The following is a 57,120-nucleotide window of genomic DNA, read 5'->3' as shown; positions in this document are numbered from 1 at the left end:
GTCTCGGTTACGAGGCTTACCTCATTTCCCGCCTGCGCCAGATGGGCGGCCAAGGCAGCGAACTGACCGAAGCCACGCCGATGAACAAACGCCACATGCATCGTGTCTAGCCTGCCTTCATCAACAAATTACCGTCACACGCAGTTCAAATGCCGTAGCGTGATGCACTGCCCCAAACCAGTTCGAGCTGGTGCAGCGTCTGAAAGGCAGTCTCAAGGTTCCGCCGGTCCTGGTCGCCGCGGCTGAGAGTGCGCTCATAAGCCATCGCAGCATCCCGCAGATCGGCTCTGAGCCGGCGGCCCTTCTCCGATAGTTTTATGCGGGCCGACCGCTTGTCGCGTTGGGAGGCAACGCGGTCGATATAATCCCCGTCGGCAAGCTGCTTCAGATAATAGGAGACATTGGAGCCCACATAATGCCCACGATCTAGCAGTTCGGCGACCGAAAGTTCAGCGTCTCCGATCGCCAACAGAACCATCGCCTGCGCCGCGCCGATGTCGTCCACGCCGAGCTTAGTCAGTTCCGCGCGCACCAGACCGGAGAACCGCCGGCTCGCCCGCTCCATGAGACGCGCGAGTTCGAAATACGTGATCGGACGGCCGTCGCCGACTTCATCGCGATCGGGACGACTGGGGCTGCTCTGAACTGCGTGGCTCACATCCCGAAGTAACGCAGTATCTTCAAAATCCGCGGACGGATAAAGAAGTTTTTCATTCATCCCGCTCTCCATTTCGGAAAATACTTCAAAACTTGAAGTAAATTTCAATACCAATCCCCCGTTTTTTGTCACAGATCGACCTAAACTTGCGAACGCAGCCATTTGTGTGCCACATTCACCTCAGCAATACTATGCTTCGGATCGAATGTAAGCCAGACTGCCTCCTTAGATCCCTTTAACGTTAACTCCAGGCAAATCGCATGCGTGATACTGTTCGAAAAAATACGATAAGCAACGGTCAAAATTTAGGGGCGGCGGCGTATAATGGAGTACTCAATGCAGGATTGCTGATATTACAAGCTCGGCGTGTATTCACGGTGGCGCTTCTTTATGCAGCGTTACTCAGCGTCTGCATAAATCTGCTGCAACTCACGATACCGCTCTTCATGTTGCAAGTGCATGACAGAGTGCTGAACAGCCAGAGTATGGATACGCTCGTCATGCTGACGATCCTTGCGATCGGCGCACTGGTGGTGCTCGGCGTGCTCGACTTTATCCGCGCCCTTTCGTTCCAGGCCATGGGCAGCGCGGTCGTGCGGTGGCTGAACCTGCCGGTGCTGACTGCTGCGGTTCAGGCCTCGGTTGATCAGGGTCTTTCCCGCGCAACGCAGTCTCTGCGGGACCTGACGGAACTGCGAAGCTTCCTGACCTCTTCAGCCGTGAGCGCCCCTCTCGACGCCGCCTGGTCGCCGATCTTCTTGGGCGCCCTTTTCCTTCTGCACCCTCTTTTCGGCCTCGTCGGGGCTATCTCGGTGGCACTGCTGCTTTGCTGCGGGCTGGTCACGGACATGCTGACGCGCCAGCTCATGAAAGAGGCGAACCAGGCTAATATTGAGGCAGTATCAAAAATAGGTGCGACATTACGTCACGCCGAGGCCATCGAGGCCATGGGCATGCTTCCCGCCCTTGCCAAGCGATGGCACGCCCTGCAGTTGCATGCCATTAACGCGCTTGAAACCAGCGGAAGCAGGAGCAAGGCGATGGCATCCATCACGCGCAGTCTCCGGTTCTCCATTCAGGTCGTCACCCTGGCAGGCGGCGCGATGCTTGTGCTGGAGCAGGAAGTCACGCCCGGCGCGATGATGGCATCGAGCATGCTGATCGGCCGTCTCCTGCTGCCGTTCGATTCGGTTATCGAAAACTGGCGGCAGTGGGTCTTGGCCATCGCAGGCTGGCGCCGGCTCGAGGCAGCCTTGAAGGAGGACCTTGCGACCCGCCAGACCATGCCGACGCCGCACTCGCAGGGCGATCTGGTTGTGGACAGACTGGTTTACGCCGCACCCGGCCTGGATGTGCCGATCATCAAGAATATCTCCTTTTCCCTCGCGCCCGGCGAGGTGCTGGGTATCGTCGGGCCTTCCGCCGCCGGCAAGTCGACGCTCGCGCGGCTGTTGGTCGGGATTTTGAAGCCCACATCGGGCGGTGTCTTCCTCGACGGCAACAATGCCTATCTCTGGGAGCGCGGCTCGTTCGGGCGGGTGGTGGGCTATCTTCCCCAGTCGGTCTCGCTCCTGGAAGGGACCATTCGGGAAAACATCGCTCGGATGGAAGAGAGCGACCCCTACAGGGTGCTTGAGGCGGCGCGACTGGCCGATGTCCACGACATGATCGGGCGCCTGCCTCTGGGCTATGACACACCGGTCGGCGACGGACATCTGACCCTTTCAGGGGGCCAGAGGCAGCGCATCGCACTTGCTCGCTGCCTCTATAATCGGCCTCGCCTCATCGTGCTCGACGAACCGAATGCCAATCTCGACGCAGTCGGTGAGCGGGCGCTTATTCGCGCGATCGACCACGCGCGCAGCGATGGCGCCATTGTCGTCATAATCGCCCACCGGCCGGCTATCATGCAGGTCGCGGACAAATTGCTTGTGCTAGAAAACGGGCGAATTACGCAGTTCGGGCCACGCACGGATGTGGTCGCCTCGGCGATGCCGGGCGAAACACGGCGCGAGGTGGTCGCGTCATGACGAGCAAGTCAACCCTTCCGGCTCGTCCTGATGCTTCCGAGCGCCGCCTGCTGGCGGGAGAATCGATGCCGCCGCCCGTCAATCCGATAGAATTGCAGTTGGCGGAGGGCGGAGCCTATAGGCCGCTTCGTCGCCTCGTCATTGCCGGGCTCACCACGATCCTGGTGGCCTTTGGCGGATTTTTCGGCTGGGCGTTTTCGACGGAACTCAACAGCGCGGCGGTCGCCAACGGCACCGTCATCGTTGATTCGAAACGCAAAACGGTCAGCCATTTCGAAGGCGGCGTGATGAGCCGCCTGCTTGTCCAGGAAGGCGACCAGGTTTCTACCGGGCAGCCGCTGATCAAGCTCGAGGACACGCGTGCCCGCTCCGACCTGCAATCGCTGCAAAGCCGGCGTATCGGCCTGATCGCGAAACTGGCTCGCCTCAGGACCGAGCAGGAAGGTGCGCAGCAGATAAGCTTTCCCGGTGATTTCGGCGAAGCCGATGACATCGCGGTCGATGACGCCGTCAAGGCGGAAACGGTGTTCTTCGATAAGAGGCGCGAGGCCAAGAGCGGCCGGATTGAGGTCCAGAAGAAGACCATCGAGGAGTATTCAGAGCAGGCAAAGTCGCTCGCCATACAGATCGAGGCTACCGACCAGCAGATCGACCTCATCAACGAGCAGCGCGTGGCAATTGCAACCCTTGTGGACAAAGGCTTTGCCCAACGCTCAAAACTCATCGAGGTCGATACCAAGCTCAGCGAAATTGCCAGAGCACGCGGCGAACTTGCCGGCGACAAGGCGCAAGCGGAAAAAGCCAAGGCGGGCGCTCAGCTTGCGCTGACCGGAATCGAAAGCGAATTCCAGTCGACGATCGCCGGCGAAATCACCACCGCTCGCGTTGAACTGGCAGGCGTCGAGGAGCAGATCATCGCCGCAAAGGATGTGTTGCGCCGTCTAGAGATTCGCTCTCCGCAGGCAGGCATAGTCAGCAATATCTGGCTGCGTACACCCGGCAGTGCCGTCACGCCGGGTGAGCCGCTCCTCGAAATCGTGCCGGAAAACGAGCCGCTTCTGGTGGAGATGCGGGTGAGCCCGCGCGACATCGACAGCATCGCGGTTGGTTCCAAGACGCAAATCCGGCTGACCGCGTATAATCAGCGCTCCCGCCTGCCGCTTGACGGAACCGTCACCTATATAGCCGCGGACCAGTCGGTGGATGAGAAATCGAATACCGCTTATTTCGTCGCGCGCGCGAAGATCGAATCGAGATCGCTCGCCACCGATTCCGAAGTGCGCCTCTACCCCGGCATGCCCGCCGAGGTGCTGATCGTACACAAGCCGCGCCGGGCCATCGACTATCTCCTCTCCCCAGTGGCGGAAAGCTTCAACCGCGCCTTTAGGGGAAGAATAGTATAGCGCGCTTCACATCATATATCACTTGAGCGTAAATTACTTTCACTTTTGAAGTGATTTTTTGGTATTAACCCGTCAGATTCTACTGATGCCATCTCACAACAATATTAGACAATCATTCGTAATGACGTCGATTCATGCAAAAAATTAGCAGAAATCGCCATTTTATGCTTGCAGCGTCGATTGCCTTATTTCTTTTTGCAGTGCACACTCGGCCCGCATAATCTTCGGCCTGGCGCCGGTGACCCATGCAGGTAAACGACGAAAAGGAGAAGCAGATGGCCACATTGGAAGGCGGCGCATATGACGACGCCCTGTTTGGCTCTCGCTTTAGCGATTTCATCCGCGCCCATGCGGGCGATGATTTCGCGAGCGGAGGCAACGGGCATGACGTCATCTTCGGTGAAGAAGGTGACGACCTACTATACGGCGGCAACGGGAATGACGCCCTGTTTGGCGGCGAAGACACCGACGTTCTCTACGGCGAGAACGGCAATGATATCCTGAGCGGCGGCTCGGGCGACGACCTGCTGTTCGGCGACAACGGGAACGATGTCCTGCTCGGCGGCGGTGGAAGTGACTTCCTGATGGGCGGCAGGGGCGATGACGTGCTCTTCGGCGGTGCTGGAAACGACCTCATCGACGGCGGCGCCGGAAACGACATCATGGCCGGCGGCGATGGCAGTGATGTCTTCGTCTTCGACGGCGGCGGCGGGAATGACGTCATTCTCGATTTCGCCCCCGGCGAGGACGTGCTGCAGATCTCGAAGGGCATCAACGGCCTCGACGTCTCTGCGCCCGAAGACCTTGCCTCGCGTGTCACTCAGGTGGGCGGCAATGTCGTAATCGATCTCGGCCACGGCGACACTCTCACGCTGGTCAACGTCGACGCCGAAGACATTCAGGCCAATCCCGCGAACTACTTCACGGTTCACTAAGCCTGATTTCGGCGCGCCCTGCCTCCTCCCGCGGGGCGTGCCTTCCCTTCAGCATATCCAGAGGGGTAGCGCGTGACGTTCGACCGCACGAGAGGCGCCAGCAGTGATTTCAACAATGCAAGGACTTACCGGCTTGGTTCGGCGGTATCCGTTCTGGTCTGGGACCTCCCTGGGCCACTGCGCGCCACGGCCAAATACACTCTCGCCATGCCGCAGCAGCCGGTGCCGCTTGTCAGCATGATGCTTCCGCTTGCCGACGGACGGCAGCGCATTTTCTGGGCCATGAGGCCGGGAAAGGAGCCGGAAAGCCTGCAGATCTGCGCGGAAGGCGGCAGCCCCCTCCAAACAATTGTGCTGCAGCCGGCGCGTGAACTCCCGCCTCTCGATGTGGAGGCGCTCTTCGCGGATTTCGCGCCAGAGGGCCGCATCAAATTCCTCAACAATCTGCTGACGGTCTGGCGAAGCGCTTTCCGCCTCTCGCGTGACCAGCTTTTCAGCACCGTGGTCGAGGACGCACTTCATGCGCTTGTAGCGGTACCGCGGCTCGCGAATATCGCCTGTCAGATCGCGCAAGGGCGTCATCTGATCGAGACCGCCATCAATGCCGAACTGGGCGACATCACCGCCATCTATGCCGTCGGCGCGGGTTCGATTTCGCCTCTGCCGCTGCGGTTTGTCGTCGGGCGGCACGCGGACCGTGGCTTGCAGCCATGTCATTTCATCGTCGAATCGCCTTACCCGTCCCCGCCGGTTCTCTTCGTGCTCCTGGGCAAGAAGGGCATCGCCATTCGGGAGCTTTCCGGCGGCAGCCCGCGCTATTCCAGTCTCCAGAAATGGTGGGGCGAAAACCGGAGCGCCCTGGAACTGCGCGAATTCATTGTGCGTCAGCTCTCTGCATATTCCGAGGGCGGGGTGGCGACGGCCATCGACCTGCAAGTTCGGGTGCCGCTGCCGGCGCGCCAGATCGCCATCTCCGCAATGCGTCCCGCCGCGGAGATCGATCTCGCACTGGCCCTTCCGGGCGGCTTGCTTGCCGGCGGCTGGTCCCATGATCCCACATCCATTCTCGCCGGAATCGACTACCTGAAAGAGGATGGCACCGCGATGCCGCTCGACGGGAACGGCTACATGTTTCCAGGATGGGCGCGCGGAGCAGATGAGGGTTCCAAAACCGATGTAACCGGTTTTATTGCCTGGCTCCCGTTCGAGGAACCTCTGGGCCCACTCCTCCAGCCGCGCTTCCAGATGCGCCTTGCCTCGGGTGCGGTGAAGCCGCTGGTGCCGAAGCCACAGCCTTTCGAGCCCGCAGCGCAGCGCAACCGCATCCTGCGCGCCGTCCCGTCGCAACATGCGATCGACCCGGCCTTCCGTACAATCCTTGCCCCCGCTCTCCAGGACGTGGAGCAACGATTGGGCAAGACCATAGAGGTCAGCCATGCGAAGGACTATGGCCTGCCGCAGAAGGCGCCGCTCGTTTCCATCGTGGTGCCGCTCTATCGGGTCCTCGATTTCCTTCGTTTCCAGCTCTCCGGAATGGCAACGGACCCCTGGCTTGTCGATAACGCAGAGATCATTTACGTCCTGGATTCTCCCGAGATCCAGGATGAGACGGAACACCTGCTCGGCGGCCTACACCTTCTGCACGGGCTGCCGATGAAGCTTGTGGTGATGAACCACAATGGCGGCTATGCGCGGGCCTGCAACGCCGGCGCGCGTTTCGCGCGCGGCACGGTGTTGGTCATGCTCAATTCCGATGTCGTGCCTTGCGCGGCGGGCTGGCTCCAGCCGCTCACGCGGCGCCTTCTGGAACAGAAGAAGCTGGGAGCCGTCGGCCCGAAGCTGATCTTCGAAGACGGGTCGCTGCAGCATGCCGGGCTTTACTTCGCCCGAGACCAGCGCGGCATCTGGCTCAACCACCACTTCCACAAGGGCATGCCGGGACATTACGCGCCGGCGCAGCATGCCCGCAACGTCCCCGCCGTCACCGGTGCCTGCCTCGTGACGCGCAGGGATATTTATGAACTCGTTGGCGGCTACACCGAGGACTACGTGATCGGCGATTACGAGGACAGCGACCTTTGCCTGAAGATCCGGCGGATCGGTTTTCAGATAGCCTATGAGCCAGCAGCCTGCCTGTACCATTTCGAGCGCCGGTCGATCCGCCGCAGCCAGGACTATATGCGCGGCGTGGCAAGCCAATACAATTCATGGCTGCATACTGAGCGTTGGGATGACGACATCGTCGAACTGATGACGGGCTATCTCGGCGCGCATGCCGCTGAAACAGCCACTCCGTTCAGCGCTGACGCCGCCGAAAGGAGCGCCGCATGAGCGAGGCCGCTTTACTCCATGCGCCCGCGACGGCACCGCCAGTCCCTGAAGACCGTGTCCAGTGGCTGACGGATGCCGTTCTGCACAATCGTTTCCTGCCGCAACCGGGTTCGGAGAGCATCTTCGTCGGTGATGGCGATTTCCGAGCCGTCGGCGCCGAATTTCTCGGTCACTTCATTCGCATGGGCGGTCTGCGAGCAGACAACCGCGTGCTCGACATCGGTTGCGGCATCGGCCGAATGGCCGTACCGCTGACCCAATATCTGGATCCCGAGAAAGGACGCTACAACGGGATCGACCCGGTCGAGGGCGGCATCCACTGGTGTCGGCGCTTTATTACCCCGATCTATCCCAATTTCACTTTCCAGCGACTCGACATTGCACACGAGCTTTATAACCCAAGGGGCAAGATCAGCGGCAAAGCGCTGAAGTTGCCCTTTGCCGACCGGCAGTTCGACTTCGTCATCATGACATCGATCGTCACGCATCTGCCGCCTGACGAGGTTCTCGTTTACCTGAGGGAGGTCGAGCGGATCCTGACGCAGGGCGGCTGCCTGTTCATGACCGCATTCGTGGTTGATCGCGCTGCGGCGGCAAACGAAACCGGACGGCGCGATCCCCGTCTCGCCTTCCGCCGCGATGGCGAGGGGCCATGTTGGTTCGTCCCGGACCTGCCAGCCCTTGCCGCGCTCGGATTCGACGACGGCTTTCTGGACAGTGCGCTGGAAAGGGCCGGCCTTGCCGTCGTTCTCAAATCGCTCGGCCATTGGCGCGGCAAGGACGCGGGCCATTATCAGGACGTCATCGTGGCGGAGTGCCGGGGGGCCGGCCGATGAGCAAACGCATTCTCGTCGCGGCCCACAACCATCCGGCTCTCCATCCGGGTGGCACCGAGATTTTCGCCCACGACCTGTTCCGCGCGTACCAGCGGGCAGGCCACGAAGCACTCTTTCTCGGCGCTACGAACCAGATCCATCGCCAAGCAAGGCCGGGCACGAGTTTTCAGGGTATCGGCCCGACGGGAGACGAGGTCCTGTTGTGGTCCGGTCACTTCGACCGCTTCTTCATGAGCCAGATCGACTTATACGGTGTTGTGCCAGATCTCGTGGAGCTGTTGCGCGACTTCCGACCGGACGTGGTCCACCTCCACCATCTGCTCCTGCTGGGGGCCGAGTTTCCTCACATTGTCCGCCGCACGCTGCCTCACTGCCGTATCGTCATGACGCTCCATGACTACTACCCCATTTGTCACCATGACGGTCTGATGGTGCGCACCGCCAGCAAGGAGCTCTGCCATGAGGCAAGCCCGGACCGCTGTCATGCCTGCTTTAAGGATATACCACTTGATCGCTTTGCGCTCCGCGAACGCCACCTGAAAGCTCTGCTGAGCACCGTCGATCGCTTCGTCGCCCCGAGCGATTTTCTGCGGCGGCGCTTTATTGAGTGGGGACTGGCTCAGGATGCGATCGACGTCATCCCGAATGGTGTTCCTGTTCGAAATGCGAGCGCGCAAAGGGGCCGGTTTGACGGCGATAGGTCCGTCTTCGGATACTTTGGAAATCTCAATCCCTGGAAGGGTATAACCGTGCTCTTGGAGGCCGCCCGGCAACTCATTGCCGAGGGGCTCGCTTTCGAGCTCCGCGTTCATGGCGGCGCCCCAGTGTGATCGGCTGGCCCTCGGCGCAGGAATGGCCAGGCGCTTGCGTGGGCGGCGTGCGCATCGGTCTTGTCGATACGGCGATCAACCCTGATCACAATGCCTTTGAACGGCGCAACATCGAGGTCATCCGGCTTGTCGATGAAGAGTTGCCGGAGTCCGGCAAACAGCATGGCACTGCTGTCGCGGCCTTGCTCGTCGGCTCCGCCACGAGCCGCACGCCGGGCCTGATACCGGGCGGCAAGCTCGTCGCCGTTGACGCGTTTCACCGCGCAGGGCGCCAGGACGACCGCTCCGCCGCCTTTGATCTCGCGCGCGCTCTCGACCTTCTCGCGGGGCGCGAAGTACAGGTCATCAATCTGAGCCTTGCCGGCCCACCCAATCTGCTGCTCGAACAGGCGGTGAAAAAGGTGGGCGAGCGCGGCATCATCATGGTTGCCGCCGCGGGCAACGACGGTCCGAAGGCCGAGCCGGTCTATCCGGCGGCCTACGAAGAGGTGATCGCCGTTACCGCAACCGACAGGCGCAAACGGGCTTACAGGCGCGCCGGACGCGGTGAGCATATCGACTTCGCCGCCCCTGGCGTTGCGGTCTGGACCGCGGCCTCGATCAGCGGCGCGCGTCCGAAAACGGGCACCTCCTTTGCCGCACCTTTCGTCACCGCCGCGGTAGCGCTGATGAAGGCATCGGAGCCGGAACTCGCGCCTGAGCTGATCCGCGACAGGCTGACCGGAAACGTCGAAGATCTCGGTGATCCGGGCAAGGATCCGGTCTTCGGCTGGGGCCTGTTGAACGCGCGCGCGATCTGCAAAACGGCACCATAAATCAAGCGCGTTCTTCGATGACTTGAGCTGAAACGCGCGGTCGGCTGCTCGACGCCCCCTGCGCAAGTCTCGTCGCGCCCGACGCGGGCACCCTGTCAAAAAAGTGTCACATCCAATGGAATAGCCCCCAAGGTCGCCCGTTAGCCCAACCATCACAACCAAGGATGGAAGGCGATCCCATGCTGCACAGCGTTCCCTCGACCGTAGGCACCGTCAGCGAGCTCCAAGGCGCAGGAGCGCGGCGGGCATGGTCGCTCAGACCCGTCGCCATGAGATCGGTCTTCGGACTGCTCCTCCTGCAGGCCTCTGTCTTCGTGATCCTCTACGGCTTCGACGGCCTACCGATCGCGGGCCGACTGTCCCTTTCGGTCTTCGTCGGCGCACTGATCGCCTGGGTCGTGCTCGGCCTGCCCGACACGCCCGTCGCGCTCGCCGGCGCGCTGGTGCTCGTCGTTTCGGGCGCCGTGGGTGAAGATGCCCTCTTCGCCACGCTTGGCAGCGAAATCGTCTGGCTCCTGATTGCCGCCTTCGTGCTGGCTTCGGCTCTGCGCAGCAGCGGCACCGCCGAACGCGCGGCGGCCGCCGTGCTGCGGCGCTGCAGGACGGTTGCCGGGGTATTCTGGGGCGCGACCCTGATGATCGCGCTCACCGCCTTCGTGATCCCGTCGACCTCGGCACGTGCGGCTATCCTGATGCCGGTCTTTTTCGGTCTGTCGGCCGCAATCGCTCGGCCGACCGTGATTAAGGGCCTCGCGCTTCTGTTCCCGTCCGTCATCCTGCTGTCGGCCTGCGCGTCGATGACCGGGGCCGGCGCGCACCTGATTGCCGCCGATTTCATGCGGCACGTCGGCGGGGCCGACGTCAATTTCGCGCGCTGGGTGCTTCTCGGTGCGCCCTTCGCGTTGATCACCAGCCTCATTGCCTGCGGCATGATCCAGCTTGTGTTTCTATCTTCCGAGGACCGCAGGGCTCCTGTCGGCACTCTGCCGGTCGGGCCGCGCACGAATGCGGGCAACGAGGCCGCGCTCCTGACGATCGTCGGCGCGACCGTGCTCCTCTGGGCGACAAGTGCCCTGCACGGGCAGAACATTGCCATCGTCGCACTCGCCGCCGCGTTGCTTGCCGGTTGCAAGAGCGTGTCGGGCATCTCTCTGAAGGACGCGCTCAAAGGCGTGGAATGGAATCTGCTGCTCTTCTTGGCGGCCACGCTCCTGATCGGTGAGGCTCTCCTCACCTCAGGCGCGGCTCGCTATCTCATCGACCAGACACTTGCCGGCCTTCAGGGACGCTTGGCGCCGGATCCGTGGATGGTCGTCACCCTCGCCGCGCTGGTCTCGAGCCTCGCCCACATCCTGATCACCTCGCGCACGGTACGTGCGAGCGTCCTCATTCCCGCAGTCGCGCTGCCGCTTTCGGCGTTCGGCGCCGATCCAGCGGCCCTGATCTTCGTGACCGCCGTCGGCAGCGGGTTCTGCCAAACGCTGATGGTCTCGGCGAAGCCAGTTGCTCTGTTCGGCTCCGCCGAGACGCCGCCCTTCACACAGGGCGACCTTCTCCGCCTCGCCGCGTTCCTGCTGCCGCTGTTCATCGGACTGCTCGTCGCCTTCGCCCTGTTCATCTGGCCGCCCTTGGGCCTGCCGTTCGAAACGATCCCCGCAACGCCCGGCAGCAGCAACTAGCGCCGGCTACTCTCGAAAGGACGCCAAAATGTCGATGACGATCCTGATTGCCCCTTCTGGCTTCAAAGAAAGCCTCACCGCCGACGAAGCGACGACATGCATCGCTGCCGGAATTCTCAAGGCCATGCCTGACGCATCCATCCTCAAGGCTCCGATGGTCGATGGCGGCGAGGGTTTCACCCAGGCGCTTGTCGATCTTACCGGCGGCACATTGCACCGGCTGTCGGTGACCGGGCCCGTCGGCGATCGCGTCGAATCCTTCATCGGGTTCCTGGGTGGCCAGAAAATCCGCACGGCCGTCATCGAAATGGCGGCAGCTGCGGGTCTCCGCCTTGTTCCGCGGGATCGCCGCAACCCGTGCATCACCACGAGTTTCGGTGTCGGCGAACTTGTCCGCGCCGCCCTCGATGCCGGCGCGGAGCGCATCCTGCTCGGCTGCGGCGACAGCGGCATCAATGATGGCGGCGCGGGAATGGCCGAGGCGCTCGGAGTGCGGTTTCTCGATGCCGATGGCCGCCCGCTCCCCGGCGGAGGAGCAGCGCTTCGGCATCTCGCGTCGATCGATGTCACGAATGTCGATCCCCGCCTCGTCAAAGTGCGGATCGACGCCGCCGTGAACTGGCATAATGTCCTGCTCGGCCCGAAAGGCGTCGCCCGTGTGTTCGGGCCGCAGAAAGGTGCTACGCCGGATCAGGTCGAGGAGCTTGCCGCAGCGATGGAAATCTATGCCGAGGCCATTGCGCGGACGACCGGCACCGAGGTCGGCAATGCGCCAGGCGCTGGCGCATCGGGTGGGCTTGGAGCGGGCATACTCGGCCTTCTTTGGGGCCGTCTCCATCCCCGCTACGAAATCGTGATGCAGTATCTTGATCTCGATACGTTGATCGAACGCGCCGATCTCGTGATCACCGCCGAGGGAAGCCTTGATGGCCAAACACCCTATGGCAAAGTCCCGGCCGAGGTGGCGCGGCGAGCCAAGCTGCGCGGGCTGCCCGTCATTGCGCTCGCCGGCACGATCGGCAAGGGTGTGACGCTCAACTTCGAGCATGGCATCGACGCTTTCGCCAGCATTCTGAAGCGGCCGTGCTCGCTGGACGAGGCGATCGAGAATGCCGGCAAGCTTCTGACGCGCGCTGCCGAGGACGCAGTGCGTATGGTGAGCGTCGGGATCGGCCTTGCGAGCGTCAGGAGGAATGGAGTGAAGCTCAGGAGAAGGACTGCCGCGGGTCGATCTGATTGCCGACCGAAGCGTCAGAGCCGCACCATCGCGGCTGTGTAAAGTTGCCAGCGCGACGACGTGCGCTCAGCAGCAGCTGGCACAGCACTGCTCGCATGGTGTTCCGATTGTCTTGCCGGGCATCCCGTTATTGCATCACCTGCACCGACACGCCTCGTGACGAAGTGACCCAGGGGAGGCGGATGGAACTTCGGTGCATAGTCATGCACCCTTGCCTGGACCCCGGCCTGCCGGTCTCAATCCTCTGGCAGGGTGAAGACCGCGCAGGGAGTAGCAATGCCGCGCAAGGAGTGCTCGCCCAAGGGGATCAGAGCCGTGGCCGTCTCCGCCGCGACCGCGCCCGAGATGAGCACACTGCGGCCAAGGGGCCTGCATAGCCCTTCGAGCCGGCTGACCAGGTTGACCGCGGAGCCGATGGCGGTGAAGTCCAGCCGGTCGGCCGCGCCGATATTGCCCCACAGTATTTCGCCGAAATGCAATGCTGCACCAAAGGGCAGCGGCGGGAGCCCCTGTGCCTGCCGCACCGCATCGAGATGGGCCATTCCGGCGCGGGCAGCAACGACCGCGCGCAGCGCCGCCTCGCAGGCCTCGGCTGGCGAGCCGGTGACCGGAAAAATCGCCAGCACACCGTCGCCGATGAACTTCAACACCTCGCCCCCGAAAGCGTGCACCGCCCCGGCGACGCGTTCGAACCAAGTGTCGAGGGCAGCGATCATCGCCGCAGGCTCCGTCGCCTCGGACAGGGCGGTGAAGTCGCGCAGATCGGCACAGAGCAACGCGGCGCGGATGGTCTCCCCGGTGCCGCGATGCAGCGCGCCGGCCTGCACCCGCGCGGCACTCCGCCGGCCGAGATAGGCCTCGAGCAGCGTTCCCAGCGCCGCCCGCGCGGCCAGCGCGGCTAACGGCGCTGCGGCGAAGCGCGCGACCTGGCGCAGCCGGCCGGCCTCGGCGGGGGCGAATGGCCGGACCCCGGCCCAGCCCAACACCGGACTATCCGATGCGGTGCCGACCGTGTCCTCCTGCACCGGGCCAAGTTCGGCCAGCCAGTCGCGCCCTGCTTGGCCAAGCGGACCGCCTGCGAAGCCCAGCGCCTCGATCACAGCTCCGGTCTCCGCCCGCCATAGCCAGGTACGGCGGGCGATGATCGGATGCGGCACCGCGAGCGTCAGGGCTCCGCCGGCCGTCGGCAGGCCGTCGGCCAACAGCCGGCGACCGAGTTCGGCCAGGAACCGTTCAGCGTCGGGCGAGGCGCCGGCCTCGTCCACCAGCCAGGCGAGGGGGGCGGGTAGATCCATGCCGCGATAATGCCACCGCAGCCATTGTCTGTCATCCGCGCCGCGGCGATGGGCGCTTCGGCCTGTCATGTTGTCGCGTGAGGACGCCCCACGACAGGACAGGACGTCTTAAGGGGCGTACTAAGGAGAGATGACAGTCAGTGAGAGCCTATGGGACTGCCGCCGTCACTACGACTCTTGACATGGACACCATGTTCCAGACGCGCGGTCCAATCCTCGATCAGGCCGCCTTCGAAAGGCCTGCGAGCCGGCATTCGCCCTGAAAGAGCAATCGGCTCACGGGCGACGATTTCGCGAGCGGTTAGCAGTCACACCCTGCCAAGCCAGGGGTCCGGCCCAAGGTCGCGCCCGGCTGCAACCTCGGCCAGCCGCTCGAGGTAATGAGCCCACCCTTCCGCATGGCCGGCGCACTGTTCGGCATTCGGCAGGCCGGTGTGGGTCAGGCGCAGCAGCGTTCCGTCCGGCTGCTCGATCAGATCGATCTCGACCAGACTCGACCCCGGCGGCACCACCTCGCTGCCGTCCCAGCCGAAGCTGTAGGCCAGGCGGTGCACCGGCACCACCTCGCGAAAGGAGCCGCGAGCAAAACGAGCGCCAGTGACGTTGACGAGATAGAGTCCGCCAGGCTGCGGCTCGATCTCTGCCTCCGTTCCCATCCAGCGCAGAATCTTCTCTGGATCGGTCAGGAGGGCAAACACCGCGGCCGGCGGCGCCGGGATGCGCGCCTCGCGGCGGACGACGAGGGACTCTTGCATCGGTCTCTCCTATGGTTGCTATGGTCTGGCCCGCCTGAGGCGGAGGATAAACGGGCGCGTCCTGCCCTGTCGTGGGACGTCTTCACGCGCAACATGAGAGGCAGAGGCTCGCCTCAACACGGGTACCACCCCGGCGTCTACGATGGCCGCCGGTGAGAAGATGATCGCTATTTTCCATTCAGCATGGCAGCGTTCCACAGTGAAACTTGTTCGTCAAACTTTTTGATCGCCCTTTGCGGAGGCAAGAAGCCGAACGGTGCAGCTGCCAAAACGCCATGCGAGAACCGGTACCACGACGTAAATGTTTTCCGAAAGTCTCCAACCCGCCGCCCAAAGAGGGGCCACACAACTCTTGTTGCTCCTTTCACGAGAGGCCTTCCACGATAAAAGCAACCTCAATCAGCGAGCCCAGATTGACAATGGCATGCAAAACCAGCGGCAATGCAGTCGATCCCGAGCGCCAACGCAGCCAGCCGAAAAGCAGCCCGAGCGCAAGTATTTGCATGAGATAAAACGGACTGTATTGAATATGCATTCCCGTCCAAATGGTTGATGGGATCAGAATCGCACCCCAAGCGCCGACGCGGGCCGACAGCAGACCGCGAAACATGAACCCTCGGAACACAAGTTCTTCAGCCAACGGCGCGGCGACGATCACAGCGATCGCCAGCAGCCAGATTGTGTTCGAGCGGCGGGCGGTGCGATACAGGTCCCGCATGAAGTCGGGCACAATCGACTGCCCGCTCAGATAGGACGACAGATCGATCAGTGGCAGCAATACGGCGATGCAAAACAGCCCCAGAATGAGAAAACGCCGATCCGGCCACACCAGAGCCAGGTAGTCCGCGAAGCGCCACCCTCTCAGCCGCACCGCTAGCCAGATTACGGCAAGTTCGGCCGGCACCGACGCAATCGCCGCCAGCGAGACAGGCAGCGCATGTGAAGCGAATGTTTCAACTGAGACACTCATTGGAGCGAACAAGACAACAATGACCAGCGCCTGCACCGCCAGCCAGGCCACTATGGCGGCTCCAGTCCACAGGCAGGTGCCCATGAATTTCCAAGGCTCGCGGCCCCCGGTCCCTAGCCCAGGCATATTGTTGGGGGGAATTGCTGAATTACCGGCTTGGGACATCCGGCGGGCGTATCACAGCGGTCACGCGTTCGGCAATCTTTACGCGCGAATACAGGACTGTGATTTTACTCCGGCGCTTCCGCGCCCAATCTTAAGGGATCGGCACGGCGGTCGCGGTGATTTTCGTAAAGCACACGCCAAATGACGTCGGCAAGTCCTGCATTGGTATTCTGGCAGGGATCAACTCTTCGCCGAAGTGGACCCGTTGCTTACGATCGGGAGGAGCCAGGCGGTTATGCATGGCGCATCCAAGCCATAACTGCGTTCCCGCCGCTTGAATCACTACTACGTCAGATGTTTCACGCGTTTTCGCCCGCACTTTGCAAAGACGTTTGACAAAGTTTGGAATTAGGCATGAAGTTATTGCTTGAGACGCGGCGAAATACGCGACTGTATATTGCCATGCTCACCGGCAACGAAACAATGTAAGTTGTACGGCGTAGCGAGGCCGGTCTTCGCGCTGCTCCGGTGTAGCGTGCACAGGCAGAAGCACCCCTGCGGGCCCAGGTCGAGCAACTCCCAGAGTGTCGCGTTCGTGCGCCCGTGCCCACGTGATCACCGAACGCCGCTGTAAATTGCGACGGGGAGGCAACTGCGATGGCCGACGATAACAAGCAGCATGAAGGCGGAGTAATCTACCACATACCCGGTCAGGAGTATTTCGACCTACGCGGATTACGGCGTCACGCCGGCGTCTTCTCGCTTTGGGCTCTTGGCGTTGGCGCGGTCATATCCGGTGACTTCTCCGGCTGGAATCTCGGCTTTGCCGTCGGCGGTTGGGGTGGCATGTTCATTGGCACCATCCTGATCACTATTATGTTTCTCGGCCTCACTTACTCCATCGCCGAAATGAGTCCGGCCCTACCGCATACGGGCGGCGCCTATTCCTTTGCGCGGACGGCTTTCGGGCCCTGGGGCGGGTTTATCACCGGGGTGGCGGAAAATATCGAGTATGTGCTCACTCCGGCGGTCATAGTGTTCTTCATTGGGGCTTATTTGACCGGGATTTTCGAGACGCCGCGAAACTTCCAGCCTATCTGGTGGCTGGTCGGTTACATCATTTTCGTCGGTCTCAACATGCGCGGCGTAGAGCTGTCGTTCACCGTCACGGCGATCGTCACGTTAATCGCGCTCGCCATCCTCGTCTTCTTCTTCGTGAGTGCGATCCCGTTCATCGATTTCGGCAAATATGCAATGAACATCGGCGTCGATCCGGCGACCGGTACAGCCGTTGAGCTTCCGGACGGCGGCGGTCCGTTCCTGCCATTGGGCATCTATGGCGTGCTGGCCTCGATGCCCTTCGCCGTCTGGCTGTTTCTGGCCATAGAGCAACTGCCGCTCGCCGCCGAAGAATCGGTTGATCCGAAACGCGATATGCCAAGGGGCATCATGCTCGGCATGTTTACGCTGATTGCAACCGGCTTCCTGGTGCTGATCATCAATCCGGCCATTCCGAACGGCGCGTACAAGCTCGGTTCGTCAGGCGAACCTATTCTTGACGGCTTCCGTGCCATCTATGGAGCGGGCTGGGCGAAAATCCTCGCGCTGTTTGCAGTCGCCGGTTTGATCGCCAGCTTCCACGCCATAATCTTCGCTTTCGGTCGACAGATTTATTCGCTGTCGCGCGCCGGCTACTTCCCGCATTTTCTGTCGGTGACCCATGGCCAGCACAAGACGCCCAACACAGCGCTGATTGCCGGCTCGCTGGTCGGGTTCCTCGTGATGCTGGCGGTCTGGTTCACCCAAGGCGGCGAGCAGGCCGGTTCCTTCATCGGCGGCGTGCTTTTAAACATGGCCGTGTTCGGCGCGATGTTCTCCTACTTGCTGCAGGGGCTGACTTTCATTCAGCTGAGACGCGCTTTTCCGAATATCGAGCGGCCGTACCGCAGCCCGTTCGGCATACCGGGCGCGGTGCTCACCGTCGCCATTGCGCTGGTCACGATCTTCTTCCAGCTCACCGATCCACTTTATCAGAGAGGCATTATCGGGGTGGCAATCTGGTATGCCCTCGCGATCGTCTACTTCGCCGCCTACGGCCGCAAGACACTCGTATATTCGCCGGAAGAGGAGTTTGCGGTTAAGCAGCGCGAAGGCGCGGCCTCCATGTGAGCCGCGATCACGTGCCAAGGCTTCGGCAGAAACAAGAATACCATGCGTCCAATGACGGTTAGAGCCTTGGCGGTTTGAACCGCCCGGCGCTGACCGAGAGAGACGAACTTGCACCAGACTGCAGAAATCGATTCCAACGTCCGAGCGTCGTTTTCATTCTCGAATTACCTTTGTGCACTGCAGCATTCCAACATCAGCCGGACGGACAGCTATCTCGAACACGAAAGCGAGGCAGGTTGGCTCGAATCGATGAACCTGAAGGGTCTCGCGGCCTTCCATCAACGCGGCCGGGCCTCTTTCTCCGGCGACCGGCGGCTGATGGTACCGTTGTAGTCGAGCAGAGAATCCGCACTCCCGGACGGCGCGATGACATTCAGGGCCTGCGAGCGATCGGCGTAATTCTGGTCGCCGTATATCACATCTGGATCGGCCGGGTTTCTGGTGGTGTCGATGTATTCTTCATCGTATCCGGCTATCTGCTCATCGGGTCGCTCGCACGGCAGGCTGAAGCCGCGCATCAAGTCGACCTCGTTCTCTTCGCCACCAGGTTGGCTCGTCGGCTTTTGCCTGCTTCCTTATCGGTGGTCGCAGTTATCGCGCTGTCGGCGCCGTTCTGGCTGCCGAAAATGCGATGGGAGACCGTCATCGATCAGCTTGCCGCCAGCTCGGTGTACCTTGAGAACTGGTACTTGGCGAACGCGGCGATCGACTACCTCGCACGAGACCAGGTGGGAAGTCCGCTCCAGCATTATTGGGCATTATCGGCCCAGGTTCAGTCACTGCTGATCGTGGCTGCGGGACTTGCCGGTTTCGCCTTGATCAGGCGCCGACCATCGCGGGCCGAAATATTGACGTTCCTCGTGGGAGTGTTCGCGCTGTCGCTCGTCTATTCAATCTATGGCACATCGCGAAATCAGGCATTCGCGTATTTTGACACTTTTGCACGAATCTGGGAGTTCGCGCTCGGTGGCGTCACTGCCCTGCTGCCGCCCAGCATCAAACTTACGCCAATACAACGCACGATCGGCGGGTGGATCGGCCTCTTGGCTATACTGAGTTGCGGCGTGCTGATTGAAGTCTCGACAGCTTTTCCGGGCTACGCAGCGCTCTGGCCGACGCTGGCGGCAGCAGCAATCCTTGTTTGCGGCGATGGCCCACCGTTGCGATTTGGTGTGGCGAGATTGCTGGGCGCGCGTCCGCTGACCTGGCTCGGGAGCATCTCCTACAGCCTATATCTCTGGCACTGGCCGATCCTGGTCTTCTATCTCACCCTCTCATATCAGACGCAGGCGGGGATAGTCGGAGGCATTGGCGTGATGATCGTCTCTGTCGTCCTTTCCTATCTTACAACGCAACTCGTCGAGGGAGGCGTTTCGACACAGAGAAATAAGGATCGCCCGTTGCGAACGGCCTTCGCAGCAGCGGGCGCCCTTGCCGCGATCGCCGCGGGTCTGTGGATCTGGCACGGGCAGGCTGGCCGAATTATGACCGAGGAGCGGTTGCGGGTTGCAGATGTTGAGCATTATCCCGGTGCCACGGTTATTAACGAACCTCGCATTGTCTCGAGTGATATCCCCATCCACCCGGGCCCGATAACCGCAAAGTGGGACAATGCAGATGTGTACCGCAAGGGGTGCCATCAAACTCTGCTGGGCGACTCCTTACTTAGTTGCAGTTTCGGGCCAAAAGATGCGACCCGCGTTCTGGCGCTCGTAGGCGGATCACACAGTGTGCATTGGCTACCAGCCCTGCAGAGCGTCTTCGGGCGATACGCCGACTGGAGAATCGTCACCTACACAAAAAGCAGTTGCGCATTGGGTTCGCAGGAGAAGTCGGAAGCACCGCAATATCGGCAGGCCTGCGCCAGGTGGAACGAACGGCTGGTGGAACGACTGCTGTCGGAAAAGCCGGATCTGGTTTTCACCACATCCACGCGCGTGGTGGACGGGATCGAAGAGACTCCGGCTGGCCATCGTCAGCAATGGCAGAGGCTCACCGCGGCGGGGATCCATATAGTAGCGATGCGCGACACGCCTTGGTTCGGCTTCGACGTGCCAGAGTGCGTCGAAATTAACGGGCGCTTCTCACCAAAATGCATTGTGCGGCGGGATTTGGTGCTGTCACCATCCAGCCCAACCTCGACAGTCCCTCTCGACGATAAGCTGCACTTTCTGGATTTCACGGATTTTTTCTGCATTGCCGAAACCTGCCCGCCGGTCATCGGCAATGTGCTGGTCTACTACGACAAGCATCATGTGACAGCGACTTACATGCGCACGTTGAGCGATGAGCTCGGGCGTCAGCTTGCTTCGATCATCCGCGATACCGAAGGGTTGGGGCGGAAATGATGGGCGTCTTCACTTTGTAATTTAGCATTGGACGATTCTTGAACATTGCTAGCGGGCGCTGGTTGCTTGCTCGCGTGGGCGGCTCAAAAACTTCCCTTGCGGAGACAAGGCGATTGTGCAGGCCAGCCCTCAGGGCCGTTGTTCGCATCGTCGAGCGGAGCCCGGTAACCACTGCTGCTCGCTGAGACTGGAAGCTGTTTTCCATGTGGTGCATTTAGCAGGTACATCTTCCGCCGCGCAGCTGTTGGCGCGCAACGAGCGTGGCCCAAGCGTCAATGTAACTTTTGCACCGGCTCTTCAAGAAAGCTGCGGATGCCATCCCGCTGCACTGTGGCTAGGAACTCTTCAAACGCGTCACGATCGGTGTCGAAGGGATCGTTCCAGATGGTGGTGTTTCCTTCCTGATCAAGGACTTCGAGTATCCAATCTGAGTTCGTGCCGGCAGGACGATAAATGCGCAGATGCACTATAACGTCATCATCGACGAATTCGCCGGAGAATTCAGAAAACTCAAATTGCTGATCGCTTTCGGACATCCACCTCTTATAGCATGCGGCGCCGAAAGCCTCTAGCGAGCAACGTCTGCCGCGGTCAGGCCTTTCTCACCTTGGTCGGCCTTCAGCAGCAATCAACTCGACGCCGCTGGTATCGGACAAGGATAGCGGCCATTCGCAGGCCTTGCTGGTTCAGCCAGAGCTGGATTTGGGTCAGATCGTCAGCTGTACGATATGGGCGAACGGCGTCATCGCCCATTTGCCGCTATTATCCTTGGCCGTTCTGTAGATGATGAAGTCGGTGCCGACTGTGAACTTTCCGTGCATGGTGATCTCATTTCCGGTTGAGAGTACGGCTCTCAGTTCTGTTGCATGGCGCTGTTCAATCTGGTCACTGATCAACTCAGCCAAGGTAAGGTGGAGCCTTTCCGGTTTAGGATGACTCATTGGAAGCCTCTTCGCCATGGTTCGCTGGTCGAAGTCTACACGCCATCCAGCTTGGCAGAAACCGTGGAAATCAACGCCGAAGCGACGTCGCATTCGAGTCATAATGTTGAAATCGCAGCGGCGAGAGAAGAGAGGTCGTGGGGGATCGTGATGTTCGAGGACTGCTTCCGACCCATGCCGATTCCGCATTTCAAATCTGTGTGATCCCGAGCATCATTTCACTTCTCCTTCCCTCTGGCGACAATCACCGCTTCGACATGTCAGCAAAAGTCCGGAGGCCATATGCCTGATCTACACTATGAAGACCGTCCCTCGCCGAGATTTACGACCTCGACAGTGGCTGGTGGATGCCCCAAAAAAAGACGTCGACACCCGGCTTTGGCCGGAGCAGTATCCTGCCGGGGTGTAGAGTTGGGGGTTCGGCTGACTTGGGTTCTGCTCGGCTGATTCTTACTGCAAGACTCGCCAAACCAGAGGGAGCAAGCGATGCGGCTGTTTCGAGGTGGTGCGTCGTTGATCGCGCTTGTCTGGCTTGTCGTCGCGACTTCGCAATCCGCACAAGCGCTCGACACGTTTCCAGGCGCTTCGGGCGCCGGTAAGGCTACAAGCGGAGGGCGCGGGGGCGCCGTCTTCATTGTTACGAATACGGCAGACACCGGCACGGGCAGCCTCCGGGCCTGCATGCAGGCAACTGGAGCTCGCACGTGCGTATTCAGGGTGAGCGGAACAATCCAGCTTGCGTCCCCGATTGTTGTAAGCAATGGCGCCTTGACGGTGGCGGGTCAGACAAGCCCGGGCGGCATCCAGATTCGCCTGAAGTCCGGCATTGCAGCGACGGCCGCGAAGACCCCCGTTCGCATCCTGGCCAGCAACGTGTTTCTGAGACACCTGCGCGTGCGTCCGGGCAACGAGGCCGCATGGGACAGCACACGAGGCAGTCGGAGCGGCATCGGGATCGAGAAGGCAGGCACCGTCGATCCGCAGAACATCTACCTCGACCACATGTCGGTCGGATACGGTTCCGATCAAGCGATGTACTCGTTTCAGAGCGGCAAGAACATTACGATCGCATATAGCCTCTTCGCCTACCCGCTTTCACCTGCAAATCACGACTACGGCCCCCTCATCTGCTCGGACCAGCACCAGGGAGACTGCGGCAAGACCACTCTCTGGCGCAACATCATCAGCTCGCATCTGTGGCGCAATCCGGCGCTGAAGTCGGTGGGATGTGGCGCCCAGAACGAACGCGTGCATGACGTCATCAACACCCTGATCTCGAACCCCGGCCAGTTCGGCATCATGGTCGTCGACGATCATCCGGACGCGAACAACATCGGCACCTGCGCAAATGTCGCGGCCAGCATCATGGAGCGCGGGCCGAAATCGACGGGCCCGATCGCGCTCATCAACCAAAGCAACGACACCGCGGCCACGAACCGGTGGTATGCGCCGGTTAGCACGGGTAGCGGCAACGACAATGTGCTCTTGGGCTCGCCGGCCCTCCCGCAGTGCAGGATCACGAAGATAAGCCCCGTGACGCCATGCACCGAGACAAGCGAGGCCGCTCCTATCGGGGCCTTGAGTGCCCCGGTCATCAGCACGGCGACGCTCAAGAGTCACCTGACGCAGCAAGTTGGGGCCTTCCCGCGCGATAGCCTCGACGCGAAGTGGATCGGATTTGTCAATAACGTGTCGACGGCCCCTGCCACGAACCCGGATTATACGTCATCTGCCTCCTTCCCCGTGATCACCGGGGGGTCACCGCCGATCGATAGCGACAGCGACGGCATGCCGGACAGCTTCGAACTGGCAAACGGTCTCAGCACGACCAATGCCGGCGATCGGAACAACATCGTCCCATCGGGCACGTATGCTGGCTATACGTGGCTTGAGCGGTATCTCGACGAACGCCATCATACGATTACGCCGCCGTGAGATCTTCGTTGGCAGCCGCAGCAAGGAGCGCGACGCGCTGCGGGACTGAGGAAGGCGAGCTTGGGGACAGGTCAGGGTCAATTTTTCGGCTGTCGAGCTCTGCGTATCTGAGGGGCAGTCAGACCCCACGAGAGCGAGTTCGAAGTGATTGCGCAGTCGAAGAGCGGCCTCCCCATCACCCCTTGACCTATCCGAGCCTTGACAATCGGCCCTAATACTCAGCGAAGCGCAGATCGATCAATTCGCGGCGATGTGCCCTGAGGCCAGCAAGAGTCGCAAATTCGTCTATGGCAGTTCGATCTCGCCTTCCACCACGTGATTGAGGCCGGTGCCTTCCGCCGTCAGCGTCATGCGGACCTTCAGCTTCTTGCCGCCGATCTGCCCTTCGCGCACCGTCTCCTCGAGCTTGCGCTGCGAGGTGACGCCGACTTCCTTCAGGAACTTCCGGATCGACATGTTGAAGGCGTCTTCGCTCATGGCGCAACTCCTCTGTGTACGGAAGGGATTGTAAGGGAAGGCAAGTGGTCAAGGAAGAGGACGGCGACGCGCGGTACCATAGAAGTAGACCCCGAGCCGGGAGGAGGCGTCGGGGTCTTTGACTTGATCGGTCCTTGGAGGAATGCAACCGATCGACGTCTTGCGCAGTGGGAGGAGGTACTGCGCTTTGACGATGGTGAGAATAAAGCATTCTCCATCATAAAATAGTACCCTGGGTTACATCGCAGCATTGCGCAAAGCGCCAGGCCGACCAGTATGGACTTGATCCCGTGGAAATTTCCGCTCGGAACATTCCGGGCTTGTCTCGAATTTGGCGAGTGAAGGGAGGACCTCTAACGAGCGCATGCACCCTGCCTGAAAATATTCGCTATCGGATCATCCGAGAAACGCACAAAAAAGAAGCTGATCTCCCATTTGTACCGGAAGCGGCACGCATCCTCATTGTCAGGCTAACGCTGGTCGGAGCGGCTGAAGCCAACCGGCAAGCGACCACACATGCGCGAAGATCGACTGGAAGAGGAATGCCGGTCCTGCAGTTGAGAGTGCAATCGCAATCGTCGTGCCGGCCTGTCACGTAAGTCCGCGACGCGTTCAGAGTCCAATGCTAGTTATTACACATCCCAAGTACGAGGTATCGAAACCAGCACAGGCGAGGTCAAGGCCATGCGCAAGTTCACAGTCATCATCACGGAAGAGTTCGAGGCAGACACTGCCGAGGAGGCCGCCTTGCTCATGTATCAGGAACTGACCAAAGGGCCGGCACCTCTGCATTATTCGGTCACGGATGAGACAAAGATTGCAACCAATCTGACGCTAGACAGGGAAAAGGCAGATGAGTTTGCCAGTGTTGATCACACCGCAGACCCTGGCAATTGGTAACGATCGGCAAGCCTGGCGCATTTATCGGCAGAATTGTCCCCGAGGGCTTCGAGCCACCGGCTCGGTTGCGGCCGGCCGCGCCACAGGAACCTAGAGCAGCTATTCCCAGCACTCTTATAGAGCGCACTTCGCGGAAGTCGCAGTCGATAGCGACACGGGTGAGATCCGCATGCGCCGCATGCTGTCGGTGATCGGTGCAGGCCGCATCCTCAACCCCAAGACCGCGCGCTCGCAGATCCTCGGCGGCATGACCTGGGGCATCGGTGCCGCGCTGATGGAGGAAACCGTGCTCGATCCGCGTTATGGCCATTTCGTCAATTGCGATCTCGCCGAATATCATGTCCCGGTCAACGGCGACGTCCCGGAGACGGAGGTCGTCTTTCTCGAGGAATACGACGACAGGGCCAATCCGCTCGGCGCCAAAGGGCTCGGCGAACTCGGCGTCTGCGGCGCTGGGGCGGCGATCGCCAACGCCGTCTACAACGCGACCGGTGTCCGCGTGCGCGAATTTCCGATCACCCTGGACAAGCTGCTCCCGGGCCTGCCCGCGATGGCTATCTGACTCTGCCAACGCGATAGAGCGGTTCACTGTCCACGCAAACAGTGAACCGCTCCAAGTCTTTGAGATGAAGCAATTTCGGACGGAAAGGCGTTGTACATTCTTTCTGGAATGCTCTCAATTCCTACCGCGCGGGCCTACAGCAGTGGTCGCAGGGTCGGAGAAAGGAAGCCACTTGTTACGTCCGGAGCTCTGGCCTCCGCAAGCTGCGAGAGGAATTGGTCCATGAGCGGAGAACTGCCGAAGCGACGATTGGCGCGCTCATCGGCAAGTGAAAACGCAGGATCCACGTCCGTCAGGCGTGCCATCGTGCGCTGCGCGCCTTGCACGTCTCCACGCTGGCTCTGGACTGCCGTGTGTATGAGCAGGCAGTCTGCCTCGCGCGGCGCACGCATCAGGCATTCCCGCAAGACCTGGTCGGCTTCATCGAGGCGGCCAGCAGCATAGAGTGCCTGGCCGTAGACATAGGTATAGTATTCCGGCGCCATGGGATGCAGCCGGCGCGCCCGCTCGGCGTTACGCACCGCATTGTCATAGCTGCCGAACCTGACCTGGGCCTTTGCCAGCGCCATAAGGCTATCCGGATCGTTGGGATTGAGCTCGACCGCCCGTTCTGCGGCCTGCATGGCGCCGGCATAGTCGCCGGCGACCGAAAGACCGAAGCTCAAGACCTGATAGCCGACAGCGAGATTGGGATCGAGGCGAACGGCCTGACGCGCCTCGCTGAGACCTGTTTCCACATCGGTCCGGGTCGCCCTGCCGCTGAGGCTCTGGGCGAAGTCGACGATATAGGTCATCCCGAGATTGGCGCGCGCCGCGGCATAGCCGGGATCGAGCTCGAGGGCACGATGAAGCAGCGCACGCGCGGCAAGCAACGCCTCCGCATCCTTCGACCCGTGTTTGTAGCGGTCGCGCGCCTGCAGGACGAGGTCGTAGGCCTGAAGGCTTTCCGTAGGGCGTTCGGCCGCGTTCGACACTTCCGACTCGCGCACATAGGACACAAGATGCGAAACGATCTCGCCCGTCAGCTCGGTCTGGAGCACAAAGACATCCTCGACGCGCCGGTCGTAAGTGCGCGACCAGAGATGGGCGCCGCTGCGCGCATCGATCAACTGCGCCACCACCCGAAGCTTGTCGCCGGCGCGTCTGGCACTGCCTTCCACCACATAGCCGGCCCCAAGTCTTTCTCCGATCCTGCGGATGTCCTCTGCCTGACCGCGGAGCGCGAAGGTTGAGTTGCGTGCGATCACCTGGAGCTCGGGATTTCTCGCAAGGTTGGCGATGATGTCCTCGGTCAGCCCGTCGGCGAAATAGCCCTGGTCGGCGTCACCACTCATATTGTCAAAGGGCAGCACCGCGACGGTCGGCCGGGCATCTGCAGGCTCGCCGCCCGTCAGATGCACGAGGCTGCCCACCAGATCGGCGCCAATCGCTCTCAATGCGGGCATCTGCGTGAATGCAACCACGACGATAAGCGCTGCAGCCCCTATGGCGTAAGGCAAAGCGGCACGCCGACGGAGGTCCAGCCGCCGGATCCAGTCGCGGCCGCTCACCTGGCGGGGCGTGTGCCGCACGGCATAGACGGCAAGCGGCTCGCTTATGTTCTTGGCCTGCCTTCGTCCGACGCTGTAGAAAAGTTCGCTGCGGCTCCGGTCAGCACTGCGGACCACCGCCTCGCTGACGAAAATGCTGGCGGGCTCCGCCATGGCCTCCAGCCGGGAGGCGACGTTCACGCCATCGCCGAACATGTCGCCATTGTCTTCTATGACGTCGCCGAGGTTGATGCCGACACGCATGTCGAACGGCCGCTCGACAAATCCGTTCTGGATTTCGATCGCCGCATCAAGCGCCTCGTTGACGCTCGGGAATGTCGCGAGAAAGCCGTCGCCAGTGGTCTTGAAAGTTCGACCGCCGTGCTTCTCGACGGTCGGTACTATCAGTTCGCTGAAGGTCGCGCGCAGTGCGGCGTAGGTCGAGGATTCGTCCTCGGACATCAGACGGGTGTAGCCGACGATGTCGCCTGCTACGATTGCTGCGAGTTTGCGTTCCATCACGAGCCTCGGCAGTCTTCAGAAGCATCTATATGGCACCGTCCTCGCCCGTCCATTCAAAACTCTGTGTGCGAACACGTTCCTGGCAGAGCACATCCCGCGAAACTGCCGCTTACAGGAAACTGAAACGATTGGCGGTGGAGGAGTGCCACGCAGGCAAGACGCTAACCATCTCTCCATGCTGCACATCATTGGGGCGCCGCGGTGGCGGCGCCGACGGCGCATCAAAAGGATCGGCTCGTCAGTGCTGGATATGAGGCGCCAATCATCAGACCCGCAATGACGGCGCCGATTTGCACGCTGATTGAACTGCGTGCGTATGCGGCACAGGAAGGCTCCTCCCGCAAAGCCCCATCGTGCGGCGGCCCCTGTCGACCGCGTAGACAACCATGCACCCGGCAGGGCTGTCGAAACGCATAAGATAGTTGACGCCGCCATCGCAAATTAGACAACTTTCGAAGCACAGAACGAGAACAGTTCCGGTCCACGAGCCAATCTCAGGTCGATCAACTCCCGTCAATTTCCACCGTCCACGCCCGTCCGGCGAAGCAATCTTCGAAGCAGGTGATGGGAGGCGGGCGATCACGGATCCTCGGATTCCTCACCTCGACTCCGAACGCGGTGGTCAAGCGGACCCGAAAGCGATGTCGCTCCTGACGGGGCCGCCGGCTTCAAATCGCGCCGACCGAACCCCGCTCGACAAGACGACAAGGGAGCGTGGCGTGCTTCGGATCAAGGTCTTCACCCTCGAGAAGCCGCTCTAGCCGCTCGGCGCTACAATATCCCAAGTCATAATAGGGCAAGGCGGCGGTGGTGAGTTCGGGCTTTAACGCATGCGACACTGTACGAAAATCGTCGAATCCGACGATGCTGACGTCGGTTGGGATACTCAGTCCCAAGCTTAGAGCAGCAATATAGGCCTGCAGGGCCATCTCGTCGTTGCCGCACATGATCGCGGTCGGCCGCTCCGGTTGAGTGAGAATCTCAGTCGCAGCCGCAAAGACATAGTTGTTCTCCTCGCCGATTTGGCCGTCCATTCCCAAGCGGACATTAAGATTCTGTTCGGATAGCCCAGCATCTCGGATCGCCTCGCGGAATGCCTCGTATCGAAGCTGTGCACCAAGCAGTCGGGGGTTGAGGCGAATATATCCAATGCGCCGATGTCCCTGCTCGAGCAAGTACTTCGTGAGGTCGCGTGAGCCTTGAAAGTCATCCGGTTCAATCGAGACGTAGGATCGGTTCGGTCCGGGGCGGCAGTTCACAAGTACTGTCGGAATGTGAACGTCACCTGACTCTGGATCGATGACTCGATGGTACATTGTGACATAGAGCACACCGTCGATGCGATGAGACTGGAACGTTCTCCATGTCTCCCTCTCACGTTCCAGACTGCCGTTTGTGTTGGCCAGGAATACCGTCCGACCATTCGCATTCGCCCAATCCTGTATTCCGCGAACGATGTCGCCTGAATACGGAGTCGTTGAGATGAAGTCGGTTATGATGCCAAACGTGCGGGATCGGTTCGACCGAATAAGGCGAGCTGCCATATTGGGGACGTAGCCCAACGACACGATTGCCGCTTCGACTCTCTGGAGCGTGTCGGCATGGACATTTGGCTCCTTGTTGACCACGCGGGAAACCGTCTTGTCCGAGACGCCCGCCAGTCGAGCGACGTCCTTGATGCTGACCATGATTGCCATCCCTCACCAGTTGTTTCTCAACATATGGAGATCGCTCTCCCGGCGCAAGTGACAACGTCGACAATTCTAATGACAACGTCGTCACGGCCGATTGACAACGTCGACATAGTTCGGTTAGCCTCTGTGCAAGGTTGGAGGAAGGCGAGCCTTTTGGGAGGAGCCGCGATGAAAAGATTACTTGCAACAAGCGCGATCACATTGGTGATTTCGGCAGCCGCCGCGCATGCCGAGAGTCTGAATATTCTGGTCGAGGGCGGCGGCGAAATGCTGCAGAAGGCTGTCGCCGCGCAGTTCACGAAAGAGACCGGCATCGACGTCAACTTCACCGTGGTCCCCTACCAGGGCGTCTACGACAAGCTCTCAGCCGAGATCGCATCCGGGCAGTCCAATTTCGACGTCGCCTCGATCGATGTCGTTTGGAATGCGAAGTTTGCCGCGCACCTGGAAAGGCTGGACGATCTTTTCACGCCAGAGTTTTCGGCAGATTTCTCGCCGGCTTTGCTTTCGGACGCGAAGGTCGGTGGGCACTACATCGGCGTCCCAGCCTGGGCGAACGCGGAGGTCGTGTTCTACCGAACGGACCTGTTCGAGAACGCGGACGAAAAGGCGGCTTTCAAGACCAAATATGGCTATGAGCTTGCCCCGCCAGCGAACTGGCAACAATGGCGGGATATCGCCAAGTTCTTCACGCGAGACACCGACGGCGACGGCAAGACCGACTTCTGGGGCACCGACACGATCGGCGCCTATTCCGAGGAATGGATGGCGCACGTACTGCAAGCAGGCTCGCCCGGCGTGGTCCTGGATGCCGAAAACAATGTGATCATCGACAACGCCGCTCACAAGGAGGCGCTGGAGTTCTATATCGCTCCCCACTGCCAAGACAAATCGGTTCCGGAAAACGTCACCGAGATCGGCTGGGGCGAGGCCCAGAACCTCTTCTATCAGGGTAAAACGGCAATGATGAAGTTCTGGGCGCATGCCTACAGGATGACGCCGGCGGACTCCAAGGTTAACGGCAAGGTCGGCGTGGCTCCGATGATCGCTGGAAAGGCGGGAATCGCCGGCATACCCGGCACCTGGTACAACGTCATTCCTTCGACCGCCGCCAACAAGGATGCCGCGAAGAAATTCATCGCCTATGCGGTCAAGCACAATGCGATGGGCATCGAAGCTCCGCTTGGTCTTGCGGCGACGAACTCCGCCTACGAGAGCTACGCCGGCAAGCCCGGATATGAACACTTTGAGCCGCTCTTAAAGACGTTGGCTGCGCCTGCGACGCGGGGCCGTCCGATGCACGAGCACTATCAGGAGATCGTCGACGAGGCCGTGCTTCCCGCCGTGCAGAAGGCCCTCTCGTGCGAGGATGATGCCGATGAGGTCCTCTCCGAGGCCAAGGAAACGATCGAGGACATCCTGAACTGATCCTCAGGCGAAGTGGCCAGCTTGGTCGCCTCACCGCATGTCCTTATAACCGGAGTTGGATATGACCGAGAACCGGTTTGTCCTTTATATGCTCGCGCCGGCCGCGATCTTCCTGGCTTTGCTGGTCGCCTACCCCGTCGCCCTTCTGGTCTACAACTCTTTTTTCAAGGTTGAACTCATTGCGCCGGATGTTCGCGCGTGGGTGGGACTGGAGAATTACGTCGAGGCTGTGACGTCATCGCGCGTCCGCGAAAGTGCCCTGCGCACGCTGCAGTACACTTGCTTCGCGCTTCTGTTCGAGTTGGTCTTCGGTTTCTGCGCAGCATTGCTGTTCAACGCCATCGCCAACACCTCCCGCTGGCACCGGACCATTTTCGCCTTGCCGCTCATGGTTCCGCCGATCGTCGCTGGCCTTCTTTGGCGGTTCCTGCTGATCGGCGACATCGGCATCCTCAACTACGGACTGGTCAGCCTCGGCCTGATCGACAGTCCCGACGCGATCCGCTGGCTCTCCGACGAGGACATCGTCATATATGCGGTTTCCTTCGCAGACATTTGGCTGACGACCTCCTTCGTTGCACTCGTCAGCTATGCAGGACTGACCAACATTCCCCGCGAACTGCTCGAGGCCGCGCGGATCGACGGGGCCAACGCCTTGAAGCGTTTTTGGCACGTCACGCTGCCAATGATGCGTCCGGTTCTCGCGGTCGTCGTAATCGTCCGCGGCGTCGACGCCGCCAAGACATTCGACCTCATCTGGATCCAGACGCAGGGCGGTCCGCGCCATCAGTCCGAGGTCTTTTCCATGAACATCTACCAGAGAATGGTGCGTTACGGTGACCTCGGCGAGGCATCCGCTTCCGCAACGCTCTTCCTCATCGTCATGATCCTTCTCGCTGTCGTCGCCTACTGGAAGATCTGGAGGCCGTCCAATGATTGAGCGAAAGAAGAGAGATCTCGGCGGGACTGTCATCAACATCTTTGCCCTTCTCCTGGTGCTGTCCTATGCGGTTCCGTACGTCTACCTGCTGATGACGGCGCTCAAACCCGCCGCCGACGTGCAGCAGATTCCCCCGTCGTTCTTCCCGAACCGGATCACGCTCGAGAACTTCAGGACGGTTCTTGCCACCCCGAGTCTGCCCGCCGCCTTCGCGAACTCGTTGTTGGTCGCTGTGCTGACGACCGTCCTGTCGCTGGTTCTGGCCGTGCCCGCCGCCTACGTCGCCACGCAATACCGCCGCTCTTTCACGACGTTCTTCCTGCTGTTCGCGCTCGTCACCCGCATGGTGCCGGCCGTATCGCTCGGCGTGCCGCTGTTCACCCTGCTCAAGTCGATCGGGCTTCTCGACACTACGCTGGGTCTCGTGCTCGCACACACATCGACCGCCGTTCCCCTCGCATTGCTGCTCATGGCAGCCTTCTTCGAGGGCCTTCCCAAGGAGCTTGAAGAAGCGGCCCGAATGGACGGTTGCACCAGGTTTCAGGCGTTCGTGAAGATCATCCTCCCCGTGATGCGCAGCGGGATCGCGGTGACTGCCCTCTTCTCGTTCATCGCCAGTTGGAACGAGTTCCTCTACGCGCTCCTGCTAACTTCGGAAAAAGGCAAGACCGCCCCCATTGTCATCGCGGAATACAACTCCGTCTACGGTCTGGCCTGGGGACCGATGACGGCGGCTGCAGTGCTCTATTCGCTGCCGGTCATTCTCATAACCCTCCTTCTTCAGAAACAGATCATCGGCGGCCTGACCTTCGGCGCTGTCAAAGGCTAATGGAGAAAACAAATGGCCGAGATTTGCTTGAGCAACATCAATAAGGTCTATGGCGACAGCTTCCATGCGATCCGCAACCTGACATTCGACATCAAGGACGGCGAGTTCCTGGTCTTTGTTGGACCTTCCGGCTGCGGCAAGTCCACAGCGCTTCGGATGATCGCTGGGCTTGAGAGCATTTCGAGCGGAGAGTTGCGTATCGGCGATAGGCTCGTGAATCATGTCGATCCGAAGGATCGCGACATCGCCATGGTGTTCCAGTCCTACGCGCTCTACCCGCACAAGACAGTCCGGGAAAACATCGCGTTTCCTCTGCGCATGGCCAAGCTGCCGAAGCGGGAGATCGATCGTCGCGTCGAAGAGGCCGCGCGTATCCTCGAACTTACGCCGCACCTCGACCGCAAGCCGGGCAGGCTCTCTGGCGGTCAGCGCCAGCGCGTCGCAATGGGAAGAGCCATCGTCCGCAAGCCCGCGGCCTTCCTCATGGACGAGCCGCTTTCGAACCTCGACGCAAAGCTCCGCGTACAGATGAGGGCGGAGATCTCGCGCCTCCAGAAGGAGCTTGGCGTCACGACGATCTACGTCACCCACGATCAGGTCGAGGCGATGACCATGGGAGACCGTGTCGCCGTCTTGAAGGGCGGCGTGCTTCAGCAAATAGATACGCCGAAGAACCTCTATGACCGGCCCGTCAATGCCTTCGTTGCCGCCTTCATCGGCTCACCGTCGATGAATCTCTACGGGGCAGCCCTATCGGGAGAAGAGTTGAGACTCGGCTCTCAGGTCATCCGGCTGCCCGGTGAGGTGTTTGCAGCGCGCCCTGCCCTTCGCTCAAGCGATGAGCGACCGGTCGTCGTCGGCATCCGCCCCGAAGATTTCGATGACGCTTCGATCGCTCCGGCAAGCGCAGAGATCCAGGCACCTGTCACGCTCGTGGAAGGGCTTGGCGCGGAGACCATGGTCCATCTCGCCATCGACGCGCCCTGGGTGGACGCCGGCGATCCGGACGCCATCGCGGAGATCGGTCACCAGCGATCGGCGGTCGGGCGCTTCTCACCGAAAACGGCCGTTCGGATCGGCGACCGGGCCCGTGTCGCGCTGAACGCTGCAAACCTGCATTTCTTCGATCCCGAAACCCGCACCAGCATCTGGTGACGGCCACACCAAGGAGACTGTGACATGACATTGCCTTTCGTCCCCACGAGTCCTCTCGCGGGGCTCCCCATCGTGCGCCCTGGCGTCCGCTCGAAGCGGCAATCGAGCTACGACGTCACCGGCGGCAACAAGGACTTCAAGATCGTGCCCGCCGGCGAGACGCAAGTGATGGCCGACATCGATGGGGCCGGCTGCATCAAGCACATGTGGATCACGACGCGCTGCTACGATCCCCAATACCTGCGCAAGCTTGTCCTCGAAATGTACTGGGACGGCAGTTCGGAGCCGTCTGTCCGCGTTCCGCTCGGCGACTTCTTCGGGGTCGGGCACGCGACGGGGGCACACTGGTGGTCTCTGCCGATGAACACCACGTTCGGCGATCGCCGCGGGCCGAAAGGACCGTTCTCGCCGGCGATGAACAGCTACTGGCCGATGCCGTTCGAAAATGGAGCCAGGGTTCAGATTGTCAATGAAGCGGAAGAGCCGATCCAGAATCTGTTCTACTATATCGATTATGAGCTTTACGCCGATGGGCTCCCCGCGAATATGGGGCGGTTCCACGCGGCATGGAACCGCGAAAACCCGACCAAGGCGGTTCCGACCGTTCAGCCCTACCCGAACCCCGCACCGTGGGACCTCGGCGGCGTTAACTCCACCGGCGAGGAAAATTATGTCGCTCTCGATATTCAGGGCGAGGGCCATTACGTCGGCTGCATCCTTAACATCGACAATTTCAACGCCTCCAACCAGGAATATACATGGCCGGGTGAAGGCGACGACATGATCTTTATCGATGGAGAAGCCTGGCCCCCTTCACTGCATGGCACTGGCACGGAAGATTATTTCGGTTGCTCCTGGGGGTTCCCGGCGGGACAGCATTCAACGCCTTATCACGGCATTTCACTCGGAGCGGACGTGCAGGAGCACTTCGGGAAGTGGTCGCTCTATCGCTTCCATATCGAGGATCCGGTGCACTTCTCCAAGTCGATCCGCGTGACCTTCGAGCACGGCCACGCCAACGATCAGTCGAACGACTATTCTTCGGTCGGTTATTGGTATGCGATCGAACCCACAGCCGCCAAGCCCCTGCCACCGATCAAGGACCGTCTCGTCCGGCGCTGGCCCGAACATGGACTTTGGGACAGATAGTCCTCCTCCCAAGCAAGTTGGGCCGGTCTTCGTACCGGCCCTCTTTATTCTTGAGAAGGTGGATCAAAACGGTGGAGGTTGCTGTCCCGCCGCCGTTGCATGATCACTACTGCATGTCTCCTTAAATCGGAACCGATTTAAGGATAAAACATGCAGCAATTCAAAGTGCTACAGCGACCTTTGTGCGTCTGAAAAGGCGCACGGCGCTGTAGACCATGCGTCGGACTATTTCAGTGACGCAACCGAGCCGCGACGAATGAGCTCGCAGGGGTACTTGACTTGGCTTTCTGCCGTGGAGCGACCGGCAATGATGTCGACCAGCATGCGTACGGCCAGAGCGCCCATGTCGCGATAAGGCAAGGCCATCGTCGTCAGCGGCGGCTGAATACCGGTCGAGATGACCTGGAAATCGTCGAAACCGACGACGGAGACGTCATTCGGCACTCGCAAGCCGAGATCCGCTGCCGCGCAGTAAACTTGCAGCGCGGTCTCGTCATTTCCGCAGACGATCGCCGTCGGCCGGTCGGGGCTGCTTAGAAGACGTCGGGCATTCTCAAAGGCGACGAACCGATCGGCGAAAATCGCACCGACACGACCGGGAACCACCCATTCCTTCCGTACTTCGATGCCGGCTGCAGCCAATCCGTCGAAGAATGCCCGGCCGCGAAGGTCCGCGGCCAAGAGCAACTCGTTCAGCATCACATAGGCGATCTTTCGGTGCCCCTGCTCGACAAGATAGCGGACAACATCCAGCCCGCCCTGATAGTCGTCCGGCACGACGGAGGGGAGAGCGCGCTCGGGGGCACTGCAATTCACCAGCACCGTCGGCGCGTTCGGAAACTCCGTCTTGGACGAAACATGGCGATGGAACATCGTCACGTAGAACACGCCGCCGATGCCATGCTCGCGGAAGATCTGCCAGGCGCGCTGCTCTTTCGCCGGATTGGCGGAGGTGTTCACGGTCAGCAGCGTGTAAGGCGTGTCGTCGAGGGTGTCCTGAATGCCGCGCACGATGTCGGTCGAAAACGGCGTGGTCGATACGACATCGGTTATCAGTCCAAGCACGCTGGAACGGCTGGTGCGCATCAATCGCGCCGCCTGGTTCGGAACGTATCCCAGCGTCTCGATCGCCTTCTGCACCTTTTTCTTTGTCTGCGGACGGATCAAACCTTCGCCGTTGACCACGCGCGACACCGTTCGATCCGACACGCCAGCAAGTGCTGCAACGTCCTTAATGCTGACCATTCTCTTCCTCAAGTCTAAGCGCACAAGTCCTTGAAAGGCGCCCTCGATAGCATTGCGATAGCGGCAATGACCATGGCCGCTATCTGATCGATCACTGACGCGTCAACCTTTCACACCGGCCCGCACGAAGGAGTCGATGATCCAACGCTGCGCCACCAGGAAGACCAAAAGAACAGGCAAGATTGACAGCGATACCGCCGCGATGACTTCCGAGGTCGCAGACGAGTTTCCGACTGGGTCACGGATAGACATGATGCCGACGGGCAGCACCATCTGGTTGACCGAATTCAGGAAAATCAGCGGCATGAAGTAGTCGTTCCAGGTCATCGTGAAGATAATGACGGATAGCGCTGCGATCTGCGGGCCTGCCAAGGGCACGGCAATCGACCAGAAGGTACGGAAATGGCCGGCGTTGTCGACACGGGCGGCCTCGAACAGGTCCTTGGGAAGGGTCAGGAAGAACTGCCGCATGAGGAAGATGCCAAACACGCCCGACATGCCGGGCGCGAAGGCGCCCGTCAGGCCGGGAACGATGATCGACCATTGGCTGTCAACCAGGCCGAGCCAGCGCATCAACAGGAACAGGGGCACCAGCGTGGTTTGAATCGGCACCATGAGAGAGACTAGTAGCAGGGCAAAGAGCGCGTTCTTGAGCGGAAAACGAAGTCGTGCGAAGGCGTACCCGGCGATGGTGGTCGTTGCGACGTAACCGAGCGTAACCGACGTCGCAAGCACGGTCGAGTTCCAGAAGAAGCGGCCGATCGGGACGTCCGAGGCAAGCAGCCGGCGGTAGCTTTCCAGGCCGGAATCGAGACCCGGCAGCCAGCGTGCCGGAAGCGTGAAGGCTTCCGCCACGGGCCGGAAGCTGGTGGTGAACATCCATAGGAACGGCGCCACCATCACCAGGGCGCCGAGCCCGAGCACCACATATATCAGCGCGGTGCGCAGCCGCGAGATCATTGCCCGTGTTTCCGGAGAGAGACGACGCGCCGACAGGCGGGCCGGCGTCATATCCCATGAGATGTGCATTGGCTTATTCATAGAAAGCCCACCGCTTGGAAAGGGCGAACTGGATCGCCGTGACAATGACGGTAATCGTGAGCAGCAGCAGCGAGATCGCCGAGGCGTAGCCCATGTTGAACGACTTGAAACCCTGCTCGTAGATGTACATGACCAGGCTGCGGGAGGCATCGCCAGGCCCGCCGTTGGTCAGCACGACGATCGATTCGAACACCTTGAAGGCGCCGATCGTGTTCATGGTGAGCAAGAACAGGATCGTCGGAGACAGGAGTGGCAGGGTGATCTGCCAGAAGGTCCGCAGGCTGCTCGAGCCATCGACGCGCGCGGCATCGTAATAGTCCTTTGAGATGCTCTGCAGACCTGCCGTCGCGATCAGCATCGCGAAGCCAACATTCTTCCAGATGTCGAGGATGATGACCGACCAGAGCGCGTTGCGGGCGCTGGAAAGCCAGCGCACGGGCTCGATGCCGACAAGGCCGAGGTAGTAGTTGATTACCCCGATGTCGCGTTGAAACAGGAATTGCCAGATCACCGCAACGAAAATTAGGCCTACCAATGAGGGGAAGAAAAAGGCCGCGCGGTACGCATATTGAACCGTCTTCGACATGTTGCGATTGAGCAGGACTGCCAGTACCACGCCGAGGCCGACATTGCCGGCCACGGCAAAGACCGCGAAGAAAGCGGTGTTGCCGAGGACCTTCCAAAGTCTCCGATCGTCCAGCATCGCTTCGAAATTGGCGAGCCCGACGAAGCTCGGGCTGCTGAAGAGATCATACTTCATCAGGCTGAAGACCACCGTGGCGACCATCGGCCCTACGACGAAGACCGCAAAGCCGATCAGGGCCGGCGCAATGAACAGAAGTCCGGCAATTGTCTCCCTGCGGTTCTGCGGCGAGAACCAGCCCGCCGCCGGATCGTTGGCGATCTTGGCCATGGTCAGCCCCGCTGGATTTCGGCTTCGAGTTCCTCATGCGCTGCAGCCAGCGCTTCCTCGGCCGTCAACTCTTCCGTGATGATCTGATCGAAGGTGCGGCCGAGGATACGGTCAAGAGCATTGAAGAAAGCGGGAGCCGCGACCGGCTTCGCCGTCTTCAATGCGTCGAAGAAGACCGGCGCGCTTTTCGGCGCCGATAGGAAGCTCTCCTTCTTCGCCGCTTCCTCGTAGATCGGAATTTGCTGGCCGATATCCATCAGGGCCGTCACGGTCTCGAGTGAGATCAACTGCTTGATCGCCTCGAAGGCGAGCTCGGGGTTCTTCGATTGCGGACTGATGCCCCAGCCGCCGCAGCCGAACACCGTTTCGTCGGTTTCCTTCCGTGGCCAGGGCACGATGTCGAAATCGGTGAAGCCGTTCGCAACCCAGCCAGTCACCGGCCAACGGCCAGCACCCACCATGGCAAAACGACCGGCGGCAAACTGGTCGTAAACGTTGAGGCCTATCGGGTCGGGTGAAATGCCATGCTCGTATACCAGCGCGTAGATGAACTTGGCGACCTCGAGAACTTTCGGATCGTTGAGGTTTGAATGTCTGAAATCCGCGGTTACCGGATATGTGCCGTTGGTCAAGTACCAGGGGTGAATGGCGAAATTGAACCACGGCATGCCATAGCCGTAGACCTTTTTGGCGCCTTCGCCGGTCGTCAGTTTCTTGGCAATCGCGACGAAGTCGTCCCAGGTCCAATCCGGCTTCGGCGGCTCGACGCCCGCCTCCTTGAAGATGCGGGTGTTATAGTGGATGACCATCGTCTGCCCGCCGTTCGGAATTTCATAGAGTTTTCCGTCGACGGTAAGCGCGTCCTTCAGTTTGGCTGGTATCTTATCGACCAGCGCCTTCGCTTCCGGGTCGGCGGCGATCAGCTCGTCAAGTGGCATCAGCAATTGCTTGTCGACCGCCAGCCGCACGCCCTCGATGGCGATGTTGATGATGTCGGGCGGATTGCCGCCGGCGATCTGGGTCACGAGCTTGTCCGCGTAGTCCGACCACGAGGAGATCGGAGCGATGTTGTCCTGCACGTTGACGTTCGGATAGATTTTTCGAAATCGGTCGAAGGCCTCGCCATAGGCCTTCGCCTCCGAGGGGTTGCCCCAGTTGTAGGTTGTGAGCTGCGCGGCGGTGTCTTTTGCCGGAGCGCCTGCCAGCGCCCTTGCCGGGAACATGGCTGGTGTCAGGACACCGGCTGCGGCCAACGCCGTCGCCTTGGTCAGAAAGTCTCGTCTGTTCATGCTCATTTCCTTCCTCCTCCTCAGGAAGAGCGCCTAGGCGTTCTTTCAGATCTTTTTCGCTACATTCGCCGCCGACCGGCGCCGGGTGGTCTCCAACTTCTTTTCGATTTCGATGTCGCGCAGTTCCGCATAGGCGCGGAAACGCTCGTCGGCAGCATCGATCTGCCTGGCCTGTTCGGGCGTCAGGCGATCGCGAGCGACCCTCTCCGGAGCGCGGTCGCCGGGCGGCGTTGGCAGCCTTTGCTCAACCGGCAGTGTGGTCAGCTTCGGCGATGGAAGCGTCTGGTACCAATAGGCGGTGGAGGCCCAGTCGTCGCTCAGATGATTGGCGTGGCCGTGCTCGATCGTCACGCGGATACGGTTCTTGAACCGAACGGGATCGGTCAAGTGGAAGCGATAGGAGACCTGATAGCCGGGGACGATGCTCTCGTGGATCACCGAGCCGTTCGTCAGGAAGGCGTTGTTCTGCATCCCCCAGGCGTGATTGAAATAGTCCTCTGTCCCAGTGCCATGGATCGACGGCGGCCAGGTGTCTTCGTCGACGAAGATCATCTCGTCGCCTTCGCCCCACCAGGACCCTTGGAAGTGCGCCACCGAAAGGTTGCAGCCTACATATTGCCCGCGTCCTTCGGTCTCGAGGATGACGTAGTTGTCCTTGCCATCGAGATTGGGAATGTTGGTTTCAGGGCTGTTGGTCTGCAGATTCGGACCCCAGCCCCCGCAGGGGTTTTCTCGCCGCCAGGACGCGTGGAAGTAGGCGATATCGTCGGCCAGCGGTGCCTCATAGCGCTCGAAGTCGATGTAGAAGTACTGGCCGTAGGGGACGTCGTTCTGGTTCTCGACCTCGATAATGGCGCGCTTGCCGAAGGGCATCTGGAAGTAGCTGTTGAATGCAGCACTCCCACCGAAGCGATAGCGCTCCTCCGGCTTGCTCGAGACGGAGATCGGCAGGGAAGAAAAATTGCCGGGCATCGAATGACCGGTGCAGAAGAAGTCGCCGAGCGGCACCAAAACCGACGGAGTATCCTGGTCGTCCCAATAGATCTTCAGCAGCACCTTGCGATAGTAATGCGGGTCGGCGACCTCCCAGTTGAGACCGAGGGCGTTGTGGATCTCAAAAACGGGCGCGACGTAGTTGCCGGCAGTCGGATCAATCAGCCCGGCGCCAAGAACGCGACGGCAGAATTGCGTCATCCAGATATGCGTGATGCAGCCCGGACCCTCGATATCGGCGAGGCGGACGGTGGAGTTGGCCGGGATCAGCCAATAGTCCTGGTTCTTGCCCTCCTGGTCCCAACTGGAAAGGCGTCCGGTCCGTGCGTCCTTCAAGCGCGCGAGGTCGGAAAGCATCGAATGTCCTGGGTGGCTGCTCGTCATCAATGAGTTCCCTTGGTTGAATGGCTGAGACGATTTCCGTCCGGCCCGAAGAAATGCGCGCTCTCTGGCGCAAAGCGGAAATGAAGCACGGTGCCCTCGGCCAGCGGTGGCCCGTCTGGCTCCTTGGCGATCAGATCGATGCCGTCGCTGGTTTTCGCGTAGATCAGGCGATGCTCGCCAAGATGCTCCTCGAACTGCAGCTGCGCACTGAGAAAGGCCTGTTCTGGTTCGCACAGAACAAGGTTTTCCGGCCGCACGCCGAGCGTAGCAGGGCCGAGCGCCCCAGCAGGCGCCGGAGTGGCCACGCCGAGCGGACCGCATGCCACCGATTGCATCCCTTCGCATTCGAGGTTGACGGGAAGGAAATTTATCTTGGGACTGCCGATGAAGCTGGCGACGAACAAGTTTGCCGGCGACCGATAAAGTTCGAGCGGCGTGCCGACCTGCTCGATGCGGCCCTGATTGAGCACCACGATGCGGTCGGCGAGCGTCATCGCCTCGACTTGATCGTGCGTGACGTAGATCATCGTCGCATCCACCATTTTGTGGAGCCTGGCGATCTCGATGCGCGTCTGAACCCTGAGCGCCGCATCGAGGTTCGACAGCGGTTCGTCGAACAGAAACAGGCGCGGCTCGCGCACGATCGAACGTCCGATCGCGACGCGTTGGCGCTGGCCGCCCGACATGTCCTTGGGAATACGGTGCAGCAGCTCCTCGATCTGTAGCATCCTGGCGGCGCGTGTAACGCGCTCATCGATCTCGCTTTTGTCCAGTCCGGCGATTTTCAGGCCGAAGGCCATGTTCTTGTAGGCGGTCATATGCGGATAGAGCGCGTAGGACTGGAACACCATCGCCACGCCGCGTTCGGCGGGCTCCAGCAGGTTTGCCACGGTTCCGCCGATCCGGATCACGCCTCCGGAAATCGGTTCCAAGCCGGCGATCATGCGCAGCAACGTGGACTTTCCGCAGCCTGATGGTCCAACGAAAACGACGAACTCGCCGAACGGTACCTGAAGATCGATGCCGCGGATCACCGTGGCGGCACCATACGATTTGGTGACGCCCTCAAGATGTAAATCAGCCATATTCTCCTCCCTCGACCTGGCTCACCCGATGCAACGGCCAAGTTACGGACTTGCCAAATGTCGACGTCGAAATTAAATATCGACGTCGACATTTGTCAAGCTTGAAATCTGCAGCGCGCCGCGTGGCGCAAGGGAGGAGCAATGAGCAGCAGTGTGGAAATGGACGCGGCGCGCGGGGAGCGGTTCGAGTTTTGGGCCCGTCGGAAGCCGGCGAAATCAGAGGCGGAGCATTCCGTCGGCGAGGTGTTTGCCTTGCGCGCTGGCGAGCGCATCGTCTACCGGATCGCGGCGTTGCCGCCCTATTTTCAGTTCTACGCCTATACCCACCATGCGGACGGTCCGCTCACGCTGGAATGGGACGAGAACGTCATCGAGATATCGCTGTTCTATCGCTTCGATCCGGCCCATGTGGCTGAGGACGGTGTGACTTTCCTGGACCTGCAGGGCGACCGCCTTGTCGCTCGACCGAAAGACGCCTGGCCGGCATGGTACGAGAACGACCCCGACCGGCCCCAACTGCGGTTCTCGCCGTTTCAGGCATGGATGAACGATCCCAATGGCCTATGTTTCGTCGACGGTCGCTATCACCTCTTTTACCAGTTCCATCCGGTCGAAGCCGAATGGGGGCCGATGCACTGGGGCCACGCCGTAAGCGACAATCTTTATCGCTGGACGCATCTTCCGGTCTTCCTGCATCCGGAACAGAACCTCTGGTCGCTAGGCGCCACCGGCGGCGCATTCTCCGGAAGCGCCTTCGTCGGTCCGGAGGGCGGTGTGAGCTTTTATTACACGGAGCGCCTGCCAGCCTATGACCTTTTCAAGGACTATAAGGAGGTGCAGAAGCAGGTGGTCCCATCCGCGGACTTGCTGCATCCAGAGGCAAACCGCGTGGTGCTCATCGATGGCCCGCCCGGCAGTGCCCATGACTTCCGCGATCCGAAGGTCTGGTACGATGCGGCGCGCAGGGTCTACCGCATGGTGCTCGGAGCCGCTATCGACGGCGACCCCGCGGTGCTGCTCTACGGCTCCGCGGATGGTACGGACTGGAAGTACTTGTCGGTCCTCTACCGCGCTCCGGAACACTTTCGGCAGTACGGTGCACGTTGCGTGGAGTGCCCCGACTTCTTCGAACTGGACGGCCGCTTCGTGCTCGTGATGGGATTCGTAGGCTACACCGAGCCGACAACTGGACGTCACAACCTTCTTTATGCACAGGTCGGCACGTTCGAAGACGACCGCTTCATGCCCCTGACCCCCGAATTGCAGGAATTGGACTTCGGCACTGACTTTTATGCGATGCAGAGTTTCCGCGCAAAAGAGCGACAGATCGCGTTTGCCTGGCTCTTCAACTGGGAATTCAGAAAGCCGGCGGGATCGCCCTATAGCGGCGAACTGTCATTGCCCCGTGTTCTCGGTCTCGACGCTCAACTGCGTCTGACGATGTTGCCGGAGGAGGGCTATCGCGTTCTGCGCTCCCGCGCATTGACGCAAGACCCCCCCGGCCACTTCGCCTGCGAACCCGGACAGCCGATCGAAGTGTCGCTGGCAGGCGCTCTCGACGGTATTCGCATCGTCGGCCGCGCCGGCGACGGCGAAAGCTTTATGATCGCGCACGTCTCCGGACGGCTAGTGATCAGCGTCGCGGAAGATGCGGGGGAAATCGAATACCGCTCGACACCGCTGTCGCTCGGAAATCTGACGCTCTTCTTCGATCGGGGCGTGCTCGAGATTTTCGCCAATGACGGCGCTGTCTGCGGCACTCGCCGAACCTACAAGAACACTGCGCTGATCAGGTTGGAGGTTACACCTTCCGATGCAACCCGCATCGAAGTATGCGAGGCGTGGAGCTACAATTCGGTCTGGCGAGAGTAGCACGTGCGCCAATTCGGGCCCGCGTCGCAATTATCGGCGCGAGTGCCGCGATTTTCATTGCCTACGCCGAGGACCTATGAGTCGGCCTAGCGCCGGGTAACTATCCAGAGTCGCTGATGCACGTGCCGTACCGGCCATGTGAAGGTATTAGCGCTGGCGGTAACAGACAAGAGACAAAGAAAGCCGCTCGCAGCGGCTTTCATTTTTTGGTGCGCCCATCGGGGCATAGGTGAACGAGGCGAACGGTAGCAATCGACGCCAAACCTATTGCCAATTACCTCCACTTGGGCGCGCGTTTCGCATTATATCGCAGCTCGCAAGCCGTCGCGAACGGGCCGAATAGTCGTAGAAGCCGGGCCTCTTCTTCATTATCCAATCGATGCCTCACGCAAAACTCCGTCACGGACCAAACTCTGGTGGCCGCTTCTGTGTCCCCATGTTGCGGCTCAATGCGCTCCATAGAACTCCTCCATCCTCTGATATGAGGACACTACTAAAGTCTAATTTAGGAGCAAGTGAAATTCGATACATGTCGAGGATTTTTCACTGGCACCCCAAATGGGCTCGGCGCGTCCTCCTCTCGCAGCCGAGGCCTGGTGCCGGCTTGCCACCGGCGCGCGCCGCAATTCGGCGCTGCTTTCGGCGCATGGGCTGAGATCCGGCTATTTTGACCGAGGCGGCCAACCGCGGTATCCTCTGCCCGAAGCGATGCAGCAGTCACTGTACAAGTCGGTGGCGCAGGCGGCGCGCTACTACAACAATGCGGAACGCAAGATGGGACGAGTGGCGCGCCTGATCATCTGACTGCCTAACGGTCCTCGGTCCGTTTGCCTTTCTTGTCGCCGGTTTTGGAAACGGTGCGCCTCTTCAGCGGCTTCGCGCCGTCTGGCTGTTTCTTCACGGCGGATTTCGGCGTCTTTTTCGCTTTGGCAGCCATTGCAGGTTCATCGGGTTCGCCAAGAACCGCGGCATTCTCCAGCACCTCGACCCCATTTATCCCCGTTGACTCAAATTCCTTGGCGGCCTGAAACCAGTACTTGAGACCGTCCCCATGTGGTCGCCCTGCTCTCTCCCACAGCTCATAGGCCCGCTTCCTGATCAATTCTTCTTCGTCCGTCTTCATGGCAGAGACTCCGTGTCGACTGAGGTGCGGAATGATGGCTGTGAAGCCTGATTTGGTGGCTCATGAGGATTTTAGGCTGAATGCCGCATGCTCGCAATCGTCACTATTTTTTTGCTCGTTGCTTCAGCCGGATACTGACCGGTCGTCCCTCGGCCTGCTGCACCTCGAATTGGTTGGTTTTCCGGATGAGATCGCTGAGCTTCCGGAATCCAAAGGTGCGCGGGTCAAAGTCCGGCGCCAAGTTGAGCAGTTGCTTGCCGACCGTGCCGAGATTGACCCAGCCGTCCTCGCTTTCCTCCTGCGCAAGCACCTTTTTGATCAGCGGCACGGCCGCGCTCACCGGCTGCAGTGGTTTTTCGGCCGAGGAGGTACGCTGATCGTCCTTGATCGCGCCAGCCAGCAGGTTTTCGGTGTACACGAACCTGCGGCAGGCCTGCCGAAAGCTCTCGGGCGTCTTTTGTTCGCCGAAACCAAAGACATCGATGCCCTGCTCGCGAATACGCGCGGCCAGTCGCGTAAAATCGCTGTCGGACGAGACTAGACAGAAGCCGTCAAAGCGGCCGCTGTGCAGCAGATCCATGGCATCGATCACCAAGGTGATGTCGGACGCGTTCTTTCCCGTCGTATAGGCGAACTGCTGTTGCGGGATGATCGCGTGCTTTGCCAGCACATCCGCCCACCCTTTCGAGCGCGTGCCTGAGAAGTCACCATAGATCCGACGGACGCTGGCTTCGCCGATCTTGGCGACCTCTTCGAACAACCCGTCGACGATCTTGGCCGAGGTGTTATCAGCGTCGATCAGCACCGCAAGGCGTGGCGATCGTGTCTCGGACGGCATGATACATTCCTCTCCTCGAACTCGGCGAGCTTAGCAGCCGCTGCGCGATCGCACTATCCGGCTTTCCTGACAGCACTCGTATTGTCCGCATCAGCGCCATCGGCTCGGCCCGAGAGAGAATTCCCCTCGTCGCGCCTTGCCGGTTAGGTCACGCACATAGCCGCCGGGCGAGTTGATGTGCCCTGCCCTTTCGAGAATGTAGGCGACGGCAACGGCTGCGTTCTCTGGTCCCATGACTCGCAGGCATCCTGATAAGCCGAAGGGCTGACCCCGAGCATCGACCGCACCACGACCGCAGCTGACATCAAGTCCCGCCAGTTGGTGAGGGCACCTCCCGCGGCGTAATCCGCAATCTTCGGGCACGCCTGCAGCACCATGCCTAGCGGGAATGCCTTGATAGCATAGTCGTCGGCCGGATGTCCTGGCTCGGCTTCGCCCCCTGCTCTTTTCGAGAGCTGGGTTCAAGTTCAGCTTGCGGACGTCGCGGCGGCAGATCGAGAGCGCCTCCTTCGTCATGAGGAAACGCTTGCGTTCCGCGGCAACCGCCCGAAGGGCGGAAACCGGGACCGACTGCCCCGGCAAGCGGTTCAGTATCCTACAGCGCCGTGCGTCCTTTCAGACGCACAAAGATCGCTGTACTTTGAATTGCTGCATGTTTTTATCCTTAAATCGGCTCCGATTTAAGGAAACATGCAGTAGTAACGGTCGCAGCGCCCATGAACGGCCCGACCAGCCGGCGCCTGACGGTCGGCAAGGCGCGGCGCATCTGAAAGCATTGGGGGATGACCATTCCCCTCCTTGCAAGGAGGGGAACCCGACTTGCGGCGGCCTGACCGCCGGCAGAGTCACGCGAACCGGATCGCCATTCTCGCGCGCGCCTTTGCGGCTTCTTCCTCGCGGTCGCGTGGCGGTTGCGACGTCTCCAGCGAATCGAGCAGTTCGCGGGCGCATGCCGCGATCGAACTAACCGCGCGCTCGAAGGCCGCCTCATTTCGTTTCGACGGTTTGGTCGTGCCGCTCAGCTTGCGCACGAACTGCAGCGCGGCGTCGTGGATTTCCTCGTCCGTCGCTGGCGGATCGAAATTGGACAGGGTTCTTATGTTTCGGCACATGGCTTGCTCCCGGTCATCTTCGTCTCCTCTCCCTTGAATGGAGGTGGCCGCGTAGCGGCCGGGTAGGGTTATCGCGAAGTGTGCTCTACGTTCTTTCGCGCCGAGCGCTTTCCGACCCCTCTGGCTGCTTCGCAGCCATCTCCCCTCAAGGGGAGATCTCAATGCCGCTGCTGGTTTGGCGGAAGGCCCTTTCTTGTAACAATAGTATCGAAGGCCGCGTCATTCAACCAAAGCTTGATCGCGTCGGGCCCGCTCCGGCCGGCCCGGACCGCGGCCGCAAGCCGCGCCCTGCCAGGCACGGCGCGGCCTCCTCAGGCGGCTTGAGCTGAGGCGTGTTACTTGTTCGTCGCCAGTGCTGCCGTGGCCCCAAGCCCTATGAATGAGGTGCCAGAGAACCAGCGCAGGAAGCGCTGAAAGCGTCGGCTGCGGCGAAGGAGATCGCCGGCGGTTCCGGCCACCAGCGCGAATAGCGCATCGCTCATGATACCGAGCCCCATAAAGGTGAGCCCAAGAATGAGGATCTGCCAATGCAGAGCGCCCCGCGTGGGATCGACGAATTGCGGCAGGAAGGCAAGGAAGAAAATCGCCGTTTTCGGATTGAAGAGGTTGACCACGAAACCATCGCGAAAGGCCCGGCGCAGTGGCTCTGCGGGCACCACAGGCAGTTCGGGATCGAGCTCCTTGGCCATGAAGGTGCGGATGCCCATCCAGATAAGATAGGCGGCGCCGAGATACTTCACGATCGCGAAGGCAAGCGCCGATGAGACGATGAGGGCCGAGAGCCCGATCGCCGCCGCAGCAATGTGCACGATGGTTCCGAGATGGATACCAATCACGGAGACTAATCCCGCAGTTCGCCCCTGCTGGATCGAGCGCGCGACGATGAAGAGCACGGCCGGGCCGGGCGTCAACAGCAGCATCAACGAAGCCACGACAAACAGTCCCCACAAGGTCAGATCCGGCATGCTATCCCCCTTTGCTTCGCTTCTCTGATAGAAGCCACATCGAGGCGGCCAAGACAAGAGATCACACCCCGTCCTCCCGTCTCACGGAAAACCTGCAAGTCAGGCGGCCGCCCGTGGTCACTCGCGACAAGCGTCTCGTCGGCGTGGTCTTGCTGGCGAACGCGGCGCTGAAGGACGATCCGGCGACGGTCGGCGTCGCTCTTACCGGGGTGGTTGAGCCCGGCGGTAGTCACGCGACATGACCGGGAAGCGACGGAGGTCTAAAAGACCTTCCGTGCGGGACTGGAAATGCGTCGGACCTCCGCTTGTCGCCGATGGCCCGATTTGAAACTTTCGGGCGGCTGAAGAGTTGGGGCCGCAGGTCGAGGCGCAGCGCCATTCGGCCTTGCAAGACCCAAAAAGCAAAACCCAGGTACACGTCCAATCCTGAGAAAGGAGGCTTTCATGTCGACCGACGCCAAGCGCCAACTCGTCGATTTCCTTGTCAAGCGCGCGTTCGATCCTGTCATGAAGGCGAGGCCGGACGGCCGCTCCGATGCCGACCGCAGAAAGCTGGAGCATGTGCAGAAGGCGACGCAATCGGAGATCGAACGCTTTCGCGGTTACGATTCAGCCGAGGAGGTGGTCGTCAACTTCAAGCGGGATCTCGATTCCCGGGCGGCAAAAAAAATACATGCCGAGTTGAAAGAGCTTAAGCTCCCCACGATCAACGATATCCGCGACGAGTTCGAGAAAGAGGCCTCCGCTCTCGGTGTGAGGGCGTAGCCGTTTCGGGAGCTACGCTGGCGGAAGTAATCGACCACCTCTGCGGCATCACGCGCGAAGCCGCCGACACCTACGCCTACGCCCTCGAAAGCCATCAACCCCTCGCACGCGCGCAAAATAACGGCTTGCTCGACGCGAGGTCATCCCGGCGATCTCCCGCGGCGGCATGCTCTACGACCGTGATGACGGCGTGCCGCCAGACACGTCGATGGACAAGCTCGCGAAGTTGGACTCGGTTTTCGAAAAATCTTACGGCAATGTCACCGGCGGCAATTCCTCCCAGATCACGGACGCCGCGTGCTGCGTCGTCCTCGCATCGGAAGAGACGATGAGAAAGCACAAGCTCATGCCGCTCGCCCGCATAATCGACCACGAATGGTCGGCGCTCGACCCCTCTATCATGGGGCTTGCCCGACATTGTGTTCGACTGAAATCATGAAACGGCGAAATCTGTCCCGCGCGAACATCGATCTCTGGGAACTCAACGAAGCCTTCGCCGCAGTTCGCCGCCCGGCAGATCTTCTTCCTGCGCGAAAAGCTGAAGGGGCTTCGCCAAGAAAGCGGCATTCGGCACGTCCAATATCCACATCAGGACGTCGAGCGACCCAGTTTAACGCATGGCAAAGGCAAATCGTGAGCCATTGCGGGCGCTCCTGAGCCGATTTTCGCTCCTCAAAACCAGACCTTCAATGGAACCAGCGCCGCTACTGGCCGTTGAGCGCGGAGTCTCGCTTCGAAGCGGTACTTCGCGCATTCCTGCGTCGCGGGACAGGGTTCGTAGCGAGTGGGCTTCTCGATGGCAACGAGCGGCGCGTTAGGGAACGGGAACGCTTTCATGAAGAATCGGCGCGCCAGCGTCCGGAAGCAGGCCATCGACCTACAGCCTGGCACGCCGCGCCTCGTATCCTGGGCGTTATACGACTGGGCCAATCAGGCATACGGGACGCTCATCCACACCTTCGTGTTCTCCGTCTATTTCATCCGAAGCGTCGCCGCGGACGAGACGACGGGCACGGTCCAGTGGGGCACGACGATCAGTATCGCCGGGTTCGTCGTAGCGGTGGCCGCTCCGATCCTCGGGGCCGTGGCGGATCAGGGCGGCCGCCGCAAGCCATGGATCGTCGGCTTCACCCTGCTCTGCGTGTCAACCTGCGCGCTCCTGTGGTTTGTCAAGCCGTCCCCTCAGTTCGTCTGGCTCGCCCTCATTCCCATGGCTCTGGCAACGATCGGCTCCGAACTCTCGATCGTCTTCTACAATTCCCTGCTGCCGCGACTGGTCCGCCCTGATCGTATCGGCCGCTGGTCCGGCTGGAGCTGGGGCCTCGGCTACGCCGGAGGCCTGGCGAGCATGATCGCCGCGTTCCTCGTGCTCATCTGGCCGCAGGGGGCCTGGCTCGGCCTCGATTCGGACAGGTCCGAGCATGTGCGCGCGGTCGCCCTCCTTGTGGCGGGCTGGTACCTGGCCTTCGCGCTGCCGTTCATTCTTCTGACCCCCGACGTGCCGGACTCGGGCAAGCCTCTCAGACGCATGGTCCGCGACGGTCTCGACCAGCTGCGAGCCACCGGTCGCGGAGTGCGTTCCTATGCGCCCATCGTCCGCTTTCTCGTCGCGCATATGCTCTATATAGACGGCCTCGCAACGCTGTTCGTCTTTGGCGGCATCTATGCGGCCGCAACATTCGGCATGTCGCAGGAGACGGTTCTGGTCTTCGGCATCATGCTCAATTTTGCGGCCGGAATTGGTGCGTTCGGCTTTGCCTGGATCGACGACCGGATCGGCAGCAGGGCAACGATTCTCCTCTCGCTCACCGCGCTCGTTACGTCGGGATCGCTGATCCTCATCGTCCACTCGACCGTGCTCTTCTGGACCATCGGCGCGGTGCTCGGCGTGTTTGTCGGGCCAGCCCAGGCAGCGGGCCGATCCTTTCTGGCGCGCATAGCGCCGGAAGGCCTACAGGGGGAAATGTTCGGGCTTCTGGCGCTCTCCGGCAAAGCCACGGCATTCGTCGGTCCGGCACTCGTCGGCTGGGTCACATACCTGACCGGCAGTCAGCGCCTCGGCATGGCGACGATCGTCGTCTTCTTCGCGATCGGGCTTATCATCATGCTGACCGTTCCGGCCGACAGCGCCTCCCGCCAAGACGCGGCTCCGGGCAACCGCCAAACTTAATCCTGCTCGGCAGCCTCTGCCCGCACGCGCCCGTAGAGGTCCGCCGTGTGTCGGCGCAAGGCGCTTGTGATGCGGTATGCAGCCTCCTCGCCGTCACCTTCCTGTTCGAGCCTCGCCGGGTCGAGGGCTTCGCCAAAGGCAACCCTGATCGGACGCGGCCTCGGCACGATCCGGCCCGGCGGATAGGCATCATGGGCGCCGTAGATTGCGACCGGCACCACCGGAACGGGAAAGCGCTCAAGCAACATGCCGATGCCGGGCTTGAATTCTTGCAGTTCGGGGCTGCGCGAACGCGCCCCTTCGGGAAACCAGATGAGATCGTTACCGCGCTTCAGCACCGCGGCTGCAAGCGCGAGCGCCGAAACGAAACGGTGCTGCGTGTCGATGGGCATCGCCTGCGCCAGCCGGCTGACGCGCCGCGTCAGCGGGTTGCCGAAAGCCATATCTGCCGCCCCTGCCCAGAACGTCCGCGCTAGGCGCTCGCGATCAAGCGCTGCCGCTACGACGAAGGGGTCGAGAAAGCTTCCGTGCGTCGGCGTGAAGACCACCTGTCCAGGCGGCAGCCTGTCCAAGCCTTCCACGCGCAGGCGGAACAGATTGCCTATGAGGGCGCGATTTACGGCAAAGAGCCCTTTCGCAAACCTTGCTTGCGAGGGCGCCAGCGGTTCCAGCCACCTCTTCTCTTCCTCGTTGAGAGCGGCCTCGGGATCGTCCAGGACGGATGCGTCGAACGTCTCTCCCGCTTGCGCGGCTTCGGCGACTTCGCGCAGGAGGTCGCGAACGGTCTCGACCTCACCGATCACCTGCTCGTCCAGCTCGACGCCGGTGCGCTGACCGATCTCGAGCGTCAGGTTGAGCCAATCCATCGAATCGATCCCGAGGTCGACCTGCAGGCTGGCGCCGGGCGTCAGCCGGCGGTCGGGATAATGCTCGGCAAGCCAGCCCCAAACGTCCCGCGCGGCACTGTTGTGCAATAGCGCGCGATCCTCGGGGGACATCTCCTCAGGCGTGACCGGCCGCACGGCCTCAGGTCTCTCGCGCCCCTGCTTGGCGCGATCGAAGCGTGCCTCGAGCAGGTGCCGGCGCAGCTTGCCCAGGCGCGTTCGCGATAGCGGCTCGTGCGTGATCGCGTAATCCGAAATGCGCTGATAGGAGGCGAGCGCACTCGAGCGCTCGCGCAGCGCCTCTTCGACGGTCTGCTCAGGCTCGCCATCGCCGCCCGTCTCGGGCACGACGACGGCAACGAGGCGCCGTTCCCTTTCGAGAACGCCGATCTCGTGGATCGCGGGATTTTCGGCATAGATCTCCTCCACCGCTTCGGGATCGACATTCTCGCCGCCTTCGGTGACGATCATCGTTGAGACGCGGCCGACGATGTGGAGATAGCCATCGGCATCCAGGTATCCGAGATCGCCGGTGCGGAACCACCCGTCTTCGGTAAACGCCTCGGCGGTCTTGTCGGGCAGGTTATGATAACCGGTGAACACGCCGGGGCCCCGGCCCATGATCTCGCCGAACTCCTGCGCGGGCGCCGCGGAGGAACCGTTCGCCTTCTCCGCAGTCTGCCCGGCTTCGCGTGTTGGCGCCTTGCCGATCCGTAGCTCGACGCCAGGCACCGGCTCACCGGCGCTGTCGAGCTTCGCCCTGCCCGGCAGGTTCCAGGTGAGCATCGGCGAGGTCTCGGTCAGGCCGTAGCCGCTCGCGACCTGCCAGCCGAGGCCTTCAAGCCGGAATGCCAGATCCGGGTCGAGCGCCGCTCCGCCGGAGACCAGGAGGCGGAGGTCGGGCGCAATCCGCTTGTGCAGGGGACGCAGGGTCTTGCCCGGACGCAGGCCGAGCCGCTTTCGTGACCAGGTCGTTGCGGCGACGCCCGCCCGGAACAGCCCGGCGGCAATCCGGCCGCGCGCTTCGAAGCGCCCGCGTATTCCCGCGTCGAAGGCGCTGTAGAGGCGCGGCACGCCGATGATCACCGTCGCCGCTCCCTCCCGCAGGGCGGTCGCGACCTGCGGTCCTGTCAGAGCGCGCGGCAGGATGATCGGAAGGCCGAGCGCAAGCGGCGCCAGCATACCGAAGACAAACGGATAAACGTGGTGAAGCGGCAGCGGCAGAAGGACACGATCGCCCTCGGACGCGATCTTCTCGGCCACGATCGCATTGAGCTGGGAGGCGATGTTGCTGTGGCTCAGTGGCACGCCCTTCGGCGGGCCGGTCGTGCCGGAGGTGTAGAAGAGGCTAGCTCGATCCTGGGGCTCGACGGGTGGCATCCGTTGATCGCCGCCGGACGGCAGGCTCTGCCAGCTTCGCCTGTCGTCTGTTGCATCCAGCAGAACCGGCCGCACATCGGTCGCCTCGATCTGCTGCAATCGGTCGACATAGGTCGTGGTTGTAAACAGAAGCCGCGCACCGCTGTCGTTCAGGATATGAGCCAGCGTGTCGTCCGCGACCTGAACATCGATCGGCACTATGACCGCGCCGCTCCGGATCACCGCAAGGGTGGCGGCGATCGATTCCGGGCGGTTGTCGGAGAGAAGGGCGATGGGATCGTCCTTCTTGATGCCTGCCGCGGCGAGACTGCCGGCCAGGGACTCCACGCGGCTCGCCAGGTCGGCGTACGACCACGTCTCGACGGTCTTACGGCGCATGGTCAGGGTGGCCGGCTTTGCACCGTGCCCGGATAGTCCATTGATGAGGTCGAGCAGCGTGCGAAACATCTCTGCCACCAAGCCCGCGCCTCGCGGCGCCAAGGCGATCGCGCTAGCCATGTGTTCTGGCAATGTGATCGCTTCATAAACGCCGCGGCTGCCGAGCTGTTCCCCTCAAGCAAGAAGCGCCGGCGCCGCCCCAAGCGACTGCCCGACCGGATAATACCAATAGCGCGGCTCCATATATGACAGACCGTCTTCGATTTTCTTGGCATCCGCGAAGGCGCGAGCGGCAGTCGTCGGCGTCTTGATCGCGATCCCGGGCCCGGCCTTGCCAGCGACCGCGCGATATCGATGATGTCGTCCGGTGCGGCGGTCGGGTCCTCCAGTGAGATGTTGCCGTTGCTCATCCACCGTGCTCAACTGATCTGCAACCAGACCGACGCACGAGGCAGATCGATGGCGACAGTGATCCTATTCCATTCCGTTCGTGGGCTGCGCTCGCTTGAGCGGGATGCTGCCGAACGCCTGGCGGCGGCGGGGCACGAAGTGTTCACACCCGATCTCTATGAGGGAAGGACTGCCGGCTCGGTCGATCAGGGCTTCGCATTGAAGGACGAGATCGGCTGGCGCACGATTTGCGAACGGGCTGAACGAGCGGTCGCCGACCTGCCCGCCTCAGCAGTCCTTGGCGGATTTTCGATGGGTGCGGCTGTCGCGGCGAGCCTTTGGACTAAGCGGCCGCAAACTGCCGGCGCTCTTCCTCCACAGCATTGCCGAAATTCCGCAGAATGCCCGCAGCGGCCTGCCCGTGCAGGTCCATCTTGCCGATCCGGATATTTTCGAGCCGACAGAAGAGGTGGCCGCATGGCGATCGACGGCCGGGCAGTCGAAGATTGGGCTCGAGGTCTTCACCTATCGCGGCGCCGGCCACCTTTACACCGACGCCTCCCTGCCTGACTATGATGCAGAGGCCGCGCATCTCACGTGGGGCCGTGTCGAGCGCTTCCTCGCCATCCTCTGAAGCAGCGCCTCACGTCCGGGCGCCTTCCCTCCTCAGTCGCGCCCGGCCCTCCACCTCGAGCGCGATCCGGCCACGGTCGAGGCGCAGAAGGCGGATCGGCAGTGTCTTTTCTTCGAGCCTGCGGCGCAAGAGCAGCAAGCGAGCCCGCAGCAATCGACAGCTCTCAATTCTGGCCCCGCAACGCGGATTGTGCCAGATGGGGCTTGGTCCAACAAAGCGGAGACGAGACGGGTGAACCAGCGCCGCGCGCCAGCGAAAAGGCAAGTGTCCGACTCCAAAGCCGGCGCGGGCAAGCGCGTGACTTTGGCCCGCGCGCTCTCCAAACTCGGCTACTGCTCACGCACACAGGCAGAGAAGCTGATCGCCGAGGGCCGCGTCAGCGTCGGAGGCCGAAAGACGACGGATCTTTCGCATTGGGTCGACATCGACGGCGATAGAATCACCGTCGATGGTATGGTGGTTTCCGCCGAAGCGAAAATCTATCTGATGCTGAACAAGCCGCGCGGGCTCGTGACGACCCGCGACGATCCGGAAGGCCGGCCGACCGTCTTCAGCTGTCTTGAAGCTGTCGATGCCCGGTTCCTGTCTCCGGTCGGCAGGCTCGACAAAGCGAGCGAGGGACTTTTGCTTTTTACCAATGACACGGTGCTGGCACAGCGCCTGCTCGATCCGGCGATCCATCTCAGCAAGGTCTATCACGTTCAGGTGCGCGGCATGTTCGACGAGGCCATGGCCGAGCGGATGATGCAGGGGGTTGCGGAAGGTGGCGAGATGCTGAAGGCGACGCATGTTCGCCGGCTCAGGAGCGGCGACAGAAACAGCTGGATCGAGGTCGAGCTTCAAGAAGGGCGCAACCGGCAAATCCGCCGCATGCTGGATGTTCTGGGCTCCGAATGTATGCGCCTGCTGCGCGTCTCGATCGGTGAGATCAGCCTCGGCGATCTGCCGAAGGGGGCGAGCCGACCGCTGACAGACGCAGAAATCCAATATCTTAGGCGCCGCACCGGTCTCTGACGGCGGGCGATGTGTGGAAATCCACCCATTGCGAAGCTCTTTTGTTTCCGAATCCACACATAATCCGCTCGCCGAGACGGGAAATGCGCGAAACAACCGCGAACGGCAATTGTCTGTGGTAAAATCCGGGTTGCTAATGAGCGTACCCAGAACCGGCGCGGGAGGAACCATGCCGACTGGTCGATAAATTCATCCGGGAGGAAAAGATGAAAATTCTGAATGCGCTTCTTGGCGCTGTCGCCGCCGTTTCCCTGTTCGCCGCTTCGGCCAGCGCCCAAACCTATCCGGAGCGCACGATCACCATGGTGGTGCCCTTCTCAGCCGGTGGTCCGACCGACACGGTCGCCCGTCTCGTCGCCGAGGCGATGTCGAAGGATCTCGGCCAGCAGATCATCGTTGAGAACGTCGGCGGCGCAGGCGGCACGCTTGGCGCGGGCCGTGTCGCCCAGGCGGAGCCGGATGGCTATACGCTTCTGCTGCATCACATCGGCATGGCGACCAGCGCGACCCTCTATCGCAAACTCGCCTATGACACGCTGAATTCCTTCGAATATGTCGGACTTGTCACCGAAGTGCCGATGACGATCGTTGCCCGCAAGGATTTCGAGCCGACGGACCTCAAGGGGTTGATCGACCACGTCAAGGCCAACAAGGATACGGTGACGGTCGCCAATGCCGGCATTGGCGCGGCATCGCATCTCTGCGGCATGATGTTCATGAGCGCGATCGAGACGCCGCTGACGACGGTGCCCTATAAAGGTACCGGCCCGGCAATGACCGATCTGCTCGGCGGCCAGGTCGACATTATGTGCGACCAGACGACGAATACGACGAAGCAAATCCAGGGCGGGACGATCAAGGCCTATGCCGTTACGTCGCCCAAGCGGCTCAAGATCTTCCCCGATCTGCCGACAGCGGTGGAAGCTGGTCTTCCGGGCTTCGAGGTCGGCATCTGGCACGGCATATATGCGCCGAAGGGCACGCCGGCGGAAGTCGCCGACCGCCTCTCGAAGTCGCTGCAGGTAGCGCTTAAGGACCCGAATGTCATTGCTCGTTTTGGCGAACTCGGCACCGAGCCGTCGAGCGATGCCGACGCGACGCCGGCTGCCCTCAAGGCCAAGCTCGAAAGCGAGATCGCCCGCTGGAAGCCGGTTATCGAAGCGGCCGGCCAATACGCGGATTGAGTCGGCTCTCGCGTACCGCCGCCGTTCTCGTCTCCGCCGGGGAATGGAACGGCGGCATATCGCCGGGCCGCCTTGCGGAGTGACGGCGATTGCGGCCAAATGATCCGCAGCCCGCGTGCGGTGTGACAGCCGTCAACCGGCGCACAGCTTGCGGAGCTTAGCCGGGCACCAATGCGAGGACATTCGCCAAAATCGGCACGCAGCGGCAGCGTCCGGAATGCAAAATGGGGAACACAATGAAATCCATCTCCTTCGACACCACCAACGCATTGTGCGGCAGCATCCTGACGGCCGTGGGTCTCTTCTTCCTATGGCAGTCGGTCAGCCTCGACCTCGGTACCGCCTTCCGCATGGGCCCCGGCTATTTCCCGCTGCTTCTCTCGGTCGTTTTAACGCTGCTCGGCGCCATCATCCTGGTGCAGTCGGCACGCGTTCACGGCGAGCCGATGGGGCCGATCGCGATTCGCGGGATATTCTTCATTCTCCCCGCGCCGATCTTCTTCGGGCTCACTGTGCGGGGTCTGGGTTTCGTTCCATCCCTCTTCTTCACCGCGCTGATCGCCTGTTTCGCCTCGCACCGCATGAACCCGCTATGGGCAGTAGCCATTTCGCTGGCGTTGACCGTCTTCTCCGTTGCCGTGTTCAGCTACGGTCTCAACTTACCTTTCGAGCGCTTCGGCCCTTGGGTCCGTTTTTAGGAGGCGGATGATGGATCTCCTCAGCAATCTCGCCCTCGGCTTCGCCACCGCCGCTTCGCCGGCAAATCTCCTGTTCTGCCTGATCGGCGTTCTTCTTGGGACGCTCATCGGCGTCCTGCCCGGCATCGGCGCCACTGCCACCATTGCCATGCTGCTGCCGATCACCTTCCAGCTCGAGCCGGTCTCCTCGCTCATCATGCTTGCCGGCATCTACTACGGCGCCCAATATGGCGGCTCGACCACGGCAATCCTGATCAACATGCCGGGCGAATCCTCCTCAGCCGTCACCGCCATCGACGGCTATCA

49 protein-coding genes and 6 pseudogenes (2 of these 55 only partly in view) are annotated in these 57,120 nt (G+C 61.2%); 31 read left to right on the top strand and 24 right to left on the bottom strand.

Translation table 11 applies throughout. From position 1 onward, the window contains the following. Window positions 1-101 carry the start of a glycosyltransferase family 4 protein gene (locus PYH37_RS08715; protein WP_280731021.1) on the bottom strand. 1,150 nt of this gene lie to the left of the window's left edge, so the window shows 101 of its 1,251 coding nt (coding positions 1-101); the start codon lies at window positions 99-101; the stop codon falls past the left edge of the window. A gap of 44 nt (window positions 102-145) precedes the next feature. Then, window positions 146-820, bottom strand: coding sequence for a MarR family winged helix-turn-helix transcriptional regulator (locus tag PYH37_RS08710; protein ID WP_425336051.1), 675 nt, complete (start codon window positions 818-820; stop codon window positions 146-148). Between the two features lie 98 nt (window positions 821-918). Here PYH37_RS08710 and PYH37_RS08705 point away from each other — a divergent pair, with 98 nt between their 5' ends. From PYH37_RS08705 to PYH37_RS08665, 9 genes and pseudogenes are all read left to right on the top strand, one after another. Continuing rightward, window positions 919-2,688 (top strand): type I secretion system permease/ATPase, encoded by a 1,770-nt coding sequence (locus tag PYH37_RS08705; RefSeq protein WP_280731020.1) that lies wholly within the window; start codon window positions 919-921, stop codon window positions 2,686-2,688. Beyond that, the gene (locus PYH37_RS08700) at window positions 2,685-4,091 is read left to right on the top strand and encodes an HlyD family type I secretion periplasmic adaptor subunit (protein WP_280731019.1); all 1,407 of its coding nucleotides are present in this window, start codon (window positions 2,685-2,687) and stop codon (window positions 4,089-4,091) included. Before PYH37_RS08705 ends, PYH37_RS08700 begins: the two co-directional genes overlap by 4 nt. A gap of 275 nt (window positions 4,092-4,366) precedes the next feature. Further along, the gene (locus tag PYH37_RS08695) at window positions 4,367-5,026 is read left to right on the top strand and encodes a calcium-binding protein (RefSeq protein WP_280731018.1); all 660 of its coding nucleotides are present in this window, start codon (window positions 4,367-4,369) and stop codon (window positions 5,024-5,026) included. Between the two features lie 72 nt (window positions 5,027-5,098). Further along, on the top strand, window positions 5,099-7,357 hold the full coding sequence (locus PYH37_RS08690) for a glycosyltransferase (protein ID WP_280731017.1): 2,259 nt from the start codon (window positions 5,099-5,101) through the stop codon (window positions 7,355-7,357). Continuing rightward, window positions 7,354-8,193, top strand: a complete 840-nt coding sequence (locus tag PYH37_RS08685; protein WP_280731016.1) for a class I SAM-dependent methyltransferase — start codon at window positions 7,354-7,356, stop codon at window positions 8,191-8,193. The genes PYH37_RS08690 and PYH37_RS08685 overlap by 4 nt, the downstream gene beginning before the upstream one ends. Continuing rightward, window positions 8,190-9,017 (top strand): annotated as a pseudogene (locus tag PYH37_RS08680) (glycosyltransferase); the annotation flags it as partial. The gene PYH37_RS08685 and the pseudogene PYH37_RS08680, both read left to right, overlap by 4 nt. A gap of 2 nt (window positions 9,018-9,019) precedes the next feature. Continuing rightward, window positions 9,020-9,838: pseudogene (locus PYH37_RS08675) on the top strand (S8 family serine peptidase); the annotation flags it as partial. A 179-nt stretch (window positions 9,839-10,017) separates the two neighbouring features. Beyond that, window positions 10,018-11,517 (top strand): SLC13 family permease, encoded by a 1,500-nt coding sequence (locus PYH37_RS08670; protein WP_280731015.1) that lies wholly within the window; start codon window positions 10,018-10,020, stop codon window positions 11,515-11,517. A 28-nt stretch (window positions 11,518-11,545) separates the two neighbouring features. Then, the gene (locus PYH37_RS08665) at window positions 11,546-12,796 is read left to right on the top strand and encodes a glycerate kinase family protein (protein ID WP_280731014.1); all 1,251 of its coding nucleotides are present in this window, start codon (window positions 11,546-11,548) and stop codon (window positions 12,794-12,796) included. A gap of 194 nt (window positions 12,797-12,990) precedes the next feature. Here the strand turns inward: PYH37_RS08665 and PYH37_RS08660 are convergent, their stop codons facing one another. The 3 genes from PYH37_RS08660 to PYH37_RS08650 form a co-directional block, all read right to left on the bottom strand. Next, the gene (locus tag PYH37_RS08660) at window positions 12,991-14,049 is read right to left on the bottom strand and encodes an adenylate/guanylate cyclase domain-containing protein (RefSeq protein ID WP_280731013.1); all 1,059 of its coding nucleotides are present in this window, start codon (window positions 14,047-14,049) and stop codon (window positions 12,991-12,993) included. A 308-nt stretch (window positions 14,050-14,357) separates the two neighbouring features. After that, the gene (locus PYH37_RS08655) at window positions 14,358-14,804 is read right to left on the bottom strand and encodes an SRPBCC family protein (protein ID WP_280731012.1); all 447 of its coding nucleotides are present in this window, start codon (window positions 14,802-14,804) and stop codon (window positions 14,358-14,360) included. A 364-nt stretch (window positions 14,805-15,168) separates the two neighbouring features. Next, window positions 15,169-15,825, bottom strand: coding sequence for a CPBP family intramembrane glutamic endopeptidase (locus PYH37_RS08650; RefSeq protein WP_280731011.1), 657 nt, complete (start codon window positions 15,823-15,825; stop codon window positions 15,169-15,171). A 711-nt stretch (window positions 15,826-16,536) separates the two neighbouring features. Here PYH37_RS08650 and PYH37_RS08645 point away from each other — a divergent pair. Together PYH37_RS08645 and PYH37_RS08640 are read left to right on the top strand one after the other, a co-directional pair. Beyond that, window positions 16,537-18,048: an amino acid permease gene (locus PYH37_RS08645; protein ID WP_280731010.1), complete on the top strand. Its 1,512-nt coding sequence runs from the start codon at window positions 16,537-16,539 to the stop codon at window positions 18,046-18,048. A 236-nt stretch (window positions 18,049-18,284) separates the two neighbouring features. Next, a complete protein-coding gene (locus tag PYH37_RS08640; RefSeq protein WP_280731009.1) occupies window positions 18,285-20,396 on the top strand; it encodes an acyltransferase family protein in 2,112 nt (703 codons plus the stop codon). Between the two features lie 272 nt (window positions 20,397-20,668). Here the strand turns inward: PYH37_RS08640 and PYH37_RS08635 are convergent, their stop codons facing one another. Next, on the bottom strand, window positions 20,669-20,932 hold the full coding sequence (locus PYH37_RS08635; RefSeq protein ID WP_280731008.1) for a hypothetical protein: 264 nt from the start codon (window positions 20,930-20,932) through the stop codon (window positions 20,669-20,671). A gap of 171 nt (window positions 20,933-21,103) precedes the next feature. Then, a complete protein-coding gene (locus PYH37_RS32205) occupies window positions 21,104-21,337 on the bottom strand; it encodes a hypothetical protein (RefSeq protein WP_342394622.1) in 234 nt (77 codons plus the stop codon). Between PYH37_RS32205 and PYH37_RS08630 the strand changes: the two genes are divergently transcribed. After that, window positions 21,263-21,541, top strand: coding sequence for a hypothetical protein (locus PYH37_RS08630; RefSeq protein WP_280731007.1), 279 nt, complete (start codon window positions 21,263-21,265; stop codon window positions 21,539-21,541). The two genes, PYH37_RS32205 and PYH37_RS08630, sit on opposite strands and share 75 nt — an antisense overlap. Window positions 21,542-21,823: 282 nt before the next feature. Further along, window positions 21,824-23,272 carry a hypothetical protein gene (locus tag PYH37_RS08625; protein WP_280731006.1) on the top strand — a complete coding sequence of 483 codons (1,449 nt, stop codon included), beginning with the start codon at window positions 21,824-21,826 and terminating at the stop codon, window positions 23,270-23,272. 285 nt (window positions 23,273-23,557) lie between these two features. Here the strand turns inward: PYH37_RS08625 and PYH37_RS08620 are convergent, their stop codons facing one another. Beyond that, window positions 23,558-23,749, bottom strand: coding sequence for a DUF6494 family protein (locus PYH37_RS08620; RefSeq protein WP_280731005.1), 192 nt, complete (start codon window positions 23,747-23,749; stop codon window positions 23,558-23,560). A 684-nt stretch (window positions 23,750-24,433) separates the two neighbouring features. On the opposite strand from PYH37_RS08620, the gene PYH37_RS08615 reads away from it, so the two are divergent. Then, window positions 24,434-24,649: a hypothetical protein gene (locus PYH37_RS08615; protein ID WP_280731004.1), complete on the top strand. Its 216-nt coding sequence runs from the start codon at window positions 24,434-24,436 to the stop codon at window positions 24,647-24,649. Between the two features lie 34 nt (window positions 24,650-24,683). Further along, a pseudogene (locus PYH37_RS08610) lies at window positions 24,684-25,211 on the top strand (xanthine dehydrogenase family protein molybdopterin-binding subunit); the annotation flags it as partial. Between the two features lie 134 nt (window positions 25,212-25,345). On the opposite strand, the gene PYH37_RS08605 reads toward PYH37_RS08610, so the two are convergent. Next, window positions 25,346-27,259 carry an adenylate/guanylate cyclase domain-containing protein gene (locus tag PYH37_RS08605; protein WP_280731003.1) on the bottom strand — a complete coding sequence of 638 codons (1,914 nt, stop codon included), beginning with the start codon at window positions 27,257-27,259 and terminating at the stop codon, window positions 25,346-25,348. A gap of 671 nt (window positions 27,260-27,930) precedes the next feature. Next, a complete protein-coding gene (locus PYH37_RS08600) occupies window positions 27,931-28,950 on the bottom strand; it encodes a LacI family DNA-binding transcriptional regulator (RefSeq protein WP_280731002.1) in 1,020 nt (339 codons plus the stop codon). A gap of 174 nt (window positions 28,951-29,124) precedes the next feature. Between PYH37_RS08600 and PYH37_RS08595 the strand changes: the two genes are divergently transcribed. The 5 genes from PYH37_RS08595 to PYH37_RS08575 all read left to right on the top strand — a co-directional run bounded on the left by PYH37_RS08595 (window position 29,125) and on the right by PYH37_RS08575 (window position 34,457). Next, window positions 29,125-30,384: an ABC transporter substrate-binding protein gene (locus tag PYH37_RS08595; protein ID WP_280731001.1), complete on the top strand. Its 1,260-nt coding sequence runs from the start codon at window positions 29,125-29,127 to the stop codon at window positions 30,382-30,384. 61 nt (window positions 30,385-30,445) lie between these two features. Next, window positions 30,446-31,324 (top strand): carbohydrate ABC transporter permease, encoded by an 879-nt coding sequence (locus PYH37_RS08590; protein WP_280731000.1) that lies wholly within the window; start codon window positions 30,446-30,448, stop codon window positions 31,322-31,324. Then, entirely contained in the window at window positions 31,317-32,153 is an 837-nt protein-coding gene (locus PYH37_RS08585) for a carbohydrate ABC transporter permease (protein WP_280730999.1), read from the top strand. Before PYH37_RS08590 ends, PYH37_RS08585 begins: the two co-directional genes overlap by 8 nt. A gap of 12 nt (window positions 32,154-32,165) precedes the next feature. After that, on the top strand, window positions 32,166-33,308 hold the full coding sequence (locus PYH37_RS08580; RefSeq protein ID WP_280730998.1) for an ABC transporter ATP-binding protein: 1,143 nt from the start codon (window positions 32,166-32,168) through the stop codon (window positions 33,306-33,308). Window positions 33,309-33,332: 24 nt separating this feature from the next. After that, window positions 33,333-34,457, top strand: a complete 1,125-nt coding sequence (locus tag PYH37_RS08575) for a glycoside hydrolase family 172 protein (RefSeq protein WP_280730997.1) — start codon at window positions 33,333-33,335, stop codon at window positions 34,455-34,457. A gap of 225 nt (window positions 34,458-34,682) precedes the next feature. Here PYH37_RS08575 and PYH37_RS08570 read toward each other — a convergent pair whose 3' ends face one another. The 6 genes from PYH37_RS08570 to PYH37_RS08545 all read right to left on the bottom strand — a co-directional run bounded on the left by PYH37_RS08570 (window position 34,683) and on the right by PYH37_RS08545 (window position 41,407). Next, window positions 34,683-35,702: a LacI family DNA-binding transcriptional regulator gene (locus PYH37_RS08570; protein ID WP_280730996.1), complete on the bottom strand. Its 1,020-nt coding sequence runs from the start codon at window positions 35,700-35,702 to the stop codon at window positions 34,683-34,685. A gap of 102 nt (window positions 35,703-35,804) precedes the next feature. Then, window positions 35,805-36,731 (bottom strand): carbohydrate ABC transporter permease, encoded by a 927-nt coding sequence (locus PYH37_RS08565; RefSeq protein ID WP_280730995.1) that lies wholly within the window; start codon window positions 36,729-36,731, stop codon window positions 35,805-35,807. 4 nt (window positions 36,732-36,735) lie between these two features. Then, complete coding sequence (locus PYH37_RS08560) at window positions 36,736-37,656, bottom strand: carbohydrate ABC transporter permease (protein ID WP_280730994.1); 921 nt, start codon at window positions 37,654-37,656, stop codon at window positions 36,736-36,738. Between the two features lie 2 nt (window positions 37,657-37,658). Further along, complete coding sequence (locus PYH37_RS08555) at window positions 37,659-38,951, bottom strand: ABC transporter substrate-binding protein (RefSeq protein ID WP_280730993.1); 1,293 nt, start codon at window positions 38,949-38,951, stop codon at window positions 37,659-37,661. A 39-nt stretch (window positions 38,952-38,990) separates the two neighbouring features. Beyond that, window positions 38,991-40,322 (bottom strand): glycoside hydrolase family 172 protein, encoded by a 1,332-nt coding sequence (locus PYH37_RS08550; protein ID WP_280730992.1) that lies wholly within the window; start codon window positions 40,320-40,322, stop codon window positions 38,991-38,993. Continuing rightward, a complete protein-coding gene (locus tag PYH37_RS08545) occupies window positions 40,322-41,407 on the bottom strand; it encodes an ABC transporter ATP-binding protein (RefSeq protein WP_280730991.1) in 1,086 nt (361 codons plus the stop codon). The genes PYH37_RS08550 and PYH37_RS08545 overlap by 1 nt, the downstream gene beginning before the upstream one ends. Before the next feature lie 141 nt (window positions 41,408-41,548). Between PYH37_RS08545 and PYH37_RS08540 the strand changes: the two genes are divergently transcribed. Continuing rightward, window positions 41,549-43,279 carry a GH32 C-terminal domain-containing protein gene (locus tag PYH37_RS08540; protein WP_280730990.1) on the top strand — a complete coding sequence of 577 codons (1,731 nt, stop codon included), beginning with the start codon at window positions 41,549-41,551 and terminating at the stop codon, window positions 43,277-43,279. Between the two features lie 274 nt (window positions 43,280-43,553). Here the strand turns inward: PYH37_RS08540 and PYH37_RS08535 are convergent, their stop codons facing one another. Then, window positions 43,554-43,739 (bottom strand): hypothetical protein, encoded by a 186-nt coding sequence (locus PYH37_RS08535; RefSeq protein ID WP_280730989.1) that lies wholly within the window; start codon window positions 43,737-43,739, stop codon window positions 43,554-43,556. Between the two features lie 170 nt (window positions 43,740-43,909). On the opposite strand from PYH37_RS08535, the pseudogene PYH37_RS08530 reads away from it, so the two are divergent. Next, window positions 43,910-44,083: pseudogene (locus PYH37_RS08530) on the top strand (integrase); the annotation flags it as partial. Between the two features lie 4 nt (window positions 44,084-44,087). Here PYH37_RS08530 and PYH37_RS08525 read toward each other — a convergent pair. The 5 genes and pseudogenes from PYH37_RS08525 to PYH37_RS08505 form a co-directional block, all read right to left on the bottom strand. Next, window positions 44,088-44,402, bottom strand: coding sequence for a DUF2934 domain-containing protein (locus PYH37_RS08525; protein WP_280730988.1), 315 nt, complete (start codon window positions 44,400-44,402; stop codon window positions 44,088-44,090). A 103-nt stretch (window positions 44,403-44,505) separates the two neighbouring features. Beyond that, window positions 44,506-45,240 (bottom strand): NYN domain-containing protein, encoded by a 735-nt coding sequence (locus PYH37_RS08520; RefSeq protein ID WP_280730987.1) that lies wholly within the window; start codon window positions 45,238-45,240, stop codon window positions 44,506-44,508. A gap of 90 nt (window positions 45,241-45,330) precedes the next feature. Then, window positions 45,331-45,692: pseudogene (repC, locus tag PYH37_RS08515) on the bottom strand (plasmid replication protein RepC); the annotation flags it as partial. A gap of 393 nt (window positions 45,693-46,085) precedes the next feature. After that, window positions 46,086-46,352, bottom strand: a complete 267-nt coding sequence (locus PYH37_RS08510; RefSeq protein WP_280730986.1) for a DUF2277 domain-containing protein — start codon at window positions 46,350-46,352, stop codon at window positions 46,086-46,088. A 335-nt stretch (window positions 46,353-46,687) separates the two neighbouring features. Continuing rightward, window positions 46,688-47,317, bottom strand: coding sequence for a LysE family translocator (locus PYH37_RS08505; protein ID WP_280730985.1), 630 nt, complete (start codon window positions 47,315-47,317; stop codon window positions 46,688-46,690). Between the two features lie 113 nt (window positions 47,318-47,430). Between PYH37_RS08505 and PYH37_RS08500 the strand changes: the two genes are divergently transcribed. The 4 genes from PYH37_RS08500 to PYH37_RS08480 all read left to right on the top strand — a co-directional run bounded on the left by PYH37_RS08500 (window position 47,431) and on the right by PYH37_RS08480 (window position 50,252). Then, the gene (locus PYH37_RS08500; protein ID WP_280730984.1) at window positions 47,431-47,559 is read left to right on the top strand and encodes a hypothetical protein; all 129 of its coding nucleotides are present in this window, start codon (window positions 47,431-47,433) and stop codon (window positions 47,557-47,559) included. Between the two features lie 202 nt (window positions 47,560-47,761). Continuing rightward, window positions 47,762-48,082, top strand: coding sequence for a hypothetical protein (locus PYH37_RS08495; RefSeq protein ID WP_280730983.1), 321 nt, complete (start codon window positions 47,762-47,764; stop codon window positions 48,080-48,082). 166 nt (window positions 48,083-48,248) lie between these two features. Continuing rightward, window positions 48,249-48,521 (top strand): thiolase family protein, encoded by a 273-nt coding sequence (locus PYH37_RS08490; protein ID WP_280730982.1) that lies wholly within the window; start codon window positions 48,249-48,251, stop codon window positions 48,519-48,521. A gap of 396 nt (window positions 48,522-48,917) precedes the next feature. Then, window positions 48,918-50,252, top strand: coding sequence for an MFS transporter (locus PYH37_RS08480; protein WP_280730980.1), 1,335 nt, complete (start codon window positions 48,918-48,920; stop codon window positions 50,250-50,252). On the opposite strand, the gene PYH37_RS08475 is transcribed toward PYH37_RS08480, so the two are convergent. Then, complete coding sequence (locus PYH37_RS08475) at window positions 50,249-52,963, bottom strand: AMP-binding protein (RefSeq protein WP_280732448.1); 2,715 nt, start codon at window positions 52,961-52,963, stop codon at window positions 50,249-50,251. The two genes, PYH37_RS08480 and PYH37_RS08475, sit on opposite strands and share 4 nt — an antisense overlap. 105 nt (window positions 52,964-53,068) lie before the next feature. After that, the gene (locus tag PYH37_RS08470; RefSeq protein WP_280730979.1) at window positions 53,069-53,317 is read right to left on the bottom strand and encodes a hypothetical protein; all 249 of its coding nucleotides are present in this window, start codon (window positions 53,315-53,317) and stop codon (window positions 53,069-53,071) included. A gap of 36 nt (window positions 53,318-53,353) precedes the next feature. On the opposite strand from PYH37_RS08470, the pseudogene PYH37_RS08465 reads away from it, so the two are divergent. From PYH37_RS08465 to PYH37_RS08445, 5 genes and pseudogenes are all read left to right on the top strand, one after another. Further along, window positions 53,354-53,918: pseudogene (locus tag PYH37_RS08465) on the top strand (dienelactone hydrolase family protein). Between the two features lie 231 nt (window positions 53,919-54,149). After that, window positions 54,150-54,932, top strand: coding sequence for a pseudouridine synthase (locus tag PYH37_RS08460; protein WP_280730978.1), 783 nt, complete (start codon window positions 54,150-54,152; stop codon window positions 54,930-54,932). A gap of 206 nt (window positions 54,933-55,138) precedes the next feature. Continuing rightward, window positions 55,139-56,116, top strand: coding sequence for a tripartite tricarboxylate transporter substrate-binding protein (locus PYH37_RS08455; RefSeq protein ID WP_280730977.1), 978 nt, complete (start codon window positions 55,139-55,141; stop codon window positions 56,114-56,116). Between the two features lie 236 nt (window positions 56,117-56,352). Beyond that, window positions 56,353-56,814, top strand: coding sequence for a tripartite tricarboxylate transporter TctB family protein (locus tag PYH37_RS08450; RefSeq protein ID WP_280730976.1), 462 nt, complete (start codon window positions 56,353-56,355; stop codon window positions 56,812-56,814). Between the two features lie 10 nt (window positions 56,815-56,824). Further along, window positions 56,825-57,120, top strand: partial view of a tripartite tricarboxylate transporter permease gene (locus PYH37_RS08445; RefSeq protein WP_280732447.1) — the 5' end (the start) only. It continues 1,210 nt past the right edge of the window; the window shows 296 of its 1,506 coding nt (coding positions 1-296); its start codon is at window positions 56,825-56,827; its stop codon lies beyond the right edge, outside the window.

The organism is Sinorhizobium numidicum (assembly GCF_029892045.1).
Taxonomy (GTDB): domain Bacteria; phylum Pseudomonadota; class Alphaproteobacteria; order Rhizobiales; family Rhizobiaceae; genus Sinorhizobium; species Sinorhizobium numidicum.
Note: the sequence above shows the minus strand (reverse complement) of the source record. Positions and strands in the feature narration are given on the sequence as shown.

What these genes read in the sequence shown, in the direction of transcription:
- PYH37_RS08710 (WP_425336051.1), bottom strand. Translation starts at nt 820, where the DNA reads ATGGCTGCGTTCGCAAGTTTAGGTCGATCTGTGACAAAAAACGGGGGA.
- PYH37_RS08705 (WP_280731020.1), top strand. Translation starts at nt 919, where the DNA reads ATGCGTGATACTGTTCGAAAAAATACGATAAGCAACGGTCAAAATTTA.
- PYH37_RS08700 (WP_280731019.1), top strand. Translation starts at nt 2,685, where the DNA reads ATGACGAGCAAGTCAACCCTTCCGGCTCGTCCTGATGCTTCCGAGCGC.
- PYH37_RS08695 (WP_280731018.1), top strand. Translation starts at nt 4,367, where the DNA reads ATGGCCACATTGGAAGGCGGCGCATATGACGACGCCCTGTTTGGCTCT.
- PYH37_RS08685 (WP_280731016.1), top strand. Translation starts at nt 7,354, where the DNA reads ATGAGCGAGGCCGCTTTACTCCATGCGCCCGCGACGGCACCGCCAGTC.
- PYH37_RS08670 (WP_280731015.1), top strand. Translation starts at nt 10,018, where the DNA reads ATGCTGCACAGCGTTCCCTCGACCGTAGGCACCGTCAGCGAGCTCCAA.
- PYH37_RS08665 (WP_280731014.1), top strand. Translation starts at nt 11,546, where the DNA reads ATGTCGATGACGATCCTGATTGCCCCTTCTGGCTTCAAAGAAAGCCTC.
- PYH37_RS08660 (WP_280731013.1), bottom strand. Translation starts at nt 14,049, where the DNA reads ATGGATCTACCCGCCCCCCTCGCCTGGCTGGTGGACGAGGCCGGCGCC.
- PYH37_RS08655 (WP_280731012.1), bottom strand. Translation starts at nt 14,804, where the DNA reads ATGCAAGAGTCCCTCGTCGTCCGCCGCGAGGCGCGCATCCCGGCGCCG.
- PYH37_RS08645 (WP_280731010.1), top strand. Translation starts at nt 16,537, where the DNA reads ATGGCCGACGATAACAAGCAGCATGAAGGCGGAGTAATCTACCACATA.
- PYH37_RS08635 (WP_280731008.1), bottom strand. Translation starts at nt 20,932, where the DNA reads ATGTCCGAAAGCGATCAGCAATTTGAGTTTTCTGAATTCTCCGGCGAA.
- PYH37_RS08630 (WP_280731007.1), top strand. Translation starts at nt 21,263, where the DNA reads ATGGCGCTGTTCAATCTGGTCACTGATCAACTCAGCCAAGGTAAGGTG.
- PYH37_RS32205 (WP_342394622.1), bottom strand. Translation starts at nt 21,337, where the DNA reads ATGAGTCATCCTAAACCGGAAAGGCTCCACCTTACCTTGGCTGAGTTG.
- PYH37_RS08625 (WP_280731006.1), top strand. Translation starts at nt 21,824, where the DNA reads ATGCGGCTGTTTCGAGGTGGTGCGTCGTTGATCGCGCTTGTCTGGCTT.
- PYH37_RS08620 (WP_280731005.1), bottom strand. Translation starts at nt 23,749, where the DNA reads ATGAGCGAAGACGCCTTCAACATGTCGATCCGGAAGTTCCTGAAGGAA.
- PYH37_RS08615 (WP_280731004.1), top strand. Translation starts at nt 24,434, where the DNA reads ATGCGCAAGTTCACAGTCATCATCACGGAAGAGTTCGAGGCAGACACT.
- PYH37_RS08605 (WP_280731003.1), bottom strand. Translation starts at nt 27,259, where the DNA reads ATGGAACGCAAACTCGCAGCAATCGTAGCAGGCGACATCGTCGGCTAC.
- PYH37_RS08600 (WP_280731002.1), bottom strand. Translation starts at nt 28,950, where the DNA reads ATGGTCAGCATCAAGGACGTCGCTCGACTGGCGGGCGTCTCGGACAAG.
- PYH37_RS08595 (WP_280731001.1), top strand. Translation starts at nt 29,125, where the DNA reads ATGAAAAGATTACTTGCAACAAGCGCGATCACATTGGTGATTTCGGCA.
- PYH37_RS08590 (WP_280731000.1), top strand. Translation starts at nt 30,446, where the DNA reads ATGACCGAGAACCGGTTTGTCCTTTATATGCTCGCGCCGGCCGCGATC.
- PYH37_RS08585 (WP_280730999.1), top strand. Translation starts at nt 31,317, where the DNA reads ATGATTGAGCGAAAGAAGAGAGATCTCGGCGGGACTGTCATCAACATC.
- PYH37_RS08580 (WP_280730998.1), top strand. Translation starts at nt 32,166, where the DNA reads ATGGCCGAGATTTGCTTGAGCAACATCAATAAGGTCTATGGCGACAGC.
- PYH37_RS08575 (WP_280730997.1), top strand. Translation starts at nt 33,333, where the DNA reads ATGACATTGCCTTTCGTCCCCACGAGTCCTCTCGCGGGGCTCCCCATC.
- PYH37_RS08570 (WP_280730996.1), bottom strand. Translation starts at nt 35,702, where the DNA reads ATGGTCAGCATTAAGGACGTTGCAGCACTTGCTGGCGTGTCGGATCGA.
- PYH37_RS08565 (WP_280730995.1), bottom strand. Translation starts at nt 36,731, where the DNA reads ATGCACATCTCATGGGATATGACGCCGGCCCGCCTGTCGGCGCGTCGT.
- PYH37_RS08560 (WP_280730994.1), bottom strand. Translation starts at nt 37,656, where the DNA reads ATGGCCAAGATCGCCAACGATCCGGCGGCGGGCTGGTTCTCGCCGCAG.
- PYH37_RS08555 (WP_280730993.1), bottom strand. Translation starts at nt 38,951, where the DNA reads ATGAGCATGAACAGACGAGACTTTCTGACCAAGGCGACGGCGTTGGCC.
- PYH37_RS08550 (WP_280730992.1), bottom strand. Translation starts at nt 40,322, where the DNA reads ATGACGAGCAGCCACCCAGGACATTCGATGCTTTCCGACCTCGCGCGC.
- PYH37_RS08545 (WP_280730991.1), bottom strand. Translation starts at nt 41,407, where the DNA reads ATGGCTGATTTACATCTTGAGGGCGTCACCAAATCGTATGGTGCCGCC.
- PYH37_RS08540 (WP_280730990.1), top strand. Translation starts at nt 41,549, where the DNA reads ATGAGCAGCAGTGTGGAAATGGACGCGGCGCGCGGGGAGCGGTTCGAG.
- PYH37_RS08535 (WP_280730989.1), bottom strand. Translation starts at nt 43,739, where the DNA reads ATGGAGCGCATTGAGCCGCAACATGGGGACACAGAAGCGGCCACCAGA.
- PYH37_RS08525 (WP_280730988.1), bottom strand. Translation starts at nt 44,402, where the DNA reads ATGAAGACGGACGAAGAAGAATTGATCAGGAAGCGGGCCTATGAGCTG.
- PYH37_RS08520 (WP_280730987.1), bottom strand. Translation starts at nt 45,240, where the DNA reads ATGCCGTCCGAGACACGATCGCCACGCCTTGCGGTGCTGATCGACGCT.
- PYH37_RS08510 (WP_280730986.1), bottom strand. Translation starts at nt 46,352, where the DNA reads ATGTGCCGAAACATAAGAACCCTGTCCAATTTCGATCCGCCAGCGACG.
- PYH37_RS08505 (WP_280730985.1), bottom strand. Translation starts at nt 47,317, where the DNA reads ATGCCGGATCTGACCTTGTGGGGACTGTTTGTCGTGGCTTCGTTGATG.
- PYH37_RS08495 (WP_280730983.1), top strand. Translation starts at nt 47,762, where the DNA reads ATGTCGACCGACGCCAAGCGCCAACTCGTCGATTTCCTTGTCAAGCGC.
- PYH37_RS08490 (WP_280730982.1), top strand. Translation starts at nt 48,249, where the DNA reads ATGCTCTACGACCGTGATGACGGCGTGCCGCCAGACACGTCGATGGAC.
- PYH37_RS08480 (WP_280730980.1), top strand. Translation starts at nt 48,918, where the DNA reads ATGAAGAATCGGCGCGCCAGCGTCCGGAAGCAGGCCATCGACCTACAG.
- PYH37_RS08475 (WP_280732448.1), bottom strand. Translation starts at nt 52,963, where the DNA reads ATGTTTCGCACGCTGCTCGACCTCATCAATGGACTATCCGGGCACGGT.
- PYH37_RS08455 (WP_280730977.1), top strand. Translation starts at nt 55,139, where the DNA reads ATGAAAATTCTGAATGCGCTTCTTGGCGCTGTCGCCGCCGTTTCCCTG.
- PYH37_RS08450 (WP_280730976.1), top strand. Translation starts at nt 56,353, where the DNA reads ATGAAATCCATCTCCTTCGACACCACCAACGCATTGTGCGGCAGCATC.